Annotated in this window: 58 protein-coding genes and 1 pseudogene; 29 read left to right on the forward strand and 30 right to left on the reverse strand. The window is 71.6% G+C overall.

What is annotated here, in order from left to right:
* Window positions 1–126: 126 nt before the first annotated feature.
* A complete protein-coding gene (locus QI554_RS21920) occupies window positions 127–357 on the reverse strand; it encodes a DUF4287 domain-containing protein (protein ID WP_281471881.1) in 231 nt (76 codons plus the stop codon).
* A gap of 109 nt (window positions 358–466) precedes the next feature.
* Between QI554_RS21920 and QI554_RS21925 the strand changes: the two genes are divergently transcribed.
* Window positions 467–931 (forward strand): hypothetical protein, encoded by a 465-nt coding sequence (locus QI554_RS21925; protein WP_281471882.1) that lies wholly within the window; start codon window positions 467–469, stop codon window positions 929–931.
* Between the two features lie 48 nt (window positions 932–979).
* Here QI554_RS21925 and QI554_RS21930 read toward each other — a convergent pair whose 3' ends face one another.
* From QI554_RS21930 to QI554_RS21940, 3 genes are all read right to left on the reverse strand, one after another.
* Window positions 980–1,717, reverse strand: coding sequence for a hypothetical protein (locus tag QI554_RS21930; RefSeq protein WP_281471883.1), 738 nt, complete (start codon window positions 1,715–1,717; stop codon window positions 980–982).
* A gap of 322 nt (window positions 1,718–2,039) precedes the next feature.
* Complete coding sequence (locus tag QI554_RS21935; RefSeq protein WP_281471884.1) at window positions 2,040–3,269, reverse strand: acetyl-CoA C-acetyltransferase; 1,230 nt, start codon at window positions 3,267–3,269, stop codon at window positions 2,040–2,042.
* A gap of 142 nt (window positions 3,270–3,411) precedes the next feature.
* Complete coding sequence (locus tag QI554_RS21940) at window positions 3,412–4,497, reverse strand: SGNH/GDSL hydrolase family protein (protein ID WP_281471885.1); 1,086 nt, start codon at window positions 4,495–4,497, stop codon at window positions 3,412–3,414.
* A gap of 286 nt (window positions 4,498–4,783) precedes the next feature.
* Between QI554_RS21940 and QI554_RS21945 the strand changes: the two genes are divergently transcribed.
* The 4 genes from QI554_RS21945 (at window position 4,784) to QI554_RS21960 (ending at window position 8,508) form a co-directional block, all read left to right on the forward strand.
* Complete coding sequence (locus QI554_RS21945) at window positions 4,784–6,163, forward strand: cystathionine beta-synthase (protein ID WP_281471886.1); 1,380 nt, start codon at window positions 4,784–4,786, stop codon at window positions 6,161–6,163.
* 388 nt (window positions 6,164–6,551) lie between these two features.
* Window positions 6,552–7,610, forward strand: coding sequence for a GNAT family N-acetyltransferase (locus QI554_RS21950; RefSeq protein WP_281471887.1), 1,059 nt, complete (start codon window positions 6,552–6,554; stop codon window positions 7,608–7,610).
* A 215-nt stretch (window positions 7,611–7,825) separates the two neighbouring features.
* On the forward strand, window positions 7,826–8,146 hold the full coding sequence (locus QI554_RS21955; protein WP_281471888.1) for a hypothetical protein: 321 nt from the start codon (window positions 7,826–7,828) through the stop codon (window positions 8,144–8,146).
* Between the two features lie 119 nt (window positions 8,147–8,265).
* Complete coding sequence (locus QI554_RS21960; protein ID WP_281471889.1) at window positions 8,266–8,508, forward strand: chaplin; 243 nt, start codon at window positions 8,266–8,268, stop codon at window positions 8,506–8,508.
* A gap of 194 nt (window positions 8,509–8,702) precedes the next feature.
* On the opposite strand, the gene QI554_RS21965 is transcribed toward QI554_RS21960, so the two are convergent.
* Entirely contained in the window at window positions 8,703–9,476 is a 774-nt protein-coding gene (locus QI554_RS21965; protein WP_281471890.1) for an SDR family NAD(P)-dependent oxidoreductase, read from the reverse strand.
* Window positions 9,477–9,726: 250 nt separating this feature from the next.
* Here QI554_RS21965 and QI554_RS21970 point away from each other — a divergent pair, with 250 nt between their 5' ends.
* Complete coding sequence (locus QI554_RS21970) at window positions 9,727–10,194, forward strand: Asp23/Gls24 family envelope stress response protein (RefSeq protein WP_281471891.1); 468 nt, start codon at window positions 9,727–9,729, stop codon at window positions 10,192–10,194.
* Between the two features lie 387 nt (window positions 10,195–10,581).
* Entirely contained in the window at window positions 10,582–11,115 is a 534-nt protein-coding gene (locus tag QI554_RS21975) for a hypothetical protein (protein ID WP_281471892.1), read from the forward strand.
* Between the two features lie 8 nt (window positions 11,116–11,123).
* Here QI554_RS21975 and QI554_RS21980 read toward each other — a convergent pair whose 3' ends face one another.
* Window positions 11,124–11,597 (reverse strand): cupin domain-containing protein, encoded by a 474-nt coding sequence (locus tag QI554_RS21980; RefSeq protein WP_281471893.1) that lies wholly within the window; start codon window positions 11,595–11,597, stop codon window positions 11,124–11,126.
* Window positions 11,598–11,812: 215 nt separating this feature from the next.
* On the opposite strand from QI554_RS21980, the gene QI554_RS21985 reads away from it, so the two are divergent.
* From QI554_RS21985 to QI554_RS22000, 4 genes are all read left to right on the forward strand, one after another.
* Entirely contained in the window at window positions 11,813–12,094 is a 282-nt protein-coding gene (locus tag QI554_RS21985) for a hypothetical protein (RefSeq protein WP_343230804.1), read from the forward strand.
* A gap of 79 nt (window positions 12,095–12,173) precedes the next feature.
* Entirely contained in the window at window positions 12,174–12,404 is a 231-nt protein-coding gene (locus QI554_RS21990; RefSeq protein ID WP_281471895.1) for a hypothetical protein, read from the forward strand.
* A 91-nt stretch (window positions 12,405–12,495) separates the two neighbouring features.
* The gene (locus QI554_RS21995) at window positions 12,496–12,945 is read left to right on the forward strand and encodes a VOC family protein (RefSeq protein WP_281471896.1); all 450 of its coding nucleotides are present in this window, start codon (window positions 12,496–12,498) and stop codon (window positions 12,943–12,945) included.
* Between the two features lie 43 nt (window positions 12,946–12,988).
* The gene (locus tag QI554_RS22000; protein WP_281471897.1) at window positions 12,989–13,717 is read left to right on the forward strand and encodes a hypothetical protein; all 729 of its coding nucleotides are present in this window, start codon (window positions 12,989–12,991) and stop codon (window positions 13,715–13,717) included.
* Window positions 13,718–13,888: 171 nt separating this feature from the next.
* Here QI554_RS22000 and QI554_RS22005 read toward each other — a convergent pair whose 3' ends face one another.
* The 3 genes from QI554_RS22005 to msrA form a co-directional block, all read right to left on the reverse strand.
* The gene (locus QI554_RS22005; RefSeq protein ID WP_281471898.1) at window positions 13,889–14,458 is read right to left on the reverse strand and encodes an SMI1/KNR4 family protein; all 570 of its coding nucleotides are present in this window, start codon (window positions 14,456–14,458) and stop codon (window positions 13,889–13,891) included.
* A gap of 184 nt (window positions 14,459–14,642) precedes the next feature.
* Window positions 14,643–15,200 carry a hypothetical protein gene (locus tag QI554_RS22010; protein WP_281471899.1) on the reverse strand — a complete coding sequence of 186 codons (558 nt, stop codon included), beginning with the start codon at window positions 15,198–15,200 and terminating at the stop codon, window positions 14,643–14,645.
* Between the two features lie 137 nt (window positions 15,201–15,337).
* Entirely contained in the window at window positions 15,338–16,036 is a 699-nt protein-coding gene (gene msrA / locus QI554_RS22015) for a peptide-methionine (S)-S-oxide reductase MsrA (RefSeq protein ID WP_425528024.1), read from the reverse strand.
* A 120-nt stretch (window positions 16,037–16,156) separates the two neighbouring features.
* Here msrA and QI554_RS22020 point away from each other — a divergent pair, with 120 nt between their 5' ends.
* Window positions 16,157–16,909, forward strand: coding sequence for a hypothetical protein (locus QI554_RS22020; protein WP_281471900.1), 753 nt, complete (start codon window positions 16,157–16,159; stop codon window positions 16,907–16,909).
* A gap of 82 nt (window positions 16,910–16,991) precedes the next feature.
* Window positions 16,992–18,158 carry a cystathionine gamma-synthase gene (locus tag QI554_RS22025; protein WP_281471901.1) on the forward strand — a complete coding sequence of 389 codons (1,167 nt, stop codon included), beginning with the start codon at window positions 16,992–16,994 and terminating at the stop codon, window positions 18,156–18,158.
* 43 nt (window positions 18,159–18,201) lie between these two features.
* Here QI554_RS22025 and QI554_RS22030 read toward each other — a convergent pair whose 3' ends face one another.
* A complete protein-coding gene (locus tag QI554_RS22030) occupies window positions 18,202–19,095 on the reverse strand; it encodes a hypothetical protein (RefSeq protein ID WP_281471902.1) in 894 nt (297 codons plus the stop codon).
* A 190-nt stretch (window positions 19,096–19,285) separates the two neighbouring features.
* Complete coding sequence (locus QI554_RS22035; RefSeq protein WP_281471903.1) at window positions 19,286–19,858, reverse strand: hypothetical protein; 573 nt, start codon at window positions 19,856–19,858, stop codon at window positions 19,286–19,288.
* 288 nt (window positions 19,859–20,146) lie between these two features.
* Here QI554_RS22035 and QI554_RS22040 point away from each other — a divergent pair, with 288 nt between their 5' ends.
* From QI554_RS22040 to QI554_RS22055, 4 genes are all read left to right on the forward strand, one after another.
* Window positions 20,147–20,701, forward strand: coding sequence for a MarR family winged helix-turn-helix transcriptional regulator (locus QI554_RS22040; RefSeq protein WP_281471904.1), 555 nt, complete (start codon window positions 20,147–20,149; stop codon window positions 20,699–20,701).
* A complete protein-coding gene (gene ilvA / locus QI554_RS22045) occupies window positions 20,698–21,966 on the forward strand; it encodes a threonine ammonia-lyase (RefSeq protein WP_281471905.1) in 1,269 nt (422 codons plus the stop codon). The genes QI554_RS22040 and ilvA overlap by 4 nt, the downstream gene beginning before the upstream one ends.
* Before the next feature lie 277 nt (window positions 21,967–22,243).
* Window positions 22,244–23,296 (forward strand): ATP-binding cassette domain-containing protein, encoded by a 1,053-nt coding sequence (locus QI554_RS22050; RefSeq protein ID WP_281471906.1) that lies wholly within the window; start codon window positions 22,244–22,246, stop codon window positions 23,294–23,296.
* Window positions 23,296–24,156, forward strand: coding sequence for an ABC transporter permease (locus tag QI554_RS22055; protein ID WP_281471907.1), 861 nt, complete (start codon window positions 23,296–23,298; stop codon window positions 24,154–24,156). Before QI554_RS22050 ends, QI554_RS22055 begins: the two co-directional genes overlap by 1 nt.
* 100 nt (window positions 24,157–24,256) lie before the next feature.
* Here the strand turns inward: QI554_RS22055 and greA are convergent, their stop codons facing one another.
* Entirely contained in the window at window positions 24,257–24,754 is a 498-nt protein-coding gene (gene greA / locus QI554_RS22060; protein WP_281471908.1) for a transcription elongation factor GreA, read from the reverse strand.
* A 144-nt stretch (window positions 24,755–24,898) separates the two neighbouring features.
* Window positions 24,899–25,348, reverse strand: coding sequence for a DUF4307 domain-containing protein (locus QI554_RS22065; protein ID WP_281471909.1), 450 nt, complete (start codon window positions 25,346–25,348; stop codon window positions 24,899–24,901).
* Window positions 25,349–25,488: 140 nt separating this feature from the next.
* Between QI554_RS22065 and mca the strand changes: the two genes are divergently transcribed.
* The 4 genes from mca to QI554_RS22085 all read left to right on the forward strand — a co-directional run bounded on the left by mca (window position 25,489) and on the right by QI554_RS22085 (window position 30,291).
* Window positions 25,489–26,364, forward strand: coding sequence for a mycothiol conjugate amidase Mca (mca, locus tag QI554_RS22070; RefSeq protein WP_281471910.1), 876 nt, complete (start codon window positions 25,489–25,491; stop codon window positions 26,362–26,364).
* Window positions 26,365–26,501: 137 nt separating this feature from the next.
* Entirely contained in the window at window positions 26,502–26,771 is a 270-nt protein-coding gene (locus tag QI554_RS22075) for a hypothetical protein (protein ID WP_281471911.1), read from the forward strand.
* Window positions 26,772–26,823: 52 nt separating this feature from the next.
* Window positions 26,824–28,896, forward strand: a complete 2,073-nt coding sequence (locus QI554_RS22080) for a thioredoxin domain-containing protein (protein WP_281471912.1) — start codon at window positions 26,824–26,826, stop codon at window positions 28,894–28,896.
* 162 nt (window positions 28,897–29,058) lie between these two features.
* A complete protein-coding gene (locus QI554_RS22085) occupies window positions 29,059–30,291 on the forward strand; it encodes a glycosyltransferase 87 family protein (RefSeq protein ID WP_281471913.1) in 1,233 nt (410 codons plus the stop codon).
* 23 nt (window positions 30,292–30,314) lie between these two features.
* Here the strand turns inward: QI554_RS22085 and QI554_RS22090 are convergent, their stop codons facing one another.
* The 3 genes from QI554_RS22090 to trhA form a co-directional block, all read right to left on the reverse strand.
* Window positions 30,315–30,956 (reverse strand): TetR family transcriptional regulator, encoded by a 642-nt coding sequence (locus QI554_RS22090; RefSeq protein WP_281471914.1) that lies wholly within the window; start codon window positions 30,954–30,956, stop codon window positions 30,315–30,317.
* Between the two features lie 59 nt (window positions 30,957–31,015).
* Window positions 31,016–32,563, reverse strand: coding sequence for an MFS transporter (locus tag QI554_RS22095; protein ID WP_281471915.1), 1,548 nt, complete (start codon window positions 32,561–32,563; stop codon window positions 31,016–31,018).
* A 179-nt stretch (window positions 32,564–32,742) separates the two neighbouring features.
* Window positions 32,743–33,414 (reverse strand): PAQR family membrane homeostasis protein TrhA, encoded by a 672-nt coding sequence (gene trhA, locus QI554_RS22100; protein ID WP_281471916.1) that lies wholly within the window; start codon window positions 33,412–33,414, stop codon window positions 32,743–32,745.
* A 240-nt stretch (window positions 33,415–33,654) separates the two neighbouring features.
* Between trhA and QI554_RS22105 the strand changes: the two genes are divergently transcribed.
* From QI554_RS22105 to QI554_RS22120, 4 genes are all read left to right on the forward strand, one after another.
* Window positions 33,655–35,478 (forward strand): phosphoenolpyruvate carboxykinase (GTP), encoded by a 1,824-nt coding sequence (locus QI554_RS22105; RefSeq protein WP_425528029.1) that lies wholly within the window; start codon window positions 33,655–33,657, stop codon window positions 35,476–35,478.
* 291 nt (window positions 35,479–35,769) lie between these two features.
* Window positions 35,770–36,531 carry an isoprenyl transferase gene (locus QI554_RS22110; protein ID WP_281471918.1) on the forward strand — a complete coding sequence of 254 codons (762 nt, stop codon included), beginning with the start codon at window positions 35,770–35,772 and terminating at the stop codon, window positions 36,529–36,531.
* A 299-nt stretch (window positions 36,532–36,830) separates the two neighbouring features.
* The gene (gene phoH2, locus QI554_RS22115) at window positions 36,831–38,147 is read left to right on the forward strand and encodes an RNA 5'-3' helicase PhoH2 (RefSeq protein ID WP_281471919.1); all 1,317 of its coding nucleotides are present in this window, start codon (window positions 36,831–36,833) and stop codon (window positions 38,145–38,147) included.
* Window positions 38,148–38,740: 593 nt separating this feature from the next.
* A complete protein-coding gene (locus tag QI554_RS22120) occupies window positions 38,741–39,454 on the forward strand; it encodes an aggregation-promoting factor C-terminal-like domain-containing protein (protein WP_485131016.1) in 714 nt (237 codons plus the stop codon).
* 349 nt (window positions 39,455–39,803) lie between these two features.
* On the opposite strand, the gene QI554_RS22125 is transcribed toward QI554_RS22120, so the two are convergent.
* On the reverse strand, window positions 39,804–40,964 hold the full coding sequence (locus QI554_RS22125) for a steroid 3-ketoacyl-CoA thiolase (RefSeq protein WP_281471921.1): 1,161 nt from the start codon (window positions 40,962–40,964) through the stop codon (window positions 39,804–39,806).
* 26 nt (window positions 40,965–40,990) lie between these two features.
* Between QI554_RS22125 and QI554_RS22130 the strand changes: the two are divergent.
* Window positions 40,991–41,296, forward strand: a pseudogene (locus tag QI554_RS22130) (TetR/AcrR family transcriptional regulator); the annotation flags it as partial.
* A 48-nt stretch (window positions 41,297–41,344) separates the two neighbouring features.
* A complete protein-coding gene (locus QI554_RS22135; protein WP_281471987.1) occupies window positions 41,345–42,463 on the forward strand; it encodes a TetR-type transcription factor C-terminal domain-containing protein in 1,119 nt (372 codons plus the stop codon).
* A 66-nt stretch (window positions 42,464–42,529) separates the two neighbouring features.
* On the opposite strand, the gene ahpD is transcribed toward QI554_RS22135, so the two are convergent.
* Together ahpD and QI554_RS22145 are read right to left on the reverse strand one after the other, a co-directional pair.
* Entirely contained in the window at window positions 42,530–43,066 is a 537-nt protein-coding gene (ahpD, locus tag QI554_RS22140) for an alkylhydroperoxidase, AhpD family (protein ID WP_281471922.1), read from the reverse strand.
* Window positions 43,067–43,069: 3 nt separating this feature from the next.
* Window positions 43,070–43,621 carry a peroxiredoxin gene (locus QI554_RS22145; protein ID WP_281471923.1) on the reverse strand — a complete coding sequence of 184 codons (552 nt, stop codon included), beginning with the start codon at window positions 43,619–43,621 and terminating at the stop codon, window positions 43,070–43,072.
* Window positions 43,622–43,749: 128 nt separating this feature from the next.
* Here QI554_RS22145 and QI554_RS22150 point away from each other — a divergent pair, with 128 nt between their 5' ends.
* Window positions 43,750–44,679: a LysR substrate-binding domain-containing protein gene (locus tag QI554_RS22150; protein WP_281471988.1), complete on the forward strand. Its 930-nt coding sequence runs from the start codon at window positions 43,750–43,752 to the stop codon at window positions 44,677–44,679.
* Window positions 44,680–44,702: 23 nt separating this feature from the next.
* On the opposite strand, the gene QI554_RS22155 is transcribed toward QI554_RS22150, so the two are convergent.
* From QI554_RS22155 to QI554_RS22195, 9 genes are all read right to left on the reverse strand, one after another.
* Window positions 44,703–45,554 carry a hypothetical protein gene (locus tag QI554_RS22155; RefSeq protein ID WP_281471924.1) on the reverse strand — a complete coding sequence of 284 codons (852 nt, stop codon included), beginning with the start codon at window positions 45,552–45,554 and terminating at the stop codon, window positions 44,703–44,705.
* Between the two features lie 2 nt (window positions 45,555–45,556).
* A complete protein-coding gene (locus QI554_RS22160) occupies window positions 45,557–46,072 on the reverse strand; it encodes a SigE family RNA polymerase sigma factor (protein WP_281471925.1) in 516 nt (171 codons plus the stop codon).
* Between the two features lie 24 nt (window positions 46,073–46,096).
* Complete coding sequence (locus tag QI554_RS22165; RefSeq protein ID WP_281471926.1) at window positions 46,097–47,044, reverse strand: hypothetical protein; 948 nt, start codon at window positions 47,042–47,044, stop codon at window positions 46,097–46,099.
* 93 nt (window positions 47,045–47,137) lie between these two features.
* The gene (locus QI554_RS22170) at window positions 47,138–47,641 is read right to left on the reverse strand and encodes a SigE family RNA polymerase sigma factor (RefSeq protein WP_281471927.1); all 504 of its coding nucleotides are present in this window, start codon (window positions 47,639–47,641) and stop codon (window positions 47,138–47,140) included.
* 89 nt (window positions 47,642–47,730) lie between these two features.
* Entirely contained in the window at window positions 47,731–48,648 is a 918-nt protein-coding gene (locus QI554_RS22175; RefSeq protein WP_281471928.1) for a hypothetical protein, read from the reverse strand.
* A 1-nt stretch (window position 48,649) separates the two neighbouring features.
* Window positions 48,650–49,138 (reverse strand): sigma factor-like helix-turn-helix DNA-binding protein, encoded by a 489-nt coding sequence (locus tag QI554_RS22180; protein ID WP_281471929.1) that lies wholly within the window; start codon window positions 49,136–49,138, stop codon window positions 48,650–48,652.
* A 24-nt stretch (window positions 49,139–49,162) separates the two neighbouring features.
* Window positions 49,163–50,047: a hypothetical protein gene (locus QI554_RS22185; RefSeq protein ID WP_281471930.1), complete on the reverse strand. Its 885-nt coding sequence runs from the start codon at window positions 50,045–50,047 to the stop codon at window positions 49,163–49,165.
* Window positions 50,048–50,130: 83 nt separating this feature from the next.
* On the reverse strand, window positions 50,131–50,439 hold the full coding sequence (locus QI554_RS22190) for a hypothetical protein (protein ID WP_281471931.1): 309 nt from the start codon (window positions 50,437–50,439) through the stop codon (window positions 50,131–50,133).
* 104 nt (window positions 50,440–50,543) lie between these two features.
* Window positions 50,544–51,698 (reverse strand): MalY/PatB family protein, encoded by a 1,155-nt coding sequence (locus tag QI554_RS22195; RefSeq protein ID WP_281471932.1) that lies wholly within the window; start codon window positions 51,696–51,698, stop codon window positions 50,544–50,546.
* Window positions 51,699–51,869: 171 nt separating this feature from the next.
* On the opposite strand from QI554_RS22195, the gene QI554_RS22200 reads away from it, so the two are divergent.
* Window positions 51,870–52,280, forward strand: coding sequence for a PPOX class F420-dependent oxidoreductase (locus QI554_RS22200; RefSeq protein ID WP_281471933.1), 411 nt, complete (start codon window positions 51,870–51,872; stop codon window positions 52,278–52,280).
* 110 nt (window positions 52,281–52,390) lie between these two features.
* On the opposite strand, the gene QI554_RS22205 is transcribed toward QI554_RS22200, so the two are convergent.
* On the reverse strand, window positions 52,391–53,059 hold the full coding sequence (locus tag QI554_RS22205; protein ID WP_281471934.1) for a ribonuclease FAU-1 family protein: 669 nt from the start codon (window positions 53,057–53,059) through the stop codon (window positions 52,391–52,393).
* A 159-nt stretch (window positions 53,060–53,218) separates the two neighbouring features.
* Window positions 53,219–54,649, reverse strand: coding sequence for a class II fumarate hydratase (locus QI554_RS22210; RefSeq protein WP_281471935.1), 1,431 nt, complete (start codon window positions 54,647–54,649; stop codon window positions 53,219–53,221).
* Between the last annotated feature and the right edge of the window lie 7 nt (window positions 54,650–54,656).

Genomic DNA, 54,656 nt, shown 5'->3' on the forward strand with positions numbered 1-54,656 from the left:
GGGGCCCCGCCCGCCGGGGCGGGGCGGCGGCCGTCCCCCCCCCGTGGGGGGGCCCCCCCGGGGGGCCCCCCGCCACTGCCATGTCTCTGCACTTCTCTCGTGTCGTGCTGCGGGGGACGGTGTGGCTCAGTGCTGGCCTCGCGAGACCCGGAGCCGGTGGTGTTCACGTGCGATCGCGGTGGCGTGGCCGTGGGCGATGCTGTGCTCGTCCTGGAGCCAGTGGACCCGGTCCTCGAACCGGGAGAAGCACGGGCCGTCGTCGATCTCCCTATACCACTCCGGCAGTTCGCGGCCGGTGACGGAAGGCACCTTCGCGAGCAGAGCCTGGTGGGTGGCTTCGGAGAAGTGCAAGGACATAAGCGCCTCCGGTGAGCGTTCCGTGACCTGAGCGTGCATGACGGGCGAACGGTTGGCAACCGCTGGGAGCGCACCGACCGAAGGGATCACCGAACGGTACGCTCCGGATATGTCCACCCTCCCCCCTGAGCCGCCCCGGAAACCGGCTACCCGTGAGTCGGTCGCGGTGGTGGTAGGCCCGGCTGTGCTGGCCCTCGAGGTGCGCAGGCTGGCCGACCGGTTCCGGCATCTGTCGGAGTCGCGGCTGGCCGCGCGCATCGACCCTGACGATCCGTCAGACCCGACGGTGACGCGGGCCGGCGCGGGACTCGCGCTGGCCCGCCGGCTCGCGGAGCTCGGGGACGCGCCGGAGGGCCTCGAGCCGGGCGACGTCGGGCCGTTCGCGGTCGGCGACCAGATCGCCGTCACCGGGCTCGATCTGGTGGCGCTCCTGGAAACGGAGGAGGCGGCCGAGCGTGGCTCGGCCGCCTCGGTGCTGCTGGAGCAGGCGCTCGGCGCGGTGCGGGAGTTGGCCGCCCGGGGGGGTGCGGGGGGGGGCGGGGGGGGGGTTGTTGCGGGGCGCCGCCCCATGTGAGCGTGTGGGGGCGTGTGGCGGTTTGTTGCGGGCCGCCGCCCCTGCGGGTCAGGCCGCGGGGCGGGCGTACACGCGGTCGGCGAGCATGTAGGCGGTCGCCTCGTGGACCTGGAAGGTCAGCGCGCGGCCGCCGCCGACCTCGGAGGCGCCGAGCAGGCGCACGTCCTGGTCCTGCCCCAGCGCGGCCTCGATGAGCGCGGCGACCTCGGCGTCGGCCGGCATGACGACGATCGAGCCGCCGTCGGCGAAGTCGAAGACGTCCAGGCCGCCCGCGGTGCCCGAGCGCAGGCCGGTGACGGCCGTGCCGCGGGCCGCGACGCCGAGCAGGTGGGCGCCGGTCAGGTGCGCCGGGAGCATGGGCGCCAGGCCCTGCGAGGGGTGCGGGGTGGTGGAGCGCAGCGGCGGCATCGCGGCGGTGTCGGGGCGCACCTCGTAGCCGTCGCGGGCGCTGTGCGGGTCGGCGGCCTCGGTCACCTCGGCCAGGTCGGCCGCGTCGGCCACCTCGGCCGCGGCCTCGGCGAACGTGTCGGCCTCGCCCTCGGCGGGCGTGGAGGCGAGCTTCGCGAGCGCGGGGTCCTGCCGGGGTATGCGCGGCGCGGGGACCTCGGTGAACGACCGGTCGGCGGCGCTGCCCCGCTCGGGCTCGAAGAGCGCGGTCATGAACTCCTCGTCCCAGAGCTCGGCCGCGCGGCGCTCGTCGCGGGCCCGCTGGGCGCGGCGCACCACGAGGGTGACGCCGGCGGTGCAGGCGGCGGCGATCAGGGCGGGGACAACGTACGACGACATGGCGAACCAGGACCCTTCGCAGACGTGGGAATCAGGGGCTCCGCCCAGGAGGAAGTGGTGCAGGTGTCCGGGGGAGTGCTTCCAGCCTCTCCGATTGCGGGTGGTCTGCGGCAGGGTGTGACGTCCTGTCCCTTTCGGGACCTTCGGCGTAGGCCGGACGGGTGACGCAGCCTTCCCGGGTCCGGACGCGCCGAAACCCACCTGGGAAATGTGCAGCTCAGGTGGGTTTCGGGCGTTCCGCGTAACAAATCCGTTTCGGGACCTTTGGTCTACGTGCGTAGACCCCTGGTTCCCCGGGAGATCTCCCGGTCGGGCCCGGTGCTCAGCTCAGGCGCTCCAGCACCATCGCCATGCCCATGCCGCCGCCGACGCACATGGTCTCCAGACCCCACTGCTTGTCGTGCCACTGGAGCGAGTTGATCAGCGTGCTGGTGATGCGCGCGCCGGTCATGCCGAACGGGTGGCCGATCGCGATGGCGCCGCCGTTGACGTTGACCTTGTCCAGGTCCAGGCCCAGGTCCTGATACGACGGGATCACCTGCGCCGCGAAGGCCTCGTTGATCTCCGCCAGGTCGATGTCGGCCGCGGTCAGGCCGGCGCGCTGGAGGGCGACCTTGCTGGCCTCGTACGGGCCGTAGCCCATGATCTCGGGGGACAGGCCGGTCACCGCGGTCGAGACGATGCGGGCCAGCGGCGTGAGGCCCAGCTCGCGCGCCTTGGTGTCGGACATGACGACCACGGCCGCGGCGCCGTCGTTCAGCGCGCAGCAGTTGCCCGCCGTGACCGTGCCGTCGGGGCGGAACACCGGCTTGAGCTGCGACACGGCCTCCAGCGTGACGCCGGCGCGCGGGCCGTCGTCCTTGCTGACCACGGTTCCGTCGGGCAGCGTGACCGGGGTTATGTCCTTGGCCCAGAAGCCGCTGGCGATGGCGGCCTCGGTCAGGTTCTGCGAGCGCACGCCGAACGCGTCCTGCTCGGCGCGGCTGATGCCCTTGAGCTGCGCGAGGTTCTCGGCGGTCTGGCCCATCGCGATGTAGACGTCCGGCAGGATGCCGTCCTCGCGCGGGTCGTTCCACGGGTCCTTCGCCGTGCCGACCTCGGCGCGGTGCGCGCTGCGCTGGCGGGCGTCGTCGAACAGCGGGTTCTTGGTGTCCGGGATCGAGTCGCTGTTGCCCTTGGTGTGGGTGCTGGAGACGACCTCGACGCCGGCCGAGATGAAGACGTCGCCCTCGCCCGCCTTGATCGCGTGCAGCGCCATGCGGGTGGTCTGCAGCGACGACGAGCAGTAGCGGGTGATCGTGGTGCCCGGCAGGTGGTCCATGCCGAGCAGGACCGCGATGTTGCGGCCCATGTTGTTGCCCTGCTCGCCACCGGGGAGGCCGCAGCCGAGCATCAGGTCGTCGATGTCGCGCGGGTCGAGCGAGGGCACCTTGTCCAGCGCGGCCCGGACCATCTGGACGGTCAGGTCGTCGGGGCGGATGTCCTTCAGCGAGCCCTTGAACGCACGGCCGATCGGCGAGCGCGCGGTGGCGACGATGACTGCTTCGGGCATGGACTACTCCTTGGCCGTCGGTACGAGGACAGGGGAGGTCTCTCGTCTGAGCTGAAGCTACTTCCTGGTAGTCACGGAGGCCATGGGCTGGTGGAGATCACCGGTGCGATCTCCCCCACGTCCGACCTGACGGCCAGTCAGATCAGCTTACTCGGCCGGTGCGCGCGGCCTCGGCCCGCTCCTCGTCCGGGCCCGCGGCGGGGGAGTCCCCGTCCGCGGGCTGCTCCTCGCCGGGCGCGCCCTGCCCCGGCGTGGGCGCCGGGATGCGCTGCCGGCGCCGGTGCCGCAGCAGCGCCCAACGACCCCGGGGCCCGCGCTCGCTGCCCGCCACCTGCGTACCGGCGACCTCGGTGCCGCCCTCCTCGACCGCCTCGACGGCCGCCACCGCGACCGGCAGCACGCCCTCGCCGCGGAAGCTGTCCGGGCGCTCCTCGTCCAGCGGCCACAGGTCCAGCGCGGCGCACACCGACGGCAGGAGGGCCATCGCGGCCGTCGAGTACCCCTCCTCCGACGGGTGGAAGCGGTCCGGGCCGAACAGGTCGCCCGGCCGCGCCGCGAACTCCGGGCCGAGCAGCGCGCCGATCGACACCGTACGGCCGCCCGCCTCGACCACCGCGATGGTCTGCGCGGCGGCCAGGCTGCGGCTCCACTGCCGGGCCAGATAACGCAGCGGCTGCGCGATCGGCTCGATCGTGCCCAGGTCCGGGCACGTCCCCACGACCACCTCGCAGCCCGACGCGATCAGCCGCCGCGTGGCCTGCTCCAGGCGGCGCACCGAATCCGCCGGACGCACCTGGTGCGTCACGTCGTTGGCGCCCACCATGATCATCGCGACGTCCGGCTCGGCGGCCAGCGCGAGCGTCACCTGCCGCTCCAGATCGCCCGACTGCGCACCGGACTTCGCGACGTTCGTCAGATGCACCGGGCGCTCCGCGACCGCGGCCAGACCGCACGCGAGCAGCGCGCCGGGCGTACGCATCGGGTCCGCGACGCCGAGGCCCGCGGCCGACGAGTCCCCTATCACCGCGAGCCGGATCAGGTCGCCGGGCAGGTCGCCGTACACGCCGTCCGCCGTGGGCGGTTCGCCGTCCGGCTCTCCGACGGTGCGGCGCGCGATCTTCGCCTCGGTGTAGAGCACCGCGGCGAGCGCGCCGGTCAGCAGGCCCACCCCGCCTCCGCCGAACGCGGCGGCCGCGGCGATCCGCCGCGCCGTCCTCGTCCGGATCATCGGCGCGGCCCGGTGCTCGTGGTCGCCGAGTCGGACATCCGGGCTCCCCTCGTGTCTGCCGCCCTTGTCGCGGGTGTACCGCGCGCGCGTTGCCGTACGCCGAACCCCGGGTGAAGCTTCGGCATCCCGCGCTCCGACCCTAACCGACCGTTAAGACGACCCATTCCCAGCGCAAGCCAAGGGCCGCACGGTCCGGGATATTTCGGCCTATGTTTCGTCCTAAGGTGTCCGTTGACCGGTCACCCCGGTCACTCTGGCGGACCAGGCAAGGACGCGAAGGAGCCCCGTGCGTTACGTCGACTCGATGCTCGACCTGATCGGCAACACCCCGCTCGTCAGGCTGACCAGCGTCACCCAAGGCCTGCAGGCGACGGTGCTCGCCAAGGTCGAGTACTTCAACCCGGGCGGCTCGGTCAAGGACCGCATCGCGGTCCGCATGGTCGACGCCGCCGAGGCCTCCGGACAGCTCAAGCCCGGCGGCGTCATCGTCGAACCGACCTCCGGCAACACCGGCGTCGGCCTGGCGATGGTCGCGCAGCAGCGCGGCTACCGGTGCATCTTCGTCTGCCCGGACAAGGTCAGCACCGACAAGATCAACGTGCTGCGGGCCTACGGCGCCGACGTCGTGGTCTGCCCCACGGCGGTCGACCCGGCCCACCCCGACTCGTACTACAACGTGTCGGACCGCCTGGTGCGCGAGACGCCCGGCGCGTGGAAGCCCGACCAGTACTCCAACCCGAACAACCCCGAGTCGCACTACGTCGGCACCGGGCCCGAGCTGTGGGAGCAGACCGACGGGCGCATCACGCACTTCGTCGCGGGCGTCGGCACCGGCGGCACCATCAGCGGCACCGGCCGGTTCCTCAAGGAGGTCTCCGGCGGCAAGGTGAAGGTGATCGGCGCCGACCCCGAGGGATCGGTCTACTCCGGCGGCAGCGGCCGCCCGTACCTCGTCGAGGGCGTCGGCGAGGACTTCTGGCCGACCGCCTACGACCCGGACGTCGCCGACGAGATCATCGCCGTCTCCGACCGCGACTCGTTCCTCATGACCCGCCGCCTCGCCCGCGAGGAGGGCCTCCTCGTCGGCGGCTCCTGCGGCATGGCCGTCGCCGCCGCGCTGCGCGCCGCCGAATCGCTCGGCCCGGACGACGTCGTCGTCGTCCTGCTCCCCGACTCGGGCCGCGGCTACCTCTCCAAGATCTTCAACGACGAGTGGATGGCCGACCACGGCTTCCTGGAGGCCGGCCCCGGCGAGGCCAAGGTCGCCGACGTGCTCTCCCGCAAGCAGGGCGACCTGCCCGCTCTCGTGCACGTGCACCCCGACGAGACCGTCGGCGAGGCCATCGGCATCCTCCGCGAGTTCGGCGTCAGCCAGATGCCCGTCGTCAAGCCCGGCGCCGGCCACCCCGACGTGATGGCCGCCGAGGTCGTCGGCAAGATCGCCGAACGCGACCTCCTCGACGCCCTCGTCTCCGGCCGCGCCGGCTCCGACGACCCGCTGGAAAAGCACATGTCCACCCCGATGCCGGTCGTCGGCTCCGGCGAATCCGTCGCCCGCCTCGCCGCCGTCCTCGAATCCGCCGACGCCGCCCTCGTCCTCGTCGACGGCAAGCCTCAGGGCGTCGTCACCCGCCAGGACCTCCTGGGCCACCTGGCCGCCGGCTGACGCACTCGGGACGCCACGCGCCCGCCTGCCCGTCTTTGGGCAGGCGGGCGCGCCCACCGACGCCCCGAGGCGCACCCAACCGCGCCACGGGGCCATGAACTGATCTCGGGCTCGCTGGAGGCTTTCGCCTGACGGCAAGCGGTGCGCGCCCCATCCCCGCCGCGCAGGCCGCGGTGCTTCGCGCGCGGCGGTGTGGGTGGGCCGCGGTGCTTCGCACGCGGCGGTGTGGGGCGTAGTTCGTCGCGTTGGGCGTTCCGGCGCGGGTGAGATCTGGTTCTTACACGGTTCGCCGTCTCCGAGTCGTCGGGACACGTCGGCGTAGCCCCCGCGTAACACGGTCGGGGGAGGGTTGATCACGTGCCAGTCCACGCACGGAGGTGATCAGCACATGGCGCTGTGGCGTGTCCGCGCCCAGGTCGCGGACGATCCAGGTCGGCTCGCTCGGTTGGCGGCGGTTTTGGCGGGGCTCGACGCGAACGTGCTCGGGCTCAACGTCCAGGCGTGCGAGGGCGGTCCGGTCGACGAGTTCTTCGTGCACGCGGGCGCCGCGGTGACCGGGGCGCAGCTCACCGCCGGGCTGGTCGCGGCCGGTGGGCGCAGGGTGGTCGCGGTGCCGGCCGACGCGCACGAGCTCGTGGACGGGCCCACGCGGGCGCTCGTGCTGGCTGCCCATCTGCGGGACCACCCCGAGGCGTTGCCCCAGGCGCTCACCGAACTGCTCGGCGCGAGCGAGGCGTCCTGGGTCGACCCCGACGCGTCGCTCACCGGCGTGTACACCGACGACCGCGACGTGCTGTACGTGCCGGTCCTCGACGGCCGCGCCGTGCGCGTCGTACGGCCCGGCATGCCGTTCACCATGACCGAGTCGGCCCGCGCCGCCGCCCTCGCCAGGATCCCCGCGCAGGCGCCGCTGCCGCCGCCCGCGTCGACCGGGACGTGGCTGCTGCTGCGCGACGGCACCGAGGTGCTGGTGCGTCCCGGCCGTGCCGACGACGTCGAGTCGGTGCAGCTGATGCACGACCGGTGCTCGCCCGAGAGCCGTCGGCTGCGCTACTTCACGTCCATCCCGCGCCTGCCGCGCGCCGCCGTCGAACGCCTGCTCGTGCCCCGGGCCGGCGTCACGCTCGTCGCGGTGCGTCCCGACGGCGGCATCGCCGCGGTCGGCTCGCTGCTGCACACCCAGGACCCCGGCTGCGGCGAGCTCGCCCTGCTCGTCGAGGACGGCTGGCAGGGCCGCGGCCTCGGTACCGCGCTGCTGCGCCGCCTCGGCACGATCGCGCAGGCCCGCGGCATGGCGGAGCTGCGTGCGCACGTGCTGCCGGGCAACCGGCGCATGCTCGGGCTGTTCGACCGCGCGGGGCTGAGCGGGCAGCGGATGTTCGAGGACGGTGTGGTGCTGGTCAGCGTCCCGGTGGTGCCGAGCGCGCTGCCCGGGCGGTGCGCCTAGCCGGGCGCGGTGCGGTCACGCCGGCCGGGCCCCGGGCCCATCCGGGTCCTCCCAGGGCTCAGGCCCCGGACCCGGATGCGGGCCCGTGCACGGGCCTTGCACGGCCGTCCGACCCGCACGTTCGTGGGATGTTCGCCCGGTGTCCGACCCGTCGGGACGCCGGTCGGCGCGTCACCCGGAAGGTCCCCCGCTCCGCGCCACTAGGCTCTGCTGCCATGGACACCGCACCTGTTTCCGATAACCCCCAGTTCATCCGGCTCAGCCTGGACATCGTGCTGGAGGTCACCGACGAGGGCGCCCTGCGTGCGGCGGCCCTCGAGGCCGTCAAGGGCGACGACGACCTGACCGCCGAGGAGCGCGCGGACGCCGTCGCGGCGATCGACGCGGACCTGGCCGAGTCGGTCTCGTACCTGATCGACCCGTTCAGCCTGGTCGCGGACGTGCCGGGCACGGAGCTGAGCGAGGCCGGCTGGCAGTCCGAGGGCGCCGAGTACGCGCCCGACGACGAGGAGGAGCTCGACGAGGACGACGCCTGAGCCGTTACGGTGTCGGCTCCCAACGAGTGAATCCCGGCGGCGGGCGTTGCCCCGCGTCGACGTCCTTCGTTGTCCCCAGTGCCGCGCGGGTTCGCGCGGCACTGTGACATGGAGGATCAATGAACACGGTCAAGAAGGCGGTCTTCGTTTCCGCCGCCGCCACCGGTCTCCTGGCCGCGGGCATGGGCGCCGCATTCGCCAGCGCCGACGCCGACGGTGCCGCCACGGGTTCGCCCGGCGTCATCTCCGGCAACGTCGTCCAGGTTCCGGTGCACGTGCCGGTCAACGTTTGCGGCAACACCGTGAACGTGATCGGTCTGCTGAACCCCGCGTTCGGCAACACCTGCATCAACCACGGCTGACGCAGCCGACGCAGTACCGCCGGTTCGCGCCGGTTCTCTGGTCGCTCAGACCAAACGCGTGCGGCGGGGGGGGGCGGGGGGGGCCCCCCCCCCCCCCGCGGCCCCCCCGGGGGGGGGGGGGGGCGGGCGGGGCCCCCGCGCCCGGGCCCGCCCCCCGCCGTTTGTGCGTCCTGCCGTGCCCGAGGGGCGGAGGGTCAGGCGTGCGTGCCGCCGTCGATGCGCAGCGTCGTGCCGGTGACGAACTTGCCGTCCTCCGACGCGAGCGCGGCGATCATGCCGGCGATGACGTCCGGGTGCGCCATGCCCTCGCCGATGATCGGCATGAGCTTGCCGAACAGCTCCCACTCGGCGTCCTCGGGCACCTGGTTCGGGGTGTCGTCGACGATGCCGCTGGAGATGCTGCCCGGCGCGACGCACAGCGCGCGCAGGCCCTGGCGGCTGTACTCGAGCGCGATCGCGTGGGTGAACGCGTCGATGCCGCCCTTGCTCGCCGCGTACGCCGCCATGTACGGGTGCGCGAAGGCCGCCGAGGTCGAGCTGAAGTTGACGATGACCGCGCCCTCGCCGGTCTCGAGCAGCGCGGGGAGCGCGGCCTTCGTCATCAGGAACGTGCCGGTCAGGTTGATGTTGATGATCTGGTTCCACACGTCCAGCGAGAAGGTGTGGGTGTGCCCGGCGCGCAGGATGCCGGCCGCGTTGACCAGGACGTCCAGGCCGCCGAGGCGCGCGACGGTCTCGGCGACGCCCTCGTTGACGGAGGCCTCGTCCGAGACATCGAGGACGGCGGTGGACAGCCGGCCGTCGACGCCGGCCTCCTTCGCCATGGCGCGGGTCTTCTCGAGCCCGTCGGCGTTCACGTCGACCGCGTGGACCGTGCCGGCCTCGCGGAGCAGCCGCAGCACGGTGGCCTGGCCGATGCCCGAGCCGCCGCCGGTGACGATGATGCGCCGGTCCTGGAACCTCTCCACTGCTTCCTCCTCGCCGTGGGCGGCCCGCCGTATCGCGGGGCGCCCGGTCGTGTCGCCCCAATCACATGCTCAAGAAGCTTGCGGGTTCAAGGGCTACCGGGCGCGAAATGAAACACGTTCCACCACCGGGCGGTGGGGTGCCCGCTTACGGCCGTCGGTATTGGCCTGGTTTTCCCTGGCATGTCCGGTGCCGTTAGCGGGAACCCGTCGTCCTTGTACGCATGGTCGACGCACGACGAAAGAGGTTGCCATGTCAGACCGCACGACCAAGCCCGCCGAATCCGGCGGATCGGCACTCGGAACGCCGCACTCCACGCAGGTGTCCGCGCTCCAGTCCGAAAAGGGCCGGACCGTGATCGCCGACTCGGTCGTCGCGAAGATCTCCGGCGTCGCGGCCCGCGAGATCTCCGGCGTGCACGCGCTGGGCAAGGGCGTCTCCCGCGCCTTCGCCTCGATGCGCCAGCGGGTCCCCGGCGGCAAGCCGAACGTCGCCCAGGGCGTGAGCGTCGAGGTCGGCGAACGCCAGTGCGCGGTCGACCTGACCCTGATCGTCGAGTACGGCTACGCCATCGCCGAGGTCGCGGCGTCGGTCCGCGAAAACGTCATCGAGTCGGTCGAACGCATGACCGGACTCGAGGTCGTCGAGGTGAACCTGTCGGTCGACGACGTCTACATCGAGGCCGACGACGACCGCAGCGGCGGCCGGCAGCTCGAATAGCACGGCCCGACCCGCAGGGCGCCCGGCCCGGCCCCACCACGCCTCGACGAGGGGCCGCCACCGGGCGCCGGCGCCTGGGGCCGGTCTGCGGGGCCGGAGCCACCGTGCCGGGGCGATGCGGTTCGGCGGCGTGTGCCCGCTCTGGGGGGCGCGGGGGCGCGGGGTCGCGGGGGCATCGGGGCGAGGCCCGCGTGGCGGGGCGATGCGGTTCGGCGGTGTGCGCCGGCGCCGCAGGGCGCTGACGCGTGGCCTCCGTGCCGGCGCCAGGCGGGCCGGCGGCGTGCGCGCGTACCCGCGCGCGCGAGGGCGTGCCCGCCTGACAGCGCGCCAGGGCACCGGACCTCAACCTCCGTCCCTCCGCCCCTCCACCCCCGCCACAATGTCCCCGTGAACGACACCGTCGCCGTCGCCCTCATCACCTCCCTCTCCACCCTGATAGCCGGCGGCCTCGCCGGCCTCGTCAGCTGGCTTTTGACTGGTCGTCAACTCAGGCACGCGGGCGAACTCGCCCAGCGGGAGCGGGCGGAGGCCCGGTCCGGGCGGCTCCGGGAGGGGCGGCGTGAGGCGTACGAACGGTTCCTGGTCCGCGTCGACGAGGCGTACCGTGCGCTCGACAACAGCTGGACGCAGGCGCCGTTAACCGAACCGGCTGATGGGTTCACGGCGCGGCGGGCCGTCGACGAGGCCCTGGTGCGTGTCCAGTTGGAGGGCCCGGAGCCCGTCGCCGCGGCCGCACACCTCGTCACCCGCTCCGTCGGTGACGAATTCCGAAAGCTGCGCCGCCTCATCGCCGACCACCAGGGCGAACAGCGGTCGGCCGCCGCGGTCGACGCCGCCCTCCGTACCGCCGTCCTGGAAGCGCGGCGCGACACCACCGAAGCCTTCGTCACCGAGGCCCGGGCCGCGCTGAACGCAGCCTGAGCAGCCCGTCACACCCCGTCGAACGGCGGCGGGCCGAGCATTTCGTAGCCGGCCCGGTGCGCCGCCTCCGCGATGCGCGCGAAGTTGGCGTCCGACAGCTCGACGTCGGCCATCTCGGCCGCGAACTCCTCGAAACCGGACGGCGCCGTGAGCTGCAGCAGCCGCGCCGTCGCGGAGCGGACCCGGAACGAGTGCGGCACGCTGTGCGGCAGGAACGCGAATCCGCCCGTGCCAAGTGCCCAGCGGGCGTCACCGCACACGACGTCGACCTCGCCGTCGAGGACGTAGAACGCCTCGTCCTCGATGTGGTGCGCGTGCAGCGGCGGTGCGAACCCCTGTTCGAGCAGCTGTTCGAAGAAGGTGTACTCGTCGCCGGTCTCCTCACCGGTCGCGAGCATCCGCAGCGGGTGCCTGAAGAACGTGCGTTCGCCTCCGTGACCCTGGCCCGCTTCCAGCATGTAGCGCCGGTCGCCGCTGGTCATGGTGCCTCCTCGCGCCGGACCGCCCCCTGATGCGCCCCCGTCCGCCCCCACTAGGCAGTATCCCCGCCCGCCGCGCCCACCGCCCCCGGAGCCCGCCCCGCCTTGCCCGCCCCGGCTCCCGGAGAGACGCTGAAAAGAGCGTGACCGGGCTTCCCCGAGCGCTGGCACAGCGCGTGGCGCGGTCGCCGCGGAAGCGAGTGAGCACTATGCGCACAATGCTGATCGCCAGGTTCGACAACGAAAAAGCCAACGAGGCCATCCAAGAAGGCCTGATGGCGAAGCAACTCGAGGAACTCGTCGCGCGACTCCAGCCCGAAGCCGCGTACTTCACGACCGCCGAAGGCGACCGTACGGCGTTCCTCGTCTTCGACCTCGACGAGTCCTGGAAGATGCCGGTGATCGGCGAACCCCTCTTCGCCGCCGGCGCGAAGCTGACACTCCGTCCGGTCATGAACCTCGAAGACCTCCAGAAGGGCCTCGCGGCACTCGGCCACTGAACCCCCGGACCGGGCCCCCTGGTTGGATGGCGGTCAGCCCGGGTAACCCTAGGGTCCGCCCCACCGATCGGAGGCATTGATGGCCACCATCGCCGTCTTCGCCGCAGTCCTGGTCATCCTCCTCACCACGGTCGCCATCCTCGCCACCCGCCGAAGCTCCCGCCGCACCGAAAACCTCGACGGCCTGGAACTGGAACGCCAACGCACCACCTCCGCCGAAGCCTCCGGCGGCATCTTCGGCGTCCACGGCACCGGCACCCACCACGGCCACGGCCTCTTCGACCGCGACAACCACAAAACCTTCGGCTGACCACTCCTCCGCGAGCCGGCCCAAGGCGAGCGCCGTCGCGGTCGAACTCCCGGCCCTCACCGTCCAGTCGCAGCAGGGAACCACCATCGACATGGACGTTCTCTTCATCACGAGCGTGGCGGCGGTCGTCGCCGACCCGCCGCAGAGCCGCAAGCTGTTCGTCGAAGCTCTTGGCCTACCCCTGGAGGGGGAAGGCAACGGCTACTACTCGAGCGGCAGCATTCCCGGCAGCAAGCACTTCGGCCTGTGGCCGCTCTCGCAGGCGGCCGAGGCGTGCTTCGGAACGCCCGCCTGGCCCGCCGACAGGGTGGTCCCGCAGGCGTCGATCGAATTCGAGGTGGCGGATGCGGAAGCAGTCGCAGCCGCCGGCGACGAGCTCCAACGCGCGGGCTTCGAACTGGTCTGCCCGGCCCGCACCGAGCCCTGGGGCCAGACGGTGGCCAGACTCCTCACGGCCGACGGCCTGATCGTCGGGATCTCCTACGCTCCCTCGCTGCACCAGGACAGCACGACGACCGGGAAACCCCCGGGGCCGGACTGAGGTCACCGGACCGGGCTCTGTCCACGCAGGTCAGGATGGTCATATGGCCGAGAAGACGGAGGCTCCGCCGCCGACGATGTTGCGGGCCATGGCGAACCTCGCGAAGTTCCACCGCGAACACGAGGAGTTCTACGCGGCGGCTCCGCGTGAGCAGGCGGTAGCCGTTCAACGTGCTGTCCGCACGCTGCTCGCCTTGGCCGACCGGTGGTCAGCCGCGTCGCCGACCCAGCCCACCGCGTTGAGCCCCTTCGAGGGCGCCGAGGACCTGACGTCTCCGGTCGCCCTGCAACTAGAGGGCGTGCTGTTCATGGAGGGCGAGGGAGAGCCCGCCGAGGTCCGGCGGCTCAAGCGCGACCTCATGAGCGTCGCGGACGACCTGGCCTCAGCGGCGGACTGGCTGGCGTCCGCCATGCGAGCCTCCTGGGAAGCCGCAGCCGCCCTGCTCGACTACGACGAGTTCGCGAGCCTCCTCGGCGAACGGCACCGGATCATCAGCAACGACTGGCAGGCCGCCCATATGGCCGAAGTCGCGGGCCTCCTGCTCCGCCGCGCGGTCGAGGTCGTCGACCGCGTCGACTTCCGCCCTCCCGCCCTGCGCGCCGACCTCGCCGCGACCGCCCTCAGCCCGCAGCGCCTCTACTCGGCAGCCGAACTCGCAGCCAGGGCAGCAGATCTCCTCAGCGACTCGGCAACCCTGGTCCACGACAACGAGCGTCGCTGGCGCGTCTTCCGCGCCCGCGTAACGGAGCTCATGAGCACGACGGGCCAGTAGCACGCACAAAGCCAACAGGTGCCCACCCACCGCACTGCGGCGGTGCGCAGCAGTGCGGTGCGGCGGGTCAGTTCGTCAGCCATCCGCCTTGGCCCCGCCGATCGGGCAGCTCACGCCCGTGCCGCCAAGTCTGTTGTGGCATGTGACCCGTCTGTGTGGGGAGTCGGGTCGTCAACGCCATGGTTCGGCGGGGGTCCACAAAGGTTCTGCCGTGAACCATCCCGGGTGGTCGGTCCGGCTGAGTGTGTCGGTGAGCAGGCCGTGGATGAAGGCCGTGAACGAGCCAGCGTAGACGAAATATCCGCGCCATTGCCGGTACAGAACACCGATGGTCCAGGTTGACGGGTCGGCCGACTCGGGGGCGAAGAAGCACGTGTCGCCCTCCCAGCCATGGGAACCCCAGGCGAGCAGGTCCGGGAACCCGTCGACGGGTGCGGGCGGGAAGTCCTCCAGGTACTCCCGCAAGCTGCGCACGAGGTCTGCCGTTCCGTCGATCATGTCTCCGAGCAACGATTCGCCTCGCCGCGGGTGGAGGATCCACAGGTACCGCGCGAGGGCGCACGGCGCGTACAGGTCGACGAAGGCCTTGTAGTCCTCGGGCAGCGCGACGCCCAAGCGGTGTTCGAGCTGATCCCATGCCTCAGCGTCAGCCGCGCGATCGGCCCGTGCCCGCCATGGAGGCTCGCCGAGCAGCTCGATGAGGTGATCGAGGTGACTCGGGGAGTCGGGGGTGGTGTTCACGGGCCGATGCTGGCATGGCGGGGTGACGACAGGGCCGGGTCAGCCATCAGTCCGGGGTGAGACCCACCGGGCAGGAGCCCCAGGAGTCGGCGCCGGGGTCATTAGGTTGCCGCCGGTGCCGCCGAGTCTGTCGTCGTATGTGACCAGTCTTGTGGGAGTCTCGCGGCGTCGCCGCGTTTCGTGATCAGTAGTAGTGGCTGCCTGGGGGCCACGGTTCGAAGGTGGCGAACTCGGCGGGATCCTCGTCCTCGTCCAACCCTGCGAAGCCTGAGACTTCGAGGTCGCCGCGGAGCCACAGCAGCAGGACTTCGGGCAAGCTTGCGCCTAGAGGCGGGCCCGTCGGCGCATGTCTCGGGCGCATCAGCAGCGGCCAGTCGTTCGGGTCGCCGATGCACTGCCAGACGAGCCGGTCGCCGTCACTGGTGCTTGCAAAGGGCAGGTCTCCGCCAGGTTCGGGCCACACGGCCTGGACGCCACCAAGGCCGGGATACGCCTCGAAGGCCAGCTGTCGCTGACGCCACTGCTCGACGAGCCCCTGCCCGTCGAGCCGTAGAGGCGTGTACATGCGCAACCAGTTGCCCCAGTGGCCGGCGCCGTACAACGTCATCAGGTCGACGTAGTCCCGGGGCAGGGTCGACCCCAGCGCCTGATACAGGTCGTCCCAACTCGCCGGGCCCAGCCAGGGTTCGACAGGCGGAGGCACGTACAACGCCAGTTCTTGCAGCCACCTCGACTCGGTCACCTGCGGATCCTGGCACAGGGGAGCGACGCGGCCCTCGTGGCGTTCACGCGCCGTGGTTGGCGCGCAAAGCGCTGCTCACCGGGTCGGTGCCGGCGAGCAGCGCTTGCAGTGTGGCCAGGACGTCTGCGGGCAGCAGGTCAGCCATCGGTCGGCTTGAGGCCTACCGGGCAGGAGCCCCAGGAGTCGGCGCCCGGGTCACTTAGGTTGACGCCGGTTCCGCCCAGGCCGCAGTAGCCGTTGGGGTTTTTGTCTAGGTACTGCTGGTGGTAGGCCTCGGCGAACCAGAAGGTGTCGGCGGGGAGGATTTCGGTGGTGATGTCGGTGTAGAGGGCCTTGGTGAGGACCTGCTGGTAGGCCGCGCGGGAGGCTTCGGCGGTGGCTTGTTGGGTGGGGGAGTGGGTGTAGACGGCGGAGCGGTACTGGGTGCCTTCGTCGTTGCCCTGGCGGTAGCCCTGGGTCGGGTCGTGGGCTTCCCAGAAGACCTTGAGGAGGGCGTCGTAGGTGACCTGGGTCGGGTCGAAGACGACGCGTACGGCTTCGGTGTGGCCGGTGCGGCCGCTGCAGACCTCTTCGTAGGTCGGGTTCGGGGTGGTGCCGCCCTGGTAGCCGACGGCGGTGGTCCAGACGCCCGGGGTCTGCCAGAACTTGCGCTCGGCGCCCCAGAAGCAGCCCAGGCCGAAGTCGGCGACCTCGAGGCCGGCGGGGTACGGGCCCTCCAGGGGGTGGCCGAGGACCGTGTGGAGCTCGGGCACCGTGAAGGGCCGTTCCGCGCGGCCCCGGAGAGTCTCGTCGGGATTCGGCATGCGGGGGCTGAAGTCCCTGCGGTCGAACAGCACGGTGTCCTCCAACGTCGGTCGGCGGGGTCTGTCGGCGATCCGGCTGCCATCGCTGTGTTTGGATGGCGGTCGCCGGGTGTCGACTAGTACGCCCAACAATTGCATCGCGAAGGGTGTTCCATGCGAGGCCCCAGGACGTTTCCGGGCCGGGCCGCGATAGCCGTCGCCGCCCTGCTGCCGCTCTTCGCGCTGACAGGGTGCCTCCCCGGCGACGGCCCGGCCGGCAAGGCGGTGGACGCGGGAACGTTCCGGGTGCTCGACGACAGCGAGCAGGCCCCGGCGTCGCGCGACGAAGACGCCAAGCAGCTCGCCGACTACGTGATGCTCACGGCGAACGACTGGGGCACCGGCTACGACTCCGGCGTCGACGACAACCTCGACGCGCTGCAGACCACGAGCTTCGACGCCGACTGCCGCCTGGTCGGCCGCGAGCTGCCCAAGGGCACACCCGCCTCGCTGGGCCACTGGTACGAGTCGGAGGAGACCAGGACCTACTCCGCCGTGACGGTCCACCAGGGCTCCGTCTCCGCGCGCACCCAGATCGCCTTCCAGCGGGACGGCGTCCGCCGCTGCCCAGTCCAGCACATGGGCGACGACTCCCGCCTCGAAGGCGTCGCGGCCGTCGCGCTTCCCGGCCTCGACCGCGCCGACGAGGTGGTCGCGGACCACGGCCGCGTGGTCTACGACGGCGAGGACTCCGAGGACGTCCAGCGTTACGTGTCCGCCATCGCCCGCAAGGGCAGCGTCGTCGCCGAGGTCTTCCTGCTCGCGTACGCCCACGACGGCGACGACGTCGTCGACCAGCGGCTGCGCGACCAGGCCGCCCGGGCCGTCAAGCTCATGCTCGAACGCCTGGACGAGCACGGCCGCTGATCCGCCGCGCGCCTTCCCCCGTCCGGGAGGACGTCGCCCGGCGTGCCCGGCACCACCCCCGCCAGCCGCTAGCGTTGCGGCCATGAGCGACACGAACTCCGACGACAACCCGCACGGCTTCGAGACGCTGGCCATCCACGCCGGTCAGGAGCCCGACCCGCTTACCGGCGCGGTGGTGCCCCCCATCTACCAGGTCTCCACGTACAAGCAGGACGGCGTGGGCGGCCTGCGCGGCGGCTACGAGTACAGCCGTTCGGCGAACCCCACCCGCACCGCGCTCGAGGAGTGCGTGGCGGCCCTGGAAGCGGGCGCGCGGGGACTTGCGTTCGCGTCCGGCCTGGCCGCCGAGGACTGCCTGCTGCGCACGGTGTGCAAGCCGGGCGACCACGTGGTCATCCCGAACGACGCGTACGGCGGCACGTTCCGCCTGTTCGCGAAGGTCCTGGACCGCTGGGGCCTGGAGTGGACCCCGGCCCCGTCCGGCGACGTCGCGGCCGTGCGCGCCGCGATCCGCCCCGGCCGGACCAAGGTCATCTGGTGCGAGACGCCCAGCAACCCGCTGCTCGGCGTCGCCGACATCGCCGAGCTCGCCGACGTCGCTATGGAGGCCGGCGCGCTGCTGGTCGTCGACAACACCTTCGCGTCCCCGTACCTGCAGCAGCCGTTGACCCTCGGCGCCGACGTCGTCGTGCACTCGACGACGAAGTACATGGGCGGCCACTCGGACGTCGTCGGCGGCGCGCTGGTCGCGGCGGACGCCGAGCTGGGCGAGCGCCTCGCGTACCACCAGAACGCGATGGGCGCGGTCGCCGGCCCCTTCGACGCGTGGCTGACGCTGCGCGGCATCCGCACGCTCGGCGTGCGCATGGACCGGCACTGCTCCAACGCCGAGCGGATCGTCGAACTCCTCAGCGGGCACTCGGCGGTGGCCGAGGTGCTGTACCCGGGCCTGAAGGGCCACCCGGGGCACGACGTCGCCGTGAAGCAGATGAAGGCGTTCGGCGGCATGGTGTCGTTCCGGGTCACCGGGGGCGAGGAGCGCGCCGTCGAGGTGTGCAACCGCGCCGAGTTGTTCACGCTCGGCGAGTCGCTCGGCGGCGTCGAGTCGCTGATCGAGCACCCCGGGCGCATGACGCACGCGTCCGCCGCCGGTTCGCCGCTCGAGGTGCCCGCCGACCTCGTGCGCCTGTCGGTCGGCATCGAGACGGCCGACGACCTGCTGGCCGACCTCGAGCGCGCGCTCGGCTGACCCGGTACGGCCCAGCACCACGACGTACGCGGCGCGCCCGGTCTCAGCGGCTGGGCGCGCCGCAGTCGGCGCACTGCGCGTAGCGGGTGCCGTCGGCGCCGGTCACCTCGGCGATGACGGGCCCGCCGGTCGTGAACGCCCACAGGAACGCGATGTTGGGCACGCCCGTGATGCGCACCAGGGCCAGGTCGTTGCCGACGCCGTCGTCCGAGATGTGGCCGAACACGTGGTCGTTCTCGGCGAACCGGCCGAGCACGACCACCACGACGAGCTGGTACCCCTCCGGCGCGCCCCGGCCGGGGTTGAGCACGGCGATGTCGAACTGCCCGGTCGGCGGCATGAACCGGCACGAGTCGATGATGCCGACACCGCCCGGCGCGGTGACGTCGCCGACGCACCAGCCCTGCCGGTCCACCCACGCGCTGCTGCCGAGTCCGACGAGACCCTTCGGGGGCTCCGGACGCGTCGGGTTGGGCGGCGGGTTCGGGCCACGCGTCACCGTGGGCCCGGGACCCGGGGCCGCGTGGCGGTGGTTCGCGGACACTCCGACGACCAGCGCCGTGGCCAGCGCCGCGCACGCCAGCAGCGCTCCCGCCGCCCGCAGGACGCGGACCCGCGCCGCGGCACGCCGCGCCCGTTGCGCGGCCCCCGCCGGCAGTGCGCGCGCCGGGTAGTCCGGCGGATCGCCGAGCCGGGTGCGCGGGCCGAGCACCGGGTCGAGGCCGCCCGCGCCGGGCGTGTGGTGCAGGTACGTCATCGCCACGGACGCGACGGGATCCGCCGTGGGCGCCTTCCCGGCCGCGCGGGTCGGCGCGGTGCCGGGCGCCGGTCCGCGCGCGGGCGCGTCCGAGGAACCGGCCCCGGCCGGCTCCGCCGGATCGGGACCGGCGCCACCCGCCCCGGGCCCGCCCGGGGCCGGATCGGCTGCGATGCTCATCGCGTCTCCTCGGGGACGCCGTCGGGACACGGCCCGGACGGACACCGGACCGTGCGGTGCGCGTGCCTTGCGTGTGCCGTCATGCCAGGTGCGGTCGTGTGCCGTCATGCCACGTGCGGTCGTGTGCCGTGCGAGACGCCCCGCCGCGAAGACCCGTTCCCTGTCAGGCCGATGCCCACCCCCGCGCCGGCTATGCCGACTGCCGCCCGCGGGTGCGGCGGCCGCGCGTCATCAGGATCGGCAGCGCCGCCTCGTACGCCTGGTGCGCGTCCTCGACCGGCACGCGCAGCAGTTCGGCCGTGTCGAACGCGTCGAAGCGCGCGTACGCCCGCAGCACCACCGCGGCGCGCTCCAGCCGGGTCAGCCGGTCGAGCGCGGACAGGACGGCGAACCGCACGCTGCGCGCCTCCGCGTCCAGCGCGTTCGCGGCGACCTCCGCCGGCTCGGCGTCCTCAGCCGCGACGCCGTCCTCAGCCGCGACGCCGTCCTCCGCCGTCCACACCACCGCCCAGGTGATGGGCTGCGGCCGCCACGGCAGCGGCCGCCACGTGTCCAGGTACCCGGTGAGCAGCGCCCGGTAGGCGATCCGCGTGGGGTCGCGCTCGACGGCGTGCCGCCACTGCAGCCAGGTGTGCATCAGCGCGCGCCGGACCCGGCGTTCGGCCCGCGCGGGGTCGCCGGTCAGCAGGTCCGCGGTGTGCAGCAGCCGTTCGCCCGCCGCGTGGACGAAGGCGTCGAACTCACGTTGATCGCGGCGGTTCACGACACCTCCCGACGATGTGCCTTGTGGTGTGCACTTGTTCCACCGGGAGCGCGAAAGGATCCCCTTGACCGGAATATCACGAGTAGACCGCCATCTGCGCCGGTTTCCCGGTGATTTCCCGTCACCTTGCGCGCCCATGTGATCCCGTTGCGTCCGTCCCCGCCCGCGGCCCGCCCCGCCGCGGATACCGACATACCCGTCGGCACGTCCGCGCAACATCCGTTACGACACGGCGGCCGTGGCCCTATCCTTCGTGCCACCACAACCGTGACGACGAGCGAGCTGGCCATGACACCCGATGAAGCGCACGACGAAGCGCCCGACACCGTGCTGTACGACCGACTGCAGCACGAGGTCGCCCTGTTCGCGCGCCGTGCCGAGCAGACCCGGCTGGGCGCGGCCGGCGAACTGCGCTACACGATGGACCGGGCGGCGTACCTGCTCCTGGGCCGGCTCGAGGCCGAGGGCCCGATGGGTGTGAAGGCGCTCGCGCAGGCGATGTCCATCGACTCGTCCACGGTGACCCGCCAGGTCACACCGCTGGTCGACCAGGGGTACGTGGACCGGGTGCCGAACCCCGACGACGGCCGCGCGGTGCTGCTGCGGCTGTCCGAGATCGGCCTGGACCGGCTGCACCAGGTGCGCCGCGCCCGGATCCAGCTCATGGCCGAAATGTGCGCGGAGTGGAGCGCCGAGGACCGCGAGCGGTTCACCGAGCTGCTGACCCGCTTCAACCAGGAGATGGTGCGCCGTCAGGCGGCCCGGCAGTTCGCCGCGCCGAAGGACGAGTCGAAGGACGAGCCGGAGGACGGCGGAACCGCCGGTGACAGACTGGGGGCATGAGCACGCCTGCCCCCGCGCACGCCCACGAGGCGACCGCGCCGGTGACCCTCGACGACATCCGCGTCGCGCACAAACTGCTCGACGGAGTCGCCCGCAGCACGCCCCTGGAAGGCTGTCGCGCGTTGACCGACCGCATCGGCGGCCCGGTCTACCTCAAGTGCGAGAACCTTCAGCGCACCGGATCCTTCAAGATCCGCGGTGCGTTCGTCCGCATCTCAGGCCTGTCCGAGGAGGAACGCGCCCGCGGCGTCGTCGCGGCCAGCGCCGGCAACCACGCGCAGGGCGTCGCACTCGCGGCGCAGCTGCTCGGCGTGCGGTCGACCGTCTTCATGCCCGCCGGAGCCCCGCTGCCGAAGATCGCCGCCACCCGCGGCTACGGCGCCGAGGTGCTCCTGGAAGGCACCACGGTCGAGCACTGCCTGACCGCCGCCAAGGCCTACGCGGAGGCCACCGGCGCGGTCTTCATCCACCCCTTCGACCACCCCGACGTCGTCGCCGGCCAGGGCACCGTCGGCCTGGAGATCCTCGAGCAGTGCCCCGAGGTGCGCACCATCCTGGTCGGGACCGGCGGCGGCGGGCTGCTCGCCGGTGTCGCGGTCGCGGTCAAGGCGCTGCGGCCGGACGTGAAGGTCATCGGCGTGCAGGCGGCCTCCGCCGCCGCGTACCCGCCCTCGCTCGCCGCCGGGCACCCCGTCACGCTGCCGTCGGTCAGCACGATGGCGGACGGCATCGCGGTGGGCCGCCCCGGCGAGGTGCCGTTCTCGCTGATCAGCGAGCTGGTCGACGACGTCCGTACGGTCGGCGAAGAGTCGCTCTCGCAGGCCCTGTTGCTGTGCATGGAACGCGCCAAGCTGGTGGTCGAGCCGGCCGGCGCGGCGTCCGTCGCCGCCCTCCTGGAAGCGGGGGGCACCGCAGGGGCCACGGCCTACGCGCCGATCGAGGCGCCGGTGGTCGCGGTGCTGTCGGGCGGCAACGTCGACCCGCTGCTGATGCTGCGCGTCCTGCGGCACGGCATGGCGGCGGCCGGCCGCTACATGCTGCTGCGCGTGCGCATCCCGGACCGCCCGGGCGCGCTCGCGACGCTGCTGGCGACGCTCGCCGACACCGACGCCAACGTCGGCAACGTGACCCACGTCCGCACCGGCGCGAAGCTCCAGCTGGGCGAGGTCGAGGTCGAGCTGCAGCTGGAGACCAAGGGCCCCGAGCACTGCCGCGCGGTGGTCGCGCACATCGCGGAGGCCGGCTACCCGGTGATCGAGGGCTGACCGGGTGTGACCGCGGGTGCCCCGGCGGATATTGGGGCGCGGATGTCGGCCGCGTCTGGTTGGCTCGGAGGGGTACCGGGTGGACACCGGGTGGATCAGTCACGCCCACCCGTCTCCCCCCACCACCCATATTCGAAAGCGCTTCGCGCTTGCCCCCTTGTGCCACCCGGTACCCGCACGCGCGGTCCGCCGTCGACGGCACAGTGGAGCTGATCAAGGCGGTGCCCCGGTACGGCCGACCGCGACGCCTCCCCCGTCAGAGGAGTGATCCACCGACATGCAAGAAGCGATCATCGCCGAAGGCCTGGTGAAGACCTTCGGCGACGTACGCGCGCTCGACGGTGTCGACCTGTCCGTCCCGACCGGCACCGTGCTCGGCCTGCTCGGGCCGAACGGTGCCGGCAAGACCACCACCGTCCGCGTGCTGACCACCCTGCTCCGGCCCGACGCGGGCCGCGCGGTCGTCGCCGGGATCGACGTGCTCAAGCACCCGAACCAGGTCAGACGCTCGATCGGGCTGTCGGGCCAGTTCGCCGCGGTCGACGAGTACCTGACCGGCCGCGAGAACCTCCAGATGGTCGGCGAGCTGTACCAGATGTCCGCGCGCGACTCGAAGGCCCGCGCGCTGGAGCTGCTGGAGTGGTTCAACCTGTCGGACGCCGCCGACCGCCCGGCCAAGACGTACTCCGGCGGTATGCGCCGCCGCCTCGACCTGGCCGCCGCGCTGGTCGTCCGGCCGCCCGTGATGTTCATGGACGAGCCGACCACGGGCCTCGACCCGCGCAACCGGCTCGCGCTGTGGGAGGTCATCCAGAAGCTCGTCGAGGACGGCACCACGCTGCTGCTGACCACGCAGTACCTGGAGGAGGCGGACCACCTCGCGCACGACATCGTGGTGGTCGACCACGGCAAGGTCATCGCGCGCGGCACCGCCGACCAGCTCAAGGCGCAGGTCGGCGGCGAGCGCGTCGAGGTGGTCGTGCAGGACCGCGACCTGATCGGCACCGCGAGCGAGGTGCTGCGCGGCTACAGCCGCGACGGCGTCGCGGTCGACAAGCACACCCGGCGGCTGACGATCCCGGTGCAGGGCGGCGCGAAGCTGCTCGCCGAGGTCATCCGGGACCTGGACGCGCGCGGCATCGAGATCGACGACATCGGGCTGCGCCGCCCGACCCTCGACGACGTGTTCATCTCGCTCACCGGCCACCACGCCGAGGACGCCGACGAGGACGAGCAGGACACCCACGCAAGCGGCGGGAAGAGCGGAAGCGGCGGGAAGACCGCCGCCGCGGTCCCGGCGGCCGGCGACAGCGGAAAGGACGCGGCCTGATGACCGCCACCGACACCACGACCGTCGTCCCCAAGACGCTGGCGCCCAAGACCCGCGGCGGTGTCGCGCAGTCGGTCCACGACTCGCTCGTCATCGCCAAGCGCAACCTCATCCGGATGATGCGGATCCCGGAGATCGTGGTCTTCGGCCTGATCCAGCCGGTCATGTTCGTGCTGCTGTTCTCGTACGTGTTCGGCGGCTCGATCAACGTCGACGGCTCGAGCGACCCGAAGGCGTTCCGCGAGTTCCTGATGGCGGGCATCTTCACCCAGACGGTGACCTTCGCGACCGCGGGCTCCAGCGCCGGCATCGCGGAGGACATGACCAAGGGCCTCATCGACCGGTTCCGGTCGCTGCCGATGGCCCGCGGTGCGGTGCTGACCGGCCGCACCATCGCCGACCTCGTGCAGACCGCGCTCACGATGGTGGTGCTGGTCGCCGTCGCCCTGCTGGTCGGCTGGCGCATCCACGAGGGCCTGCCCAAGGCGCTCGGCGCGTTCGGCCTGATGCTGCTGCTCGGCTACGCGTTCACGTGGATCGGCGCGCTGATCGGCCTGTCCGTGCGCAGCCCCGAGGCGGCCACCTCCGCGGGCCTGATCTGGCTCTTCCCGGTGACCTTCGTGTCGAACGCCTTCGTGCCGACCGCGGGCATGCCCGGCTGGCTCCAGACCATCGCCGACTGGAACCCGTTCAGCGCAACGGTCCAGGCCGGGCGCGTGCTGTTCGGCAACCCGGGCGTGTCGCAGTCGGACGCGTGGCCGATGCAGCACCCGGTGTGGGCGTCGCTGTTCTGGTCGCTGCTGATCATCGTCGTCTTCCGCACCCTCGCGGTGCGCAAGTACCGGTCGACCACCGCGTGACCCGGGCCCGCGAGGGCGCGGGCACGGGTTCCACCGACCGCGGACGACGCGAGGGCCCCGGCGGGATGTCCGCCGGGGCCCTTCGCCGTGTCGGTCGCGGTCAGCCGGCGTACGGCTTGACCTCGATGATCTCGACGTTCATGCTGCGCCCGTTGGGCAGCTCGTAGGACGCGCTGTCGCCGACCTTCTTGCCCCTGATGGCGGTGCCGAGCGGCGAGGCGGCCGAGTAGACGTCCATGTCGTCGGCCGCGTCCTCGCGCGAGCCGAGAAGGAACGTCATGGTGTCGTCCTTGTCACCTTCGAACGCGACGGTGACGACCATGCCCTGGCCGACCACACCGGTGTCCGCGGGCGCCTCGCCGACCTTCGCGCTGTCCAGGATCTGGCGGAGCTGGCGGATGCGAAGCTCCTGCTTCCCCTGCTCCTCCTTGGCCGCGTGGTAGCCGGCGTTCTCCTTGAGGTCGCCTTCCTGGCGAGCCTCCTCGATCTTGGCGGCCAGCTCGGTACGGCCGGGACCCGACAGGTGCTCCAGCTCGGCGGTGAGCCGGTCGTACGCCTCCTGGGTGAGCCAGGTGACGGAGTCGCTGGTCTGGGTCACGGATGCTCCTCGTCGGTCATGGAACGTGTTCTTCGCCCCGAATAAATCAAGCGCCCCCTCACCGGCCGGGTCCTGCACAGCTACCGGCGATGAAGGGACGAAACCCCGAGACTAACAATTTCCCAGGCGGGCGGGCAGTCATGCTCAGCTGATGCGGCAGCCGTCCAGTTCCGCGGTGTTGGGGCGGGCGGTCGTCTGCAGGACCTCGGTGACGACGACGGTCCGCGCGTCCGAGGCCGGGATCCGGACCTCCTTGCGGCCCACCTCGGAGCCGTCCGAGGAGCGCGAACGAAGTACACAGACGGCGGACTTGTCCTTGTCCTTCACGACCTCGATCCGCGCCTCGACCGAGTGGTCCGAGGTGACCTTGAAGGTCGGAATACTCGCCCGCACGTCGGGGTTCGCCTTGTCGAGGCCGATCCACACCGTCCCGGAGACCAGCAGCACCAGGAAGACCACGAAAGCGATCCGCAGGCCCCTGTCGTTGGAGGTGCCCTTGGAGGCGGCGTTCCCGCCGGCTCCGTCGGGGCGGGGGACGCGGCGGCCGTACCGGTCGCGGGCGGCGTTGGTGTCCGCGCCACGGGGCTGGCTCACTGGGTCACTCCCGGGTCGGTGGGCGGGTCGGCGGTTTCGCCGGGGCCCGCTGCTTCGGCCACTATATGACGGGTCTCCGAAGCACCAGGGGGCCGCCTCCGCAAAGCCCGGGGGCGTTACTAGGAGGAGCGACTTTTCCCGTGAGTGAGCGGCTGAGGCTGATGGCGGTGCACGCGCACCCCGACGACGAGTCGAGCAAGGGCGCGGCCACCATGGCGCGGTACGTACGCGACGGCGCCGAGGTGCTCGTCGTCACCTGTACCGGCGGGGAACGCGGGTCGGTGCTCAATCCCAAGCTCCAGGGCGACCCGGAGATCGAGGCCAACATCGACGAGGTGCGCCGCAAGGAGATGGACGCGGCGCGCGAGATCCTCGGCGTCGACCAGGCGTGGCTGGGCTTCGTCGACTCCGGTCTGCCCGAGGGCGACCCGCTGCCGCCGCTGCCCGAAGGGTGCTTCGCGCTGCAGCCGGTGGAGAAGGCGGCGGAGCCGCTGGTGCGCCTGATCCGCGAGTTCCGTCCGCACGTGGTGACCACGTACGACGAGAACGGCGGCTACCCGCACCCCGACCACATCCAGACTCACAAGATCTCCGTCGCGGCGTTCGACGCGGCCGGCGACCCGGACGCGTACCGCGAGGCCGGCGCGCCGTGGCAGCCGCTGAAGCTGTACTACAACCAGGGCATCTCCAAGGCGCGCGTGATCGCGCTGCACGAGGCCATGGTCGAGCGGGGCCTGGACTCGCCGTACGGCGAGTGGCTGGAGCGCTGGGGCGAGCGCAAGGAGCGCGAGATCACCACGCGCGTGCCGTGCTCGGACTACTTCCCGGTCCGTGACGCGGCGCTCATCGCGCACGCGACGCAGGTCGACCCCGACGGCTTCTGGTTCCGCGTGCCGCTGGAGGTCCAGCAGGAGGTGTGGCCGACCGAGGACTACGAGCTGGTGCGCTCGCTGGTCGACACCGACCTGCCCGAGGACGACCTCTTCGCGGGCATCCGGGCCGCCGCCACGGCCTGACCCGGGGCGCCGCGCGGCGCCTCGCTCGGCCGAGCGACCCGACGGCCGCCCCTGTTTTCACATCCGAACAAGCGGATGCGACCCTTGAGGGGCGGCCGTCGTCGTGCGCCGCGCTTCGTCGACTTGGAGGACCACCCATGACCCCGCTCGCCCTGCAGCTCGCGGTCGAGGACGACCGGGTCTCGCCCGGCCTGCTCGGCTTCTGCGTCGTCGCGGTCCTGGCGGTGGCGACATGGCTGCTGCTCAAGTCGATGAACAAGCAGATGAAGCGGGTCAACTTCGAGGAGCGCCCGGAGACGCCGGCCGCGCCCTCCTCCGACGACGCGGCCGACGGGCGTCCCGAAGGCGCCGACACCGCGGCGGACGCCGACGGCGACCGCGAGCACCAGGACAACGGCGCCAAGTAGCCCCCCGGGGCGGCGGGCCCCTGCGCGGCCGCGCGGCTGCGAGGATGGGCCCATGAGCAACCGCCTTGCCGGATCGACGTCGCCCTACCTGCTCCAGCACGCGGACAACCCGGTCGACTGGTGGCCGTGGGGCGAGGAGGCGTTCGCCGAGGCACGGCGCCGCGACGTCCCGGTGCTGCTGAGCGTCGGATACGCGGCGTGCCACTGGTGCCATGTCATGGCGCACGAGTCGTTCGAGGACGCCGAGCTCGCCGCCTACCTGAACGCGCACTTCGTGCCGGTCAAGGTGGACCGCGAGGAGCGGCCCGACGTCGACGCCGTGTACATGGAGGCCACCACCGCCATGACGCAGCACGGCGGCTGGCCCATGACGGTGTTCACGACCCCCGACGGCGAGCCGTTCTACTGCGGCACCTACTACCCGCCCACGCCGCGGCACGGCATGCACTCGTTCCGGCAGATCCTCGAAGGCGTCGCGACCGCCTGGAAGGAGCAGCGCGACGAGGTGGTCGCCGCGGGCGCCCGGGTCGTCGACGCGCTGTCCGAGCCGCGCGAGGCACTGTCCGGCGCGGAGCCGCCGGGCCCCGAGGAACTGCACACCGCGCTGGTGCAGTTGACCCGCGCGTACGACGAGACGCGCGGCGGCTTCGGCGCCGCCCCCAAGTTCCCGCCGTCGATGGTGCTCGAGTTCCTGCTGCGCCACCACGCCCGCACCGGCTCGCAGGCCGCGCTCGACATGGTCGAGCACACCTGTTCCGCGATGGCCCGCGGCGGCATGTACGACCAGCTCGGCGGCGGTTTCGCGCGCTACTCGGTCGACACGACGTGGACCGTGCCGCACTTCGAGAAGATGCTGTACGACAACGCGCTGCTCATCCGCGTCTACACGCACCTGTGGCGCGCCACCGGGTCGTCGTTCGCGCGCCGCGTCGCGCTGGAGAGCGCCGACTTCCTGCTGCGTGAGCTGCGCACCACCGAGGGCGGCTTCGCGTCCGCGCTGGACGCCGACAGCCCCGACGCCGAAGGCCACCCCGCCGAGGGCGCGTTCTACGCCTGGACCCCCGACCAGCTGACCGACGTGCTCGGCCCGGTCGACGGGGCGTGGGCTGCCTCGCTGTTCGACGTCACCGACGCGGGCACGTTCGAACACGGCCTGTCCGTGCTGGCGCTGCCGGTCGACCCCGACGATCCGGCGCGCTACGACAGCGTCCGCGAACGGCTGTTCCGGGCACGTGCCGAGCGCACCCCGCCGGCCCGCGACGACAAGGTGGTCGCGGCGTGGAACGGCCTGGCGGTCGCCGCGCTGGCCGAGGCCGGCGCGCTGTTCGACCGCCCCGACCTCGTCGACGCCGCGATCGCTGCCGGCGACCTGCTGGTGAGCGTGCACCTGGGCACGGGCGGCGCCGAGGACGACGAGACGTGGGGCGACCGTCTGGTGCGCACCTCGCGCGACGGCCGTCCGGGGCCCAACGCGGGCGTGCTGGAGGACTACGCCGACGTCGCCGAGGGCTTCCTCGCGCTGTACGCGGTCACCTCCGACGACGCGTGGCTCACCTTCGCCGGGGTACTGCTCGATGTGGTCCTGAGCCACTTCACGGCGGAGAACGGCGAGTTCTTCGACACCGCGGACGACGCCGAAGCGCTGTTCCGGCGGCCGCAGGACCCGACGGACAACGCCGCGCCGTCCGGCTGGAGCGCCGCGGCGGGGGCACTGCTCACGTACGCCGCGTACACCGGCTCGGACGCGCACCGCGAGGCGGCCGGCCGCGGCCTGGGCGTGGTGCGCGGACTGGCCGGTGCCGCGCCGCGCTTCATCGGCTGGGGGCTGGCCGTCGCCGAGGCGTGGCTCGACGGGCCGCGCGAGATCGCCGTGGTCGGGCACTTCGACGACCCGGACACCCGTGCGCTGCGCCGCGTCGCGCTGCTGGCCACGGCGCCGGGCGCCGTGGTCGCGGTGGGCGAGCCGGCGGACGAGAAGGACCCGGGCGTGGTGACGCTGCTGCGCGACCGGCCGCTGCAGGACGGCAAGGCGGCCGCGTACGTGTGCCGGCACTTCGTGTGCCGCGCGCCGACCGGAGACCCGGCCCAGCTGGCCGCACAGGTGGGCGCCCGCGACCCGGAATGACGGGTTGGCCGCGCGGGGGCGGCGGCCGGATGGCCGCCGCGAAACCGTCACCCGAAGAGCTGGCCGCGCGGCGCCGCGGGGGTGGCGTGCGCGGGCGACAGGGGTGCATACCCAGTATCGTCAGGCGGTAGCACGAGGCCACTTCGGCGGATGCGAGGAGCAATGCCCTTGCCGCGCAAGGCGTTCGGCTGGTTACAGGCGACCACGCGGTCGCGTGGTCCGGGCGAGCCGGCGCCGGCCTCGCTGGCGTTCCTCGCGTTCTCCCTCGCGATGTACCTGATGGCGCGCTGGCTGAGCTATCCGTCGATGGTCGACCTGCAGGTGTACCGCTGGGAAGGCGCCGCGGTCGCGGCCGGCGTCGACCTGTACGGGCCGCTGCCGACGCCGCACGGCCTGCCCGCCACGTACCCGCCGTTCGCGGGACTGCTGTTCACGGCGCTGATCGTGCCGGCGTACCAGCCGCTGCGGCTCGCGGTGATCGCGCTGAACCTGGTGCTGCTGCTGACCGTCGTGGTGCTGTCGTGCCGCCTGGTGGGGATCGGGGGCCGGAACCGCGCGACGGTCGTGGTGACCGCCACGGCGCTGGGCATCTGGGCCGAGCCGGTGTTCACGACCTTCCGCTACGGCCAGATCAACCTGGCACTCCTCGCGCTGGTCCTGTGGGACTTCACGCGGCCCGCGAGCGCCCGCACCCGCGGTGTCGGGATCGGCATCGCGACCGGGATCAAGGTCACCCCCGCGATCTTCATCGTCTACCTGCTGCTGACCCGCAGGTTCCGCATGGCCGCCGTCGCGGCCGGCACGTTCGCCGCGACGGTCGCGGCGGGCGCGGTGCTGCTGCCCGACGCCACCCGCCGGTTCTGGACCGACCTGCTGTTCGACACCGAGCGCGTCGGCCGCCCGGAGAACGCCGCGAACCAGACGGTGAAGGGCTGGATCGTCCGGTTCACGCACGACCGGCAGCCGGACAAGGCGTGGATGCTGCTGGTGGCCGTGGTCGCCGTTGCGGGCCTGGCGTGCGCGGTGTTCGCGTACCGCCGCCTCGGCGACCGCTGGGGGCTGCCGGTCTGCGCGGTCACCGGGCTGCTCGCGGCCCCCGTCGCGTGGACCCACCACTGGGTGTGGTGCGTGCCGATCGCGCTGCTGCTGTGGGTCGACGCGCGGCGGCTGCTGGCCGCGGCGCTGGTCTTCTGGACGTTCGCCGTGTGGGCGGTGCCGCACGAAGGCGGCCGCGAGCTCCGCATGTACTTCTGGCAGATCCTGCTGTCCGGCTGGTACGTGCTGTTCGGCGCCGGATTCGTGCTGCTCGCCTGGTCGTACGCGCGCCGCGAGGCCCCGCCGACCGAGGGCCGGCCCGCGCCGACCCGGTCGAAGGCGCCGGCCGGTTCCGCCTGACGCCCGCCCGGGGCGGAGGCGGGTCAGAACGTCCGGAGTCCGGTCTCCACGAAGTCCAGCGCCTCCTCCATGCGGTCGGCCGGGCTGCCCTCGCAGCCGTCCTCGGCCCACGAGAGCATCGCCTCGTTGAGTGCCGACCCGATCGCGGCGGCCGCGTACCGCAGGCGCGGATCGGCGGGGTCCTTGCCGGTGCGCTCGGCGAACGCCTCGGAGAGCATCCGCCAGCCCTCGGTCTGCTGCAGCTGGCTGCGCTTGCGCAGGCTGGGGACGCTGACCATCAGCTGCATGCGGATGACCATCTCCTCGCGCTCGGCCTCCATCAGGACCCGCAGCGGGCCGAGGACGGCGCCGCGCAGCATCTCGATGAAGGTCGCGTCGGCCGGGCCCTCGCGCATGAGCTTGATGATCAGCGGGTCGTACTCGTCGGTGAGCACGACGTCTTCCTTGGTGGGGAAGTAGCGGAAGAACGTGCTGGGGGAGACCTCGGCGGCCTCCGCGATCTCCTCGACGGTCGTCTCGTCGAAGCCCTGGTCGCGGAACAGCCGGTACGCCTCGCGCCGGATCGCCTCGCGGGTCCGCCGCTTCTTGCGCTCCCGGAGGCTGAGCGGCGGCTCGTCCAGCATCGGGTGGCGCGGTGTGTCGGGGGCGGAGGCCTTCGAGGTCATGACCCCGATTGTCGTGCAGCCGTCGCGACCGGGCCAGGACCGCCCCCGACCGCGCGCCATCAGGCGGGCACCCGCGCGGTGTCGTCGGACTCGGCGTCCGGCGCCAGGTCCGTCGTGTCCGCCGGGGCCGGCGCGGCGGCGGAACGCCCGGGCAGGAACGCGCCCACCAGGACCGCCGCGAGGACGGACGCGGCGCCGCACGCCACCAGCACCAGGTCCATGCCGTGCACGAAGGCGTCCTGCGCCGAGGCCAGCAGGCCCGGATCGGCGGTGCGGTGCGCGATCTCGACGGCGCTCGCCACCGAGTCGTTCGCGGGGCCGGCGACGCCGAGCCGGTCGGTGTAGGCGCCGGCCAGGATGCTGCCGAGCATCGCGACGCCGAGCGCGCCCGCGACCTGCTCGAGGGTCTGCATCAGCGCGGAGCCGACGCCGGCCCGTTCGGGGGACAGTGTGGCGAGCACCGCGTCCATGCCGGGGATCATCGCGACGCCGAGCCCGAAGCCGCTCAGCGCGAGCCACGCCGCGGTGAAGCCGTAGCCGTCGTCGGCCGAGCCCGTCGCGCCGAGGAACACGCCCGCGGCGGCCACCAGCATCCCGGTGGGGATGACGACGCGGAAGCCGAACCGGGCGACCATCGGCGCGCTGACGACCGCCGCCGCGAACACGCCGCCGATCAGCGGCAGCAGCCGCAGGCCGGTGCCGAGCGAGCCGTGTCCGTCGACCGCCGCGAACCGCTGCGGCAGCACGAAGAGCACGCCGGTGAGCACGAACGACGGCACCACGGCGGCGAGCGAGCCCCACAGGAAGTTCCGGTTGCGGAACAGCGAGAAGTCGATCATCGGCGCGCGCCGCCGGGTCTCGCGGATCACGACCGCCGCGATCAGCACCACGCCGCCCGCGAGGTAGCCGAGCACGCGCGGGTCCGTCCAGCCCAGCCGGGACGCCTCGGTGCCGCCGAGCACCACGACCGCGAGGCCGGCCGCGCCGAGCAGCGAGACGGGGACGTCGATACGCCTGGCCTCGGGGTCCTTCGACTCGGGGATCCACAGCACCGCGGCGGTGATGGCGATGGCGACCAGCGGCAGGTTCAGCAGGAACACCGAGCCCCACCAGAAGTGCTCCAGAAGCGCGCCGCCGACGATCGGTCCGAGCGGCAGGCCGAGCGCGGTGGCGGCGGCCCACACGCCGATCGCCCTGGACCGCTCCTCGGCCGGGAACACGCTCGGCAGGATCGACATCGACAGCGGCATGACCAGCGCGCCGCCCGCGCCCATCGCCGCGCGGGCCGCGATGACCTGCGGCACCGAGTCGGCGAACGCGCCCAGCAGCGACGCGGTGCCGAACAGCCCGAGGCCCAGCAGGATCATCCGCTTGCGCCCGAACCGGTCCCCGAGCAGTCCGGCCGGGACCAGCGCGGCGGCGAACACGACGATGTACCCGTCCACGATCCACTGCAGGTCGCCGTTGTCCGCGCCGAGCCCGGTGGCCAGTGTCGGCAGCGCGACGTTCAGGACCGTCGAGTCCAGCCCCAGCGCCAAGACGCTGAGCGCCAGCGCCGCCAGCGCCCACCAGCGGCGCGGGTGCGCCTCCTGCCTGATGTTCTCCATGTCCGCCTCCCCGAGCACACGATTATGACTCTCACTCTGAAATGAGAGTAACTCTCAAAAGATGGTGTGCGTCAAGAGGCGTCGACTGTCATGAAGGCGCGCGGGCATGCGAAAGAGGCCCGCCCCCGGGTGGGGGCGGGCCTCCGTGTGCTCGCGGGCGGCCGCTCGGCGGCCTCGCGTCAGTGCGAGTAGGCCACGATCGAGACGCCGATGTAGTGGGCGGTGAACGCCGCCAGCGTGAACGCGTGGAACACCTCGTGGAACCCGAACCAGTGCGGCGACGGGTCGGGCCGCTTCAGCCCGTAGACCACCGCGCCGATGCTGTACAGCGCCCCGCCCACGATGATCAGCACGAGCACGGCGACGCCGCCCTCGCGCAGGAAGTCGGGGATGTAGAACACCGCGGCCCAGCCGAGCGCCACATAGACCGGTGTGTAGAGCCACCGCGGCGCACTGATCCAGAAGACCCGGAAGCAGATGCCGGCCAGCGCCCCGCCCCACACCACCCACAGCAGCGGCGAGCGGACGCCGAAGAGGATGATGGAGAAGGGGGTGTAGGTCCCCGCGATGATGAGGAAGATGTTGGCGTGGTCCAGCCGACGCAGCACCGCCTCGCCGCGCGGCCCCCAGTTGCCGCGGTGGTAGAGGCCCGAGGTGCCGAACAGCATCGCGGCGGTGAGTGCGAACACCGCGCAGGCGAGCCGCGCCTTCGTGGAGTCGGCGACGCTCACCAGGACTATGCCGCCGGCCACGGCCACCGGGAAGGTCCCGGCGTGCAGCCAGCCGCGCAGCTTGGGCTTCTGGCGCACCAGCGCCCCGCCGCCCGCCAGGGCGTGTACGTCCAGACTCATGCGGGAAGTCTACTTACGGGGACGTAGGTTACTCATAAGTAGGACGTGAAACTCATCACGGAATATCCAGCGCCTACCCGCGATCCCACGCTGTTCTTTGGGTCGTCCGTCCGATTTGGGGGGACAACTTCCCGGTGGTGACCCTCCCGCCCGATCCCTCCTACGGGTGACCGCGTTAAAATCCCCGCAACCCTCAACCCCGACGCCGGGGGCTCGCCGTCCCCGGCGCGAAATGGAGCGATCGTGGCGTACGAGGCCCTTGGCCTGGACAAGGCCCCGACGAAACACAGTCAGCTGATCGAATGGGTGCGCGAGATCGCGGAGCTCACCCAGCCGGACCGGATCGAATGGTGCGACGGTTCCGAGGCGGAGTACCAGCGCCTCGCGGACCTGCTCGTCGAGAACGGCACGTTCAAGAAGCTCGACGATGTGAAGCGTCCCAACAGCTACTACGCCGCGTCCGACCCTCGGGACGTCGCGCGTGTGGAAGACCGCACGTACATCTGCTCGGAGAAGCAGGAAGACGCCGGCCCGACGAACAACTGGGTCGCGCCCGCCGAGATGCGTGCCAAGTTCGGTGAGCTGTTCAAGGGCTCCATGAAGGGCCGCACGATGTACGTTGTGCCGTTCTGCATGGGTCCGCTCGGCTCCCCGCTGGCCGCGTACGGGGTCGAGATCACCGACTCGGCCTACGTCGCGGTGTCCATGCGCACCATGACCCGCATGGGCCAGCCGGTGCTGGACATCCTCGGGACCGACGGCGACTTCGTGAAGGCGGTGCACACCCTCGGTGCGCCGCTGGCCGAAGGCGAGGCCGACGTGCCGTGGCCGTGCAACGACACGAAGTACATCTCGCACTTCCCCGAGGACCGGGAGATCTGGTCCTACGGCTCCGGCTACGGCGGCAACGCCCTGCTCGGCAAGAAGTGCTACGCGCTCCGCATCGCCTCGGTCATGGCCCGCGACGAGGGCTGGATGGCCGAGCACATGCTCATCCTCAAGCTCACGCCGCCCACCGGCGCCGAGCCGAAGTACGTCGCGGCCGCGTTCCCCTCCGCGTGCGGCAAGACCAACCTCGCCATGCTCCAGCCCACCATCCCGGGCTGGAAGGTCGAGACGATCGGCGACGACATCGCCTGGATGCGCTTCGGCGCCGACGGCCGCCTGTACGCCATCAACCCGGAGGCGGGCTTCTTCGGTGTCGCGCCCGGCACCGGCGAGGAGACCAACGCCAACGCGATCAAGACGCTCTGGGGCAACTCGGTCTTCACCAACGTCGCGCTCACCGACGACGGTGACGTGTGGTGGGAGGGCCTCACCGAGGCCGCCCCGGCGCACCTGACCGACTGGAAGGGCAACGACTGGACGCCGGACTCGGACGCGCCCGCCGCGCACCCGAACGCCCGGTTCACCGTCCCCGCGTCGCAGTGCCCGACCATCGCCCCCGAGTGGGAGGACCCGGCGGGTGTGCCGATCTCGGCCATCCTGTTCGGCGGCCGCCGCGCGAGCGCGGTGCCGCTGGTCACCGAGTCCTTCGACTGGCAGCACGGCGTCTTCCTCGGCGCGAACGTCGCGTCCGAGAAGACCGCGGCCGCCGAGGGCACGGTCGGCGAACTGCGCCGCGACCCGTTCGCGATGCTCCCGTTCTGCGGCTACAACATGGGCGACTACATGGCCCACTGGCTGGAGATCGGCAAGGCGACCGACGCCGGGAAGCTCCCGAAGATCTACTACGTGAACTGGTTCCGCAAGGACGCCGAAGGCCGCTTCGTGTGGCCCGGCTTCGGCGAGAACAGCCGCGTGCTCAAGTGGATCGTCGAGCGCCTCGAGGGCGGCGCGGAAGGCGTCGAGACGCCGATCGGCGTCCTGCCGAGCCGCGAGGCGCTGGACCTGGACGGCCTGGAGATCTCGGACGCCGACATCGAGCTGCTGCTCAGCGTCGACCGGGAGATCTGGAAGAAGGAGGCCGCGCTGGTCCCCGAGCACCTGGAGAAGTTCGGCACGCACACGCCGCAGGAGCTGTGGGACGAGTACAACGCGCTCGTCACGCGCCTGGAGGCGTGAGGCACCGTTCCACCCTCCGCCGGGCGGCCCCCCCCCGCCCCCCGGCCCCCGCCCCCCCGGGCCCCCCCCCGCCCCCCCCGCCGCCCGCCCCCCGCCCGCGGCCGGCCGGCGGACCACGCGGACCGCACACGGCCCCGCCGGGTTACCCGGCGGGGCCGTGTCACGTCGTTGACACGCTGAGTCTTCACCGAGTCTTCACGCGTGACGGCCCATCGGGTGATTCCTGCTTGGCCGCTCGCGGGAGTAGGGTTTCGGGCGCGGGTGATCCATAGGACGGAGGAGCAGGTGGACATGAGCCTGCGGGACCTCGCCTACGGCGCGTACGGACGGCGGATCGAGGCGTCCCTCGACCCCACCGCTATCCCGCGCCATGTCGGCGTGATCCTGGACGGCAACCGGCGCTGGGCCAAGGCGTACGGGGAGTCGTCGGCGGAAGGCCATCGCAAGGGCGCCGACAAGATCCACGAGCTGCTCGGCTGGTGCGAAGAGGTCGGCGTCGAGGTGGTCACCCTGTGGCTGCTGTCCACGGACAACCTCAACCGTCCGCCGGACGAGCTCGCCGAGCTCATGGAGATCATCGAGAACGCGGTGCGCGACCTGGCCGCCGCGCGGCGCTGGCGGGTGCACCCGGTCGGCGCGCTCGACCTGCTGCCCGAGCACACCGCGCGGGTGCTCAAGGAATCCGAGGCGGCGACCGCCGACTGCGACGCGGTCTTCGTCAACGTCGCGGTCGGCTACGGCGGCCGCCGCGAGATCGCCGACGCGGTCCGCTCGCTGCTCCAGGAGCACGCCGGACGCGGCACCTCGATCGAGGAACTCGCCGAGGTCCTCGACGTCGAGCACATCTCCGAACACCTGTACACCCGCGGCCAGCCGGACCCCGACCTCGTCATCCGCACGTCGGGCGAGCAGCGGCTGTCCGGATTCCTGCTGTGGCAGAGCGCCCACTCGGAGTTCTACTTCTGCGAGGCGTTCTGGCCGGACTTCCGCAAGGTCGACTTCCTGCGCGCGCTCCGCGACTATGCGGCGCGGCACCGGCGTTACGGGGCCTGACCGGCGAATCCGGTGTCTGATACCCCGCCGGAAGTGAACGTGAACGCACGGCAAATGATCGCGCGGATTGTGTTGCGACGCATGTTGTAGGGAATAACTCCGCCAGACATCGGCGGCATCCGCCGGTGTCCGCAACGCAGGTGACCCCCCGTCACCTGCCAGGGAGGCCCTTCCGTGCGGATACTGCACAACTGTCCACGGCGACAGGAGGGCCAGGCACCCGGCCCTCGGGCCCGGTCCTGGACTCCGAGCGATCAGGGCGTACGGTGCGCGCGCCCTGAAAGGGGGCGAGGCTTCCCGTGGCCACGAACCAACGCCGTGCTCCGCAGCGCCGCACGTACGTCCTTGACACCAGCGTGCTGCTTGCGGACCCTGCCGCATTCTTGCGGTTCGACGAGCACGAAGTGGTCCTGCCCGTCATCGTGATCACCGAGCTGGAGGCCAAGCGCCACCACCCCGAGCTCGGTTACTTCGCCCGGCACGCGCTGCGCAGTCTGGATGAACTGCGCACGAAGTACGGCCGGCTCGACGCCCCCATCCCCATCGGGGAGGCCGGCGGCACGTTGCGGGTGGAGCTCAACCACATCGACGCGACCGTCCTCCCGCCCGGATTCCGGCTCGGCGACAACGACTCGCGCATCCTCGCGGTGGCCCGGCACCTCCAGGCGGAGGGGCACGACGTCACCCTGGTGTCGAAGGACGTTCCCATGCGGGTGAAAGCGTCCGCGGTGGGTTTGAGCGCGGAGGAGTACCTGGCGGAGCTCGTCAGCACGTCCGGCTGGACGGGCATGGCCGAACTCCAGGTCGCCGCCCAGGACATCGACGACCTGTTCGAGCACGAGCGGGTGCGCCTGGAGGCCGCGGCCGATCTGCCGTGCCACACCGGCCTGGTGCTGGTGAGCGAACGCGGCAAGGCACTCGCGCGGGTGACGGCCGACAAGCAGGTGCGCCTGGTGCGCGGCGACCGCGACGTCTTCGGACTGCACGGCCGCAGCGCCGAACAGCGCATCGCGCTCGACCTGTTGCTCGACCCCGAGGTCGGCATCGTGTCGCTCGGCGGGCGTGCCGGCACCGGCAAGTCCGCGTTGGCGATGTGCGCCGGTCTGGAGGCCGTCCTCGAACGGCGGCAGCACCGCAAGGTGATGGTGTTCCGTCCGCTGTACGCGGTCGGCGGCCAGGAGCTCGGCTATCTGCCCGGCACCGAGAACGAGAAGATGAGCCCGTGGGCGCAGGCGGTGTTCGACACGCTGTCGGCCGTCACCACCGCGGACGTCATCGAAGAGGTCGTCGGGCGCGGGATGCTCGAAGTCCTGCCGCTCACCCACATCCGCGGCCGCTCGCTGCACGACGCCTACGTGATCGTCGACGAGGCGCAGTCGCTCGAGCGGAACGTCCTGCTGACCGTGCTGTCCCGCATCGGCAGCAACTCGCGCGTGGTGCTCACGCACGACGTAGCGCAGCGTGACAACCTGCGGGTGGGCCGGCACGACGGCGTCGTCGCGGTGGTCGAGAAGCTCAAGGGGCACCCGCTGTTCGCGCACGTGACGCTCACGCGCAGCGAGCGTTCGCCGATCGCGGCGCTGGTCACGGAGATGCTGGAGGACCTGCCCGCGTAGCCGGGGCACGTCCCGAGCCGTACGTCGACAAGGCCGGCGGCCCTGCTTGTCAGGGCCGCCGGACCTGTGTGAAAGTCCCGGTCCGTACGGGGCCAAGGTCCCGGTTCGGTACATCTGATGACACCGTGCCACGTTAACGACGCCTTTATCCGCGAGTGTGCGATGCTCCGGAAACGGCATGCCGCCGGGTCGAAACCGATGAGCGTATTGCGCGCCACAAGTCCCCCGCAGCGGAACTGATTTGTTGCCGTTGTTTCCCCTGCTGTGACTTTCGACACCCGCACGAAAATTGCCTTCGCGTGTCGCCCTGAGGCAGGCTCGTTGACTTGTAGGACCCCGCGTATGGCTGTGTGCGCCCAGAAGGTCGCCGGAACTCCGGCGATTCGGACGGGCGCGGGCACCGGCGACTACTCGCCACCAGCACGACGCAACTGAACAGAGCCCGCCGCCATACGCCGCCCGAACCTTGTGCCCGCCCCTCGGGGTGTGCCGGGCCAGAGCCTCCCGTGACCAGCTAGACCGGGGAGGCCCGCGACCAGGGGTGAGGCCCGCCTGCCGCCGCGAGGTGGCGGGCGACTGCGGAAGGAACATGTGTGAGCCGGGTTTCGGTCCGGGGGATAGCCGTGGCCTCTGCCACGGCCGTAACGGCGGTCGGCGCTGTTGTCGGTATCACGGGTACCGGCGCGACCGCTTCCAGCGCCCAGACGGTCGACACCGCGAGCACCACGACCAAGCTCCTCGATGTGCCGGGTACCACCCAGGCGCAGCAGGTGAGCAGCGGTGTTCTCACGCAGGCGGACGCCCAGACCGCCGCGTACGACGAGGCCCAGCGCTTCCAGGCCGAAGAGGCCGCGCGCATCCAGGCCGAGCAGCAGGCGGCGGCGGACAAGGCGGCCGCCGACAAGGCGGCCGCGGAGAAGGCCGCGGCGGACAAGGCGAAGGCCGACAAGGCCGCGGCCGACAAGGCCGCCGCCGACCGCGCGAGCCGCTCCGACACGCGCGCCCCGGTCACCGCCAACCCGGGTGACCCCAGGGCCATCGCGCAGTCGATGATGAGCGCCACCCAGTACCAGTGCTTCAGCAACATCGTGGAGCGCGAGAGCGGCTGGAACTACAAGGCGACGAACGCGTCCTCCGGCGCGTACGGCCTGGTCCAGGCGCTGCCGGGCTCGAAGATGGCCACGGCCGGCGCCGACTGGCGCACCAACCCCGAGACCCAGATCAAGTGGGGTCTCGACTACATGAACAGCCGCTACGGCAGCCCCTGCGCCGCGTGGTCGTTCTGGCAGTCGCACCACTGGTACTGAGCCGACCGCTCAGCACCACCGCTAGCACCACCGCTCGACCGGGCCCTGAGGGCCCGTAGAAGCCACGCGAGCCCCGCCGGCGCCTCCTGGGAGGCCCTGGCGGGGCTCGTGGCGTTACGGACCCGCCTGGGGCCCGCGCACGCCTTGCCGTGCGCCGCCCTGGCGGGGCGTCTCTTCGGTTGTCCGCATCCGTCGTGTCCGGCGGTGGTGACCAGCGCACCGCCCGGACCGGGTGAGGCCCGTACGCCAGGGGGGAAGGTGCCCGAGGCGCACGAAGAGCTTTGTACCCGGCCCGGGTGGGCCTAAACCGGACAGATCCGGAGGTTCTTCGGGATCACTGCGGACGGGGTCAGATCCGCTCGATGATGGTGCCGGAGGCGTTGGCGCCGCCCGCGCACATCGTGACCAGCGCGGTGCTGCCGCCGGTGCGCTCGAGCTCGTGCAGCGCGGTGGTGAGCAGGCGGGCGCCGGTCGAGCCGACCGGGTGGCCGAGGGCGATGGCGCCGCCGTTGACGTTGAGCTTGTCGGGGTCCGCGCCCTGGACCTGGGCCCACGACAGCACGACCGAGGCGAAGGCCTCGTTGACCTCGTACAGGTCGATGTCCGACAGCTTCATGCCGGAGCGGGCGAGCAGGCGCTCGGTCGCGTCGTTCGGGCCGTCGAGGTGGTAGTAGGGGTCGGCGCCGACCATCGCCTGCGCGACGATGCGGGCGCGCGGGCGCAGGCCGAGCGCCCGGGCCTTGTCCTCGTCCATGAGCATGATCGCGGCGGCGCCGTCGGAGATCTGCGACGAGTTGCCGGCCGTGTGGATGCCGTCCGGGAGCACCGGCTTGAGCTTGGCGAGGCCCTCGGCGGTGGTGTCGCGCAGGCCCTGGTCGACGGAGACGAGGCGGGTCTCGCCGGTCGGCTTGCCCTCGGCGTCCAGGATCGGCGCCTCGACGGGGACGATCTGCGACGCGAAGCGGCCCTCCTCCCACGCGCGCTTGGCGTTCGCCTGCGAGCGCAGGCCGAGCGCGTCGACGTCGGCGCGGGTGATGCCGCGGTTCTTGGCGATGCGCTCGGCGGCGGTGAACTGGTCGGGCAGGTCGATCGCCCAGTCCTCCGGCTTCGACCGCTGGCCGGGCTTGGCGGTGTGGCCGAGCGGGTTGCGGCTCATCGACTCGATGCCGCACGCGACGCCGACCTCGATGGCGCCGGTCGCGATCAGGCCCGCGATCAGGTGCACGGACTGCTGCGCGGAGCCGCACTGGCAGTCGATGGTGGTGCCGCCGGTGCGGTGCGGGAGGCCCGCGTACAGCCACGCGTGGCGGACGATGTCGCCGGACTGCTCGCCGGCCTGGGTGACGCAGCCGCCGATGGCCTGGTCGACCAGCTCGGGGTCGATGCCGGACCGCTCGACGACCGCCAGCTGCGCCTTGCTCAGCAGCTGGAGCGGGTGCAGCCCGGCGAGATGGCCGTTGCGCTTGCCGATCGGGGTGCGGACGGCCTCGACGATGACAGGGTTGCCCACCGCGGTGCTCCTCGGGTTCTGTGACTATGTCAAGGATATGTACGGCTCACCGTACGGCGACGCGGCGGCCGCTTCAAGGGCCTGGCCGACGCGCGTCGGTGCGAGGTGACGCAACTCGCACCGAATCCCCACAGGACCCTCGCCTCTCATCCCTCTGCGTGTCGCCGATCTTGATTACGCTTCGTAGTGTGAGCACCGAGGGGGAGCGTGGTCGGAAACCGCCACGTGGTCGGCCGTACGACCGCCGTTCGCAGATCCTCCGGCATGCGCGGACGCTCTTCGCGCGGCAGGGGTACGGCGGCACGACAGTCCGTCAGATCGCGGACGCGGCCCAGTTGTTGTCCGGAAGCTTGTACCACCACTTCGCCTCGAAGGAGGCGATGTTGCTCGACATCATGGAGGACTTCTTCGCCGATACGCTGACCCGGCACCGCGCGACGCTGGCCGCGGCGGCCGACGATCCCGTCGTCGCTCTGCGTGGTCTGATCCGCAGCACCCTGTCGGTGATCGCGCGGGATCCGGACACCGCGCTCGTGGTGGTGGGGGAGTGCCGCCGGCTGGCCCAGACGGAACGTTTCGGGTGGCTCGCCGAGCGCACCGCGGAGACGTCCGGCATGTGGCGGCGGGTGCTCGAGGACGGCGTCCGCAGCGGGGCGTTCCGCGCCGACCTGCGGCCCGCGACCACGGCGCACCTGGTGCAGACCGCGGTGTGGGCGATGGCGCAGTGGTACCGGGGCGACGGCCGGTACGGGCCCGACGAGGCGTCCGGGATCGTCGTCGACCTCTTTCTCGGCGGGCTGGCCGCGTCCGAGGCGTACCGTACGCGCGGGCTGGACGCGATCCTCGGCGGCGCCCGCCCGTCACGCCCCGCGGTCGGGGTGGCGCCCAAGGCGTTCGGGACGCCGGAGGAGCGCATGGGGCGGATGGCGGTACCGGGGACGGGGGACGCGCGGGCGCGCATCGCGTACGCGGCCGGCGTGCTGTTCGCGCAACAGGGCTACGCGGTCACCACCATCAGGCAGATCGCCGAACTGGCGGGCGTGCCGGTGGGCAGCGTCGCGCACCACATCGGCAGCAAGGAACGGCTGTTCGCGCAGATGATGAACGGCTTCTTCCGCGAACTGCGCGAAGGGTTCGAGCGCGACGCGGCCCTCGGGCCCACGCCGATCGCCCGGATCGAGGGGCTGGTCAGGCACACCGTCGACACGCTCGCCGACCACGGCGTGGTCGCGGTGATCCTCATCAACGAGCGCTGGGAGGACCTGCCGACCGGCGAGCTGGACATGCTGTTCGGGTACGTCGACGCCGTGTGGACACAGGCGTTCGCCGACGGGATGAGCGCGGGCGTCCTGCGCGACGGGCTGGACGCGGCGTTCGCGCAGCGCGTGGTGCGGAGCGCGATCTCCACCAGCAGCGGGGCGTTCCGCGGGATGGGGGTGGCGGACGTGGCGGGGCTGTACCAGGAGATCGCGCTGGCGGGGATCGGGGCGCGGGCATGAGAACGGGGCGGTACGGGAGTTCCCGTACCGCCCCGCTTCGTCTTGCCGCCGCCGCGAAGGGCGGACTCAGACCTGCTCGGTCACGGCCTCGGCGTCGAGGGTGACCGCGACCGCGTTGACCACGGCGGCGATCTTCAGCGCTTCCTGGACGGTCTCGCGCGGCACGCCCTCCTTGCGGAGCACCTGCTCGTGCGACTCCAGGCAGCGGCCGCAGCCGTTGATCGCCGACACCGCGAGCGACCAGAGCTCGAAGTCGGCCTTCGGCGCGCCCGGGCTCGCCATGATGTTCATCCGCAGCCCGGCACGCAGGTTGCTGTACTCGGGGTCGCCGATGAGGTGCAGCGCGCGGTAGTACACGTTGTTCATCGCCATGATGGCCGCGGCGGCCTTGGCGGCGGTGAACGCCTCGGCGGAGAGCCGGCTCTTCGCCTCGGGCTCCAGCTCACGCAGCACCTTCGGGCTGCGCGAGGCGATCGCGCAGGCCAGCACGGTGCCCCAGAGCGTCTGCTCGGGGAGCTTGGAGTTGCCGACGACCGAGCTCAGGTTGAGCTTCAGGTCCTTGGCGAACTCCGGGAGTTCGGCCTTCAGGACGTCGAGACCCATGCGTCAGCCCGCCATCAGCGCGGCGGCGTCGAGCGTGTCGCCGCCCTTCTGCCAGTTGCAGGGGCACAGCTCGTCGGTCTGCAGGGCGTCGAGAACGCGCAGGACCTCGTCGGGGTTGCGGCCGACCGAGCCGGCGGTGACCATCACGAACTGGATCTCGTTGTTCGGGTCGACGATGAAGACCGCGCGGTCCGCGACACCGTCGGCGTTGAGCACGCCGCACGCCTCGGCCAGCTCGCGCTTGATGTCGCTCAGCATCGGGAACGGCAGGTCGGTCAGGTCCGGGTGGTCCTTGCGCCAGGCCAGGTGCACGAACTCCGAGTCCGTGGACACGCCCAGCACCTGCGTGTCGCGGTCGGCGAACTCCTCGTTGAGGCGGCCGAACGCGGCGATCTCCGTCGGACACACGAAGGTGAAGTCCTTCGGCCAGAAGAAGACGACGCGCCACTTGCCGTCGTACGACTTGTTCGTGATCTGCTCGAAGGCCTTGTCGGCCTCGATCGACACGACGCCGGTCAGGTCGTACTCGGGGAACTGGTTACCGACAGTAAGCACTGGGTCTCCTCCGCGCTGGTGCTACCGGCCCGCTTCGCGGCGGCCGGTCGGACGTACGCGGATCACCGTGCCATGTTTTCATTGATCAGTGAAATAGCCTGTTGCCGAACGTTTGATAGGGAGTAGTTATCAGTACCCGTACGCCCACGATCGCCCAGCTCAAAGCCTTCGCGGCGGTGGCCGACCACCTGCACTTCCGCGACGCGGCGGCGGTCGTGGGGACCAGCCAGCCGGCGCTCTCCAGTGCGGTCGCGGCCCTCGAGGAGGCCCTCGGGACCCAGCTCGTGGAACGTACCACGCGGCGTGTCCTCTTGACGCCGGCCGGAGAAAGGGTCGCCCGGCATGCACGGAGAGTGCTCGACGCCCTCGACGACCTCGTCGACGAGGCCGAGTCCGCGCGCCGCCCCTTCACCGGCCCGCTGCACCTCGGCGTCATCCCGACGGTCGCCCCGTACGTCCTGCCGACCCTCCTGCGGCTGGTCCGCGACGAGTACCGCGAACTCGACCTGTACGTCCACGAGGAACAGACCCACTCCCTCCTGGACGGCCTCGCGGCGGGACGACTCGACCTCCTGCTGCTGGCCCTGCCGGCCGGCGTTCCCGGCGTCGACGAGATCCCCGTCTACGACGAGGACTTCACCCTCGTCGTCCCCGAAGGACACCCGCTCGCCGGATGCCAGGGCGTCCCGCGCGCCCAACTCCGCGACATGGACATCCTCCTGCTCGACGAAGGCCACTGCCTGCGCGACCAGGCCCTCGACGTCTGCCGTGAAGTGGGCGCCGCCGAAGCCGGCGCCACCCGCGCGGCGAGCCTCCCGACCCTCGTCCAACTCGTCGCCGGCGGCCTCGGCGCCACCCTCCTCCCCGAAACCGCCATCGGCGTAGAAACCCGCCCCGGCTCCCGCCTGGCCGTAGCCCGCTTCACCGACCCGGCCCCCTACCGCCGCATCGGCCTCGTCCTACGCGCCAGCACCGGCCGCGCGGCCGAGTTCAGCCAACTCGCCGAATCCCTCCGCCAGTCGATCGCCGACCTGCCGGTCCGGGTGGTGCGGGGCTGACGGGTTCCGAGTGCGCGGTTCGGTCAGGAGGCTGCTCGTCCGCTGCGGTTCCTGGCGAAGTAGTCGGCGACCTGGATCAGTTCGGGGTCCATGATGATCGCGAACCGTTGTGCGTCGGTCAGAGGCAGCGGCGTGCTCAGGTTCGGCGCGAGATAGGCGTCGCCGACAATGATCATGGTTTGTCCGAAGGTGAGCATCGACTGAGCGGGCGACCACTTCTGGTGGTTGATGGTCGCGTAGTCACCATTCGGCAGTCGGCTCTCCGTGCACGTGACGCCGGTTCCGGCCGCGAGTTCGGCGTTGTCTCCGGTCGGACACATGTGCCACGGCGAGTGGTTGGCGGACGGTGGCTCGCCGGTCGCAGCGTTTACGGACACCCCGTACCGCACGTTGTCGAGGTGCACGATGAACTCCGGCATGCCGTCCACAACCTCGATGCTGTTTCCGGGCGGCAGCAGTCTGTGCAAGATGTCCGCCATCCGCTGCTGGTAGACGGCGAACAACGGCGTCCCCGCGCCGATCAGGGCCGCATTGCCGCTGGTATTGGGGAGCGGCCGTTCGACGAGCGGGTACGTCGCGGTCGGCGGGGTCAGCTCGGTCAGCTGCGTCAGCCACGGTCGCGGCGCACTTGAAGGCTGCGCGGCCGCGGTCTGTCCGGTGTCGCCGCGCATGAACCGAGGGACCGCGACCGCGGTGCCGGCGACGGCGGTCGCGATGCTGAGGCTCACGACAGCGGTGAGCAGGCGTACTCGCCGCCGACGTCGACGCCCCTCCACCAGCGCGCCGGGTACGAGGTCGGTGGTCGGCGGCAGGGCATGGACGGACTCGGCCATGAGTGCCTTGAGTCGAGCGCGCTCGATGGGGGGCGTGTCCATGCTCAACCCTCCGTCGCGTAGAGGTCGGCGTCTTCCCCCAGCAGCTCGCGCAGTTGCCGCAGTGCGCGCGTGCACGTGCTCTTGACGGTGCCGGGGCGGCAGTTCATGGACGCGGCGACCGCCTCGATCGGTTGGTCCTCCCAGTAGCGGAGTACGACCATCGCCCGCGCCTTCGGGCTGAGGGCTGCGAGCGCCTCCACCAGAGTGACGCGCAGATCGGGCCTGTCGGGCCCGACCGGTGGTGTGATCGGCGTGTGCAACTCGCGTTCGCGCCTGCTCGACCGCTGTTCGGCCAGGAACGTGCGGGTGAGCACGGTCTTTGCGTACGCGTCGATGTTGGTGGCCCTGCTTGCCTTGCGCCAGTACTGGAACAGCTTGGCCAGGGTGGTCTGGGTCAGGTCCTGTGCGCGGTCCGCGTTACCGCAGAGCAGGAACGCCGTGCGGTAAAGCTGCTGCTGGCGGGCTCTCGCGTAGGTCTCGAAGTCGGACGCTTCCCCGCGTGGTTCTTCAGCCGCCATTGAGGGCCCCACAACGGTGATTCCTCACGAGCGGACTCCTGAAGGCGGCGGTCCGGCTCGGACGATGTTCTCGTCGGGGACGGCAAAACCCAGCGCATGGGTGTTTTCCGCCGAGAAGTCCAACAGCTGCATGAAGCGGGGGTCGGAGACGATGGCCGCGAGGCGGGCCCCGTCGACCGGGAGGGCTATGGGCTCCCCTGGGCCTCCGCCTATGTCGAGCATGAAGGACTGATCGCGGTACGTCCCTTCAGCGCTGATGTGTTGTTCCGGGTGAACCAGGTCGAGGTCGTTCGTCCAGACGGTGAACGTCTCGCCGTTCGGGAAGACCCCTTGGTGGCAGACCCGTGGGAAATTCAGGGCGCGGTTGCCGGCGTCGAGGTCGGCGCACGTGGGGTCTGGTTTCGAGGGCTCCTTCGTACCGGGCGGCAGGCGTGGGTCGGGGGGAAATGTCTCTGCCCCGAATTGCACGTGCAAGGTCTCGTGTTCGGAGGCCAGTATGAAAGATCCGCGCCCGGTCAGGGTGATCCCTCCGGCAGACGGGGGGAGGAGCGTGTGCAGCACGTCGGCGAGCCGCTGGTAGAACGCGAATTGGAGCTCCAGTTGTGAGCGTCGCAGCCACCAGCGTTTGCCTAGAGGTGGATTGCGCGGCGCCGGTAGGTCCACCGGATAGGCCTTCGTCGGCGGAACGAGGCGTGCGCCCTTCGGCCATGCGTCAGGGTGCAGCGGCATGTCCGCGGTCATGCCGGGAAGGAGCGGATCGTCCTGCTTTTTGCCTGATGGCTGAAGGACCACGATCCCCGCAGCGGTGAGTACACCTGCTGCTACCAGGGCGGCCGCGACCAGCGAGATGCGTCGGCCGTGCCAAGGCCAGGCACCACTTAGGGGCGTGTCGTCGTCGTCATCCTCGTCGATCGGCGCGTCGAGATCGATGACGTCGCCTGACCAGTCGTCGGCGGCCTCACGTCGTGTCACTGCTTCCCCCGGAGGCGTTCCTGAGGGTCGGCAGGTTATCCGACGGTCAGTCACGTGGGCGATGCGGTCCGCCTGTTGGTTTGGCACCTCGGGTCAGACGAGGGCCGCGTACAGCTCGACGTCTTCGCCTAGGCGGGCGCGGAGTTGGCGGAGGGCTCGGGAGCAGCTGCTTTTTACGGTGCCCGGGTGGCAGTCGAGGAGGGCGGCCACCTGGTCGATCGGGAGGTCGTCCCAGTAGCGGAGGACGATGACCGCGCGGGACTTGGGGGTCAGGGTGGCCAGGGCGTCGATGAGGGTGACGCGGAGGTCGGGCTGGTCCGGGGCGGTGGGTGGGGCGACGCGGGTGTGGAGGGCGTCTTCGCGGCTGCGGGTGCGTTCCTCGGCGAGGTAGGTGCGGGTCAGGACGGTCTTGGCGTACGCGTCGATGCTCGTGGCGCGGCTTGCCTTGCGCCAGTGTTGGAAGAGCTTGGCGAGGGTGGTCTGGGTGAGGTCCTGGGCCCGGTCGGTGTCTCCGCAGAGCAGGTAGGCGGTGCGGTAGATCTGCTGTTGCCGGGACCGTGCGTACAACTCGAAGTCCCGTGTCTCCTGCGTCGGCATGTGCTCCCCCTTCGCGACACCCTGTTCAGAGCGGAGTCGGCGCGGAAGGGTTGCATAACGTTTTCGCCAAGCACGAGGAGCGGGTCAGGTCAGGAGCGGGCTGCCTGCGGATCGCCCGGAGCAAGGTGATGGGTCACCAGATATTGGGCCAATTGCAGGAGTTCGGGCGTCGATATGAGGGCGATGCGCTCGGCGTCGGTCAGCGGGAGCGCGTCGGTGGAGGCCGTGGAAAGCCGCAGGTCGCGGATCGTGAGCAGCGCTCCGCCGTAGTAGACGTTCGCGGTCGTTGGTGTCCCTTCCGTATGCCGCACGAAGACCGCTTGACCGTTGCGCAGCACGCCGGTGGTGCACGTGTACGGCCTGCCCGCGGGGTCGACGCCCTTCGGAGTGCATGCGGGCAACGTGGTCAGGGTCCAGGGCGAGGTCGGCGTCATGCTGACGTCGAGGCCGTAGCGTTTGCCGTGCAGTGTGACGACGAATTGCAGGAACTGGCCGTGCACGATCTCGACGGTGTTGTCCGCGTCGGGGAGGGCCTTGTGCAGCACGTCGGCGACCATCTGCTGGAAGAGCTCCTGCTGCCTGAGCTGTTCGCCGGACGAGCGATTTGCCCAGGACGTGCCCGCCGTGGGAGCGGCCGTCGGATACGGCGTCGGCAAGGCGGTCAGCGTGGGTAGTTCGGGGAGCCAGGGCACTGCCGCGTAAGTCGTGGCCGCGCGGCCGGGCGGGGTGGCGCTCGCGCCCTCGGGAAATACGGACAGCAGGGCGGGCACGGCCATGGCGGCCGCCGCTGCGGCTGCTGCGGCGGTCGCCAACAGCGTCGCGCGCCGTTTGCGGCGACGGCGCAGGCCGTCGACGATCGCAGCGGGCACGAGATCCGGGAGTGGCGGAAGTCCTTCCGTGCTCTCGGCCATGAGCGTGTGCAGCGCGGGGAAGCCGTCGGCCGTGGCGCGGTTGGGGCGTCGTGCGGCGTGCGCGGGTTCACCGGGCACGGCTGACGGACGGGTCACGTCAGGCCTCCATCGTGTGGAGGTCGATGTCCTCGGGCAGCAGTGTTCGCAGCCGGGACAACGCGCGGATGCACGTGCTCTTCACCGATTCCGGTTTGCACGACAGCGCCTCCGCGACTCGGTCGATCGGCAGGTTCTCCCAGTAGCGAAGCACCACCATCGCACGGGCGTTCGGGGTGAGTGTGTGAAGGGCGTCGAGCAGTGTGACACATGTTTGCTCGTGGTCGACGGCGTTGGAGTGCCGCTCGAACATGTGTCGCCGGGACCGCTCGGCGGCGATGTACGTGCGCGTGAGCACGGTTTTGGCGTAGATGTCGATGTCGCTTGCACGAGTTGCCTTGCGCCAGTGCTGGAACAGCTTGGCGAAGGTGGTCCGGGTCAGGTCCTGGGCACGTTCGGCGTCGCCGCATAGCAGGAACGCCGTGCCGTAGAAGCGCTGTTGGCGGGCTCGTGCGTATGCCTCGAACTCCTGTACCGCGTACGTCGACATCGGTTCCCCCTCAGGACGCCCTGGTCACTGCGGATCGTCGGAGAAGCCCATGTAGTAACCCGACCGAAGCATGTCGTAGTGCGCGGCGCGGAAGTCCAGGAGCTGGACGAAGCGCGGATCGGTCACGACGCGGGCGATCCGCTCGGGGTCGGTGATCGGCAGCGGGAAAGGGCCGCCCGGATCGGAGCCGATCGAAAACTCGGTGACGAGGCCGCGGTAGAGGAAGAAGCATCCCCAGTTCGCGAGCTTGTCGGGTGCGAGCCCAGCGATTCCCTGGGGGTACACGGCGATCGGCGTTCCGTCGGGAAGGCGGGCCGTCGTGCAGCCCGGACGCGAATTGCTGTTCTGGTCGATGCAGTTCCCCTGGGCCCTCACCATGTCCATGGTGTGCCGCCCGAAGTCGTCCATCCGGAACCAGACCAGGATGCGCCGGCCCTGGTGGAGGAGCTGGTACATCTCGCCGTTGTCGTCGTAGATCTGCACCGGGCCGAGTTCGTCAGGCAGCAAGGCGTCGAGGACCTCGGCCGTCTTCTGCTTGTAGGCGTACTGGAACTCCCATTGCTCACGTGTCCAGTTCGGTGGCTCCGCCGCGCCCGGTTCGGGGTGCACCAGCGGGTACACCTTGGTCGGCGCGGCCAGGGGGCTGTCCACCGGCCAGTTCTTGGGCTTGAGGGGCATAGAGGTGGAGAACCGCTTGGTGGGGCCGGAGTTGTCGTTCCAGTGCAGGACGGTGACGACGGTGGCGGCGCAGGCGAAGGCGGTGGTTGCGGCGAGGGCGATCAGTGGGCGGGGGCGGCGCCACCACGGAGTTCCGGGTGTGGGGTCGAGGGTGTCGTCGTCCGGCTCCGGCTGGTCGTCCAGGTCGATGACGTCGTACGACCAGGTGTCCGGACTCTCGGCCTGTGTCATGCCCACCCCCGTGCGCCGGGTGCGACGCCGGGCGCACCCGCAGCTGACGCTGCATCACTACCGTGGCCCGGAACTGTAGTTGGTTACGGAGTGGAGGTGCACGGCGGGGCGGGGAGGGCAGCGGCCGGCCGCGGCTGAGGACAGGGCGGCGACGCGGACGGCGGCGACGACGGCGACGAGGCCGGTTTCGGTGTGTCCGTGTTGCCGGTCAGGAGGGCGGGGACGGTGACCGCGCCGATGATGATCGCGCATATCGCGTTCGCGGCGACGAGGAGCCGTGATCGGCGGCGTAGCCGGATGCCCAGGGCGATCGCGCCGGGGACGAGGTCCGGTAGTGGTGGCAGGTCGTCGACCGACGACCGCATGAGGCACTGCAGCACCGATGCGTCCACGTGTGCGTTCCCCCTTCGCGTCACCCTGTCCAGAGCGGAACCGCGGGGAGAAGGTTCCAACGAAGTGGTGGTCGGAATTCGGGCGGTGGGGTGGTGTGCCGTGATCAGCCTTGCAGGGCGGCCGTCATGCGGGCGGTCATCTCGTCGAGGATGGGGCGCGAGGTGGCGAGGTTGAGGCGGACGAAGCCCTCGCCGACGTCGCCGAAGCGGCGGCCGTCGTAGAGGGCGACGCGGGCCTTTTCGAGGAAGAAGGCGGCGGGGTCGGCGAGGCCGAGGGCGCGGCAGTCGATCCAGGCGAGGTAGGTGCCTTCCGGCGTGCGGTGGTTCAGCCGGGGGTGGCGGTCAAGGGCGGCGGCGAGGGCGCGGCGGTTGCCGTCGAGGTAGGCGACGGTTTCGGCGAGCCACGGGCCGCCGTGGTCGTACGCCGCGATCTGGGCCGCGATGCCGAGCGTGGTCGCGCCGTGCCGGGCGATGTCGGGCAGCGACCACCAGGTGGCGGCGGTGCCGGCGTCGCCGAGGACGACCTGGGCGCACTTGAGGCCCGCGAGGTTCCAGGCCTTGGACGCGGAGGTGACGGTGACGCTGTGGGCGGCCGCGGAGGGGTGGATGGACGCGTACGGGATGTGCGTCTCGCCGGGCATGACCAGCGGCGCGTGGATCTCGTCGGCGATGACGCGCGCGCCGTAGAAGTCGACGATCCCGGCCAGTTCGAGCAGTTCGGGGCGGGTGAAGACGCGGCCGACGGGGTTGTACGGGTTGCAGAGGATGACCGTGCGGGCGCCCTCGGCGAGTGCGCGGGCGATGGCGTCCATGTCGAGGATCGGCCGGTCGCCGGGGACCTCGGCGGTCGTCAGCGGTACCGGGACCACCGGGCGCTTCGACCGGGCGACGACGTCGAAGAACGGCGGGTAGGCGGGGACCGGCACGATCACGCCGGAGCCGTGCGGGGCGAAGACCTCGAGCGCGAGTTCGATGCCGCGGACGACGTCCGGGACGAGGCCGACGCGGGACGGGTCGACGTGCCAGTCCCAGGTGCGTGCCGCGTACGCAGTGAACGCCTCGGGGAGCCCGGTGCCGGCGTCGTCGTCCGGGTAGCCGAAGTCCTCGCGGGCGACCGCGTCGAGGATGGCCTCGCGGATCGGGTCGGCGACCGCGTAGTCCATCTCGGCCACCCAGGCGGCCAGGACGTCGCTTTCGACGGCCCGCCACTTGACGGTCCGCCGGCGGCGCAGCGCGGATATGTCGACATCGTCGTGCATGCACATAGTCTGCACGCCGCGGCGCGGCTGCTGAACCGTCGGGTAACACGCGATATGCAAGCGGAGGTGGCGCCGGGCCGCTCAGCCGCCGGGCGCGGAGCGGGCGCGCGCAGCGGATGACGCCGTCCCGCGGCCGCGTGGCCGCCGCGGTGCCGCCGTACGCTCCCGGCCATGACAGTTGTGCTGAACGACACGGTGCGCAAGCTCCTCGGCGCCCCCAATCCCGGCGTCCTGGCCACCCTCAACCCCGACGGCTCGCCGCAGACGTCTGTGGTCTGGGTCACCCTCGACGGCGACGACGTCCTGGTCTCCACCGAGGCCGGCCGCCGCAAGGACCTCAACGTGCGGGCCGACGGGCGCGTGAGCCTCACCGTGTACGACACGGCCAACCACTACAGCTACGTCGAACTCCGCGGCCGCGCCACGGTGACGGAGGACGCGGGCCGCGCGGTCACAGCCCGCATAGCCGACGAGTACGCGGGCCCGGGCGCGGGCCAGGAGTACCTCGACCTGCCGCCGGAGAACGTCCGCGTCATCATCCGCATCACTCCGGAGCGCGTGTCGGGGAACGCGGCGCGATAGGGCCGTGCCCGGGGCGAACGCCGGCGCGTGTGTCGTGCGGAACGCCTTCCGCACGGCCGCTCGTTCGGTGGCGCCGTCCACCCTTGCCCGGCGCGTCCCCGGCGGCTGGGTCAGGCGATCTGGGGTGCCGCGTCCCAGCCGTCGGGGAGGGTGGGCAGCGGCCAGGCCGGGTCGGGGCGGAAGTTCTCCCAGCCGCCGTTGAAGGGCGGGCCCCAGGCGCGGACGACGTCGACGGCGCGGTGGCCGTGGCCGTAGATGGCGTCGACGTCGGCGTCGGTGAAGCGGCCGGCTTCGCGGCTGGCGGCGAGTTCGTCCTCGTCCTTGAAGTGCCAGCGGCGGTCGGGGGTGACCCATACATCGAGGACGAGGTCCTCGGTGTCGACCCCGCCGGACCAGCGTTCGCGGGGGCGTTCGAGGTTCACGTACCAGCCGTTGAGGCGCCAGTCGGCACCCCAGAAGAGCCAGACCGACCACGGCTCGTCGGGGCGGGCGAGCATGAGGACGCCGCCGCCGAACCACTCCTGGACGGCCGGGATGCGGCCGAGCCGGAAGCGGCGGTCGACCGGGACGGTGCGGATGTCGGAGCCGTCGGGCAGCACCGGCTTGACGCGGCGGGTGCCGCCGGCGAGCCAGACCGCGAGCTGGTCGGGTTCGTCTTGGACGACGGTCACCGGACGGCAGTCGAGCACCCTGCCGTTCCTCAGGTACCGCCACAGGATCTGGTCGCCGGGGGCCCAGGCCTCCGGCCGTTCGCGCTGAGCGTCATCGGCCTCCGTCATGCGGGGATGTTACGGCCGAGGGTGGGGTGGCGGAGGGCTTCCGCCAACCGGTTACTTCGCGCGGCCGGTGTTTTGACCGCTTTGTGGTGATTTGCTCATCCGGAATTCACGCGTCTGTGATGTTGTGGGGCGCGCTTTCCGCGCCCTCGGGGCCGTGCCCTACGGGTGCGTCATCCGCAGCACGTCGAGCGCCTCGTCGAGCTGCTCCTCGGTCAGCCGCCCCTCCGCCACGTGCCCGCGTTCCAGGACGACCTGGCGGATCGTCTTGCGCTCGGCGAGCGACTGCTTGGCGATCGCGGCGGCCTCCTCGTAGCCGAGGTAGCGGTTGAGAGGGGTGACGATGGACGGGGAGCTCTCGGCGTACTCGCGCAGCCGTTCGACGTCGGCGGTGATGCCGTCGACGGTGCGGTCCGCGAGCAGCCGGGCGACGTTGGCCAGCAGCCGGATCGACTCGAGCAGGTTGCGGGCGATCACCGGCAGCATCACGTTGAGCTCGAAGTTGCCCGCGGCGCCGCCGAAGGCGATGGCCGCGTCGTTGCCGATGACCTGGGCGACCACCTGCCCGACCGCCTCCGGGATCACCGGGTTGACCTTGCCCGGCATGATCGAGCTGCCCGGCTGCAGGTCCGGCAGGTGGATCTCGGCCAGGCCGGTGCGCGGCCCCGAGCCCATCCAGCGCAGGTCGTTGGCGATCTTGTTGAAGCCGACCGCGATCGTCCGCAGCTGCCCGGACAGTTCGACGAGCGCGTCGCGCGCGCCCTGCGCCTCGAAGTGGTCGCGGGCCTCGGTGAACGGCAGCCCGGTGGTGGTGGCCAGCACGTCGACGACGCGGGCTGAGAAGCCGGGCGGGGTGTTGATGCCCGTGCCCACCGCCGTTCCGCCGAGCGGGAGTTCGGCGACCCGGGGAAGGACGGCCTCCAACCGTTCGACGCCGTACCGGACCTGCGCCGCGTACCCGCCGAACTCCTGGCCGAGGGTGACCGGGGTGGCGTCCATCAGGTGCGTGCGCCCCGACTTGACGACGCCGGCGAACTCCTCGGCCTTGCGCGACAGCGCGTCCGCGAGGTGGTCGAGCGCCGGGACCAGGTCGTGGGTCACCGCGGCCGTCGCGGCGATGTGGATCGAGGACGGGAACACGTCGTTGGAGGACTGCGACGCGTTGACGTGGTCGTTCGGGTGCACGTCCCGGCCGAGCAGCTCCGAAGCCAGCGTCGCCAGGACCTCGTTCATGTTCATGTTCGACGACGTGCCCGACCCGGTCTGGAACACGTCGATCGGGAACTGGTCGTCCCACCGCCCCTCGACGACCTCGGCCGCCGCCTCCTGCACCGCCGCCGCGAGGTCCTTGTCGAGGACGCCGAGCTCCGCGTTGACCCCGGCCGCGGCCGCCTTGATCCGGGCCAGCGCCGCGATGTGCGCGTGCTCCAGCGTCCCGCCGGAGATCGGGAAGTTCCCGACCGCGCGCTGCGTCTGCGCCCGCCACTTGGCGTGCGCCGGGACGCGGATCTCGCCCATCGAGTCGTGCTCGACGCGGTAACCGGTCGGGTCGTCGGTCGAATCGCCGGCGCGGGTGGTGCCGTCGCTGCTCATGACTTGC

Source organism: Yinghuangia seranimata (genome assembly GCF_029953285.1).
GTDB classification, from domain to species: Bacteria; Actinomycetota; Actinomycetes; order Streptomycetales; family Streptomycetaceae; genus Yinghuangia; species Yinghuangia seranimata.

Excerpts from the sequence above, each read along its gene's own strand:
- QI554_RS22075 (WP_281471911.1), top strand. The coding sequence starts at position 26,502 with ATGACCCCGCTCGCCCTGCAGCTCGCGGTCGAGGACGACCGGGTCTCG.
- QI554_RS22040 (WP_281471904.1), top strand. The coding sequence starts at position 20,147 with ATGACACCCGATGAAGCGCACGACGAAGCGCCCGACACCGTGCTGTAC.
- QI554_RS21935 (WP_281471884.1), bottom strand. The coding sequence starts at position 3,269 with ATGCCCGAAGCAGTCATCGTCGCCACCGCGCGCTCGCCGATCGGCCGT.
- QI554_RS21985 (WP_343230804.1), top strand. The coding sequence starts at position 11,813 with ATGCTGATCGCCAGGTTCGACAACGAAAAAGCCAACGAGGCCATCCAA.
- QI554_RS22085 (WP_281471913.1), top strand. The coding sequence starts at position 29,059 with ATGCCCTTGCCGCGCAAGGCGTTCGGCTGGTTACAGGCGACCACGCGG.
- QI554_RS21925 (WP_281471882.1), top strand. The coding sequence starts at position 467 with ATGTCCACCCTCCCCCCTGAGCCGCCCCGGAAACCGGCTACCCGTGAG.
- QI554_RS22155 (WP_281471924.1), bottom strand. The coding sequence starts at position 45,554 with ATGGACACGCCCCCCATCGAGCGCGCTCGACTCAAGGCACTCATGGCC.
- QI554_RS21955 (WP_281471888.1), top strand. The coding sequence starts at position 7,826 with ATGGACACCGCACCTGTTTCCGATAACCCCCAGTTCATCCGGCTCAGC.
- QI554_RS22195 (WP_281471932.1), bottom strand. The coding sequence starts at position 51,698 with ATGCACGACGATGTCGACATATCCGCGCTGCGCCGCCGGCGGACCGTC.
- QI554_RS21920 (WP_281471881.1), bottom strand. The coding sequence starts at position 357 with ATGTCCTTGCACTTCTCCGAAGCCACCCACCAGGCTCTGCTCGCGAAG.
- QI554_RS22200 (WP_281471933.1), top strand. The coding sequence starts at position 51,870 with ATGACAGTTGTGCTGAACGACACGGTGCGCAAGCTCCTCGGCGCCCCC.
- ilvA (WP_281471905.1), top strand. The coding sequence starts at position 20,698 with ATGAGCACGCCTGCCCCCGCGCACGCCCACGAGGCGACCGCGCCGGTG.
- QI554_RS22210 (WP_281471935.1), bottom strand. The coding sequence starts at position 54,649 with ATGAGCAGCGACGGCACCACCCGCGCCGGCGATTCGACCGACGACCCG.
- QI554_RS22080 (WP_281471912.1), top strand. The coding sequence starts at position 26,824 with ATGAGCAACCGCCTTGCCGGATCGACGTCGCCCTACCTGCTCCAGCAC.
- QI554_RS21990 (WP_281471895.1), top strand. The coding sequence starts at position 12,174 with ATGGCCACCATCGCCGTCTTCGCCGCAGTCCTGGTCATCCTCCTCACC.
- QI554_RS21930 (WP_281471883.1), bottom strand. The coding sequence starts at position 1,717 with ATGTCGTCGTACGTTGTCCCCGCCCTGATCGCCGCCGCCTGCACCGCC.
- QI554_RS21960 (WP_281471889.1), top strand. The coding sequence starts at position 8,266 with ATGAACACGGTCAAGAAGGCGGTCTTCGTTTCCGCCGCCGCCACCGGT.
- QI554_RS22030 (WP_281471902.1), bottom strand. The coding sequence starts at position 19,095 with ATGAGCATCGCAGCCGATCCGGCCCCGGGCGGGCCCGGGGCGGGTGGC.
- QI554_RS22050 (WP_281471906.1), top strand. The coding sequence starts at position 22,244 with ATGCAAGAAGCGATCATCGCCGAAGGCCTGGTGAAGACCTTCGGCGAC.
- QI554_RS21940 (WP_281471885.1), bottom strand. The coding sequence starts at position 4,497 with ATGATCCGGACGAGGACGGCGCGGCGGATCGCCGCGGCCGCCGCGTTC.
- QI554_RS22180 (WP_281471929.1), bottom strand. The coding sequence starts at position 49,138 with ATGTCGACGTACGCGGTACAGGAGTTCGAGGCATACGCACGAGCCCGC.
- QI554_RS22000 (WP_281471897.1), top strand. The coding sequence starts at position 12,989 with ATGGCCGAGAAGACGGAGGCTCCGCCGCCGACGATGTTGCGGGCCATG.
- QI554_RS21970 (WP_281471891.1), top strand. The coding sequence starts at position 9,727 with ATGTCAGACCGCACGACCAAGCCCGCCGAATCCGGCGGATCGGCACTC.
- QI554_RS22205 (WP_281471934.1), bottom strand. The coding sequence starts at position 53,059 with ATGACGGAGGCCGATGACGCTCAGCGCGAACGGCCGGAGGCCTGGGCC.
- QI554_RS22135 (WP_281471987.1), top strand. The coding sequence starts at position 41,345 with ATGTTGCTCGACATCATGGAGGACTTCTTCGCCGATACGCTGACCCGG.
- QI554_RS21980 (WP_281471893.1), bottom strand. The coding sequence starts at position 11,597 with ATGACCAGCGGCGACCGGCGCTACATGCTGGAAGCGGGCCAGGGTCAC.
- QI554_RS22020 (WP_281471900.1), top strand. The coding sequence starts at position 16,157 with ATGCGAGGCCCCAGGACGTTTCCGGGCCGGGCCGCGATAGCCGTCGCC.
- trhA (WP_281471916.1), bottom strand. The coding sequence starts at position 33,414 with ATGAGTCTGGACGTACACGCCCTGGCGGGCGGCGGGGCGCTGGTGCGC.
- QI554_RS22160 (WP_281471925.1), bottom strand. The coding sequence starts at position 46,072 with ATGGCGGCTGAAGAACCACGCGGGGAAGCGTCCGACTTCGAGACCTAC.
- ahpD (WP_281471922.1), bottom strand. The coding sequence starts at position 43,066 with ATGGGTCTCGACGTCCTGAAGGCCGAACTCCCGGAGTTCGCCAAGGAC.
- QI554_RS21950 (WP_281471887.1), top strand. The coding sequence starts at position 6,552 with ATGGCGCTGTGGCGTGTCCGCGCCCAGGTCGCGGACGATCCAGGTCGG.
- QI554_RS22110 (WP_281471918.1), top strand. The coding sequence starts at position 35,770 with ATGAGCCTGCGGGACCTCGCCTACGGCGCGTACGGACGGCGGATCGAG.
- QI554_RS22170 (WP_281471927.1), bottom strand. The coding sequence starts at position 47,641 with ATGCCGACGCAGGAGACACGGGACTTCGAGTTGTACGCACGGTCCCGG.
- QI554_RS22025 (WP_281471901.1), top strand. The coding sequence starts at position 16,992 with ATGAGCGACACGAACTCCGACGACAACCCGCACGGCTTCGAGACGCTG.
- QI554_RS22095 (WP_281471915.1), bottom strand. The coding sequence starts at position 32,563 with ATGGAGAACATCAGGCAGGAGGCGCACCCGCGCCGCTGGTGGGCGCTG.
- QI554_RS22185 (WP_281471930.1), bottom strand. The coding sequence starts at position 50,047 with ATGACACAGGCCGAGAGTCCGGACACCTGGTCGTACGACGTCATCGAC.
- QI554_RS21995 (WP_281471896.1), top strand. The coding sequence starts at position 12,496 with ATGGACGTTCTCTTCATCACGAGCGTGGCGGCGGTCGTCGCCGACCCG.
- QI554_RS22055 (WP_281471907.1), top strand. The coding sequence starts at position 23,296 with ATGACCGCCACCGACACCACGACCGTCGTCCCCAAGACGCTGGCGCCC.
- QI554_RS22090 (WP_281471914.1), bottom strand. The coding sequence starts at position 30,956 with ATGACCTCGAAGGCCTCCGCCCCCGACACACCGCGCCACCCGATGCTG.